The sequence below is a fragment of the Microcoleus sp. B4-D4 genome, from assembly GCF_036705185.1.
In the GTDB taxonomy this organism is placed as follows: Bacteria; Cyanobacteriota; Cyanobacteriia; order Cyanobacteriales; family Microcoleaceae; genus Microcoleus.
On record NZ_JAUBTX010000053.1, the window covers coordinates 1 to 43,660 of the forward strand.

Here is a 43,660-nt window from a genome sequence, read left to right on the forward strand (position 1 = left end):
GTTATTGGTTATTGGTTATTGGTTATTGGTTATTGGTTATTGGTTATTGGTTATTGGTTATTGGTTATTGGTTATTGATACCAAATCCGGGTTTTGGATATCCTTTATGAACCAGTCGGCGCAGGCCGACTTTGTTTGACAAGGCGCGGTTTCAACCGCCGAATCATAAACGGGGTATGTTACTAACAACTAACAACTAACAACTAACAACTAACAACTAACAACTAACAACTAACTAAGACACCTATCCCAATAAATTTGAGCCACCTTATCCCCCGGATTTTGTCGCCAACAATCCGCAAAAAGTTCCCCAGCTTCCCTAAAATTATTCATATTGTATAAAAACAAAGCCTCAGCAAACAACAGCAAATTAGCCAACTTTCCCGCCTTAACTTCCGGCAAATCCGCCTCAAAAACTTCATAAACAGTCACCCATTCAGACTTCCCCTTAACCTGAACCTTATCAATTACCCGAATTGCATAATCAGCAGGATTTGTCAAGCGATCGAAAGTCTGTTGAGTAATTAACAGCGACACCCCATAATTCTTCGTCAAGCTTTCAATTCTAGAAGCCAAATTAACCGCATCACCAATAACAGTACCGTCCATCCGGCTGTTTCCGCCAACAGTACCCAACATCAAAGAACCAGTATTAATTCCCACCCCAATCTTAATCGCCACATCGTCCGCAGCAACGCGCTGTCGATTGTATTCAGCAAGACTGTGTAGCATCGCAATTCCCGCTTTCACAGCATCATCCGCACCCTCGCTAAACAAAGCCATAATTGCATCGCCAATATATTTATCAATAAACCCCTGATTTTCTAGAATCAGCGGTTCCATATAACTCAAATATGAATTTATAAATTTGAAATTTTCTTCTGGTGTCATCTGTTCCGAAAGAGTCGTGAAATCGCGAATGTCAGAAAATAGCACCGACATTTCCAACTCCACCGCATCTCCCAATTTAACATCAACAATACTGTCACATCCCAAAAAAGATAACAACTGATTGGGTACAAAACGACTTGTCGCCTCAACGATATCTAATTCTGCCTCCAGTGAAAGTTGCAAACTGCTATTGACCTCAAAAAGCTCCTCCATGAACTTTTTGCGCTCAGCCTCAGCTTCTTTGCGTTCTGTGATATCTAGAAGAGTGTTGATAGCATATACAATTTTGTTCTGCTGATCGTAAATCGGGGAAGCATGAATTTCTAGGGGAATAATCTTATTTCCGTGCCGGACTTCTAAATCGTCAGCCACCGAAGTTTCGCCCCTCAATGCCCGAATGACGGGCAAGTTTTCCACAGGGCAAGGTTCAAGACTTCCTGCTGGATAAACTTGATAAACCTCTGACAGTTTTTCGGTTGGGAGTTCAGACACGACTCCTTTGTTAAATATCTCTTTTGCTTTTTTATTGATATAGTAAACTTGGCCATCAGCATTCAGCACTCCCACGCCGATAGGTATTGCTTCCAAAAACTGCATCAAACGATTTTCGTTCTCGTGGAGTGTCGCAATCAGTAGCGATTGCTCGCGGTTTAAATCAGCCAATTCCTGATTCATTTGCTGAAGCTGCGCGTTTTGTGATGCCAGAAGTTGATTTTGCCGATAACTATTTACTGCTTCTTTTACCGTCAAACTCAAGTCTTCTTGTTGCCAGGGTTTGGCTAGATAACGATATAAATTTGCATTTTTGATGGCATTGCCCACCGCCTCAATATCTGCTTGCCCTGTCAGCATAATTTTGATAGTTTGGGGCGAAAGTAGGTGGACTTGTCTTAATAGTTCATCTCCCTTCATCTCAGGCATGATGTGATCGGAAATAATTAACGGTACTTCATACCCATCTAACAATAATTCTTCAAGCAACTCTAATGCTTCCTCCCCACCCTCGGCAATTTCGACCAGATAAGCATTGCCGACAGCTTCTTGGAGTTCTACTTTGAGGCTCTTGAGTACAGTGTTGTCATCATCTACACAGATTATTACCTGTTGTTTCATAACTTCAACAAACCAGATTTTATAGTTTCCAGTAAATCGGCTTCCGACCAAGGTTTAGATAAGCAGCGATGGAGATTAGCCTGCTTTTTTGCTCTGTCAACTGCTACTTCGTCAGCTTGACCAGTCAGCATAATTGTAATAATATGGGGGTATTGTTTGTGAATGCGTATCAGTAACTCATCTCCTTTGATACCAGGCATCAACCAATCAGAAATAATCACAATAACGCTAGTTTCTTCGTCATATAGTTCGCCGATAACCTCTAACGCCTCTTCAGCATCTTCGGCTCCTTCATAGGTGTAGGTATCCCCAAATTCTGCTGCTAGCTGCGTCCTGAGACTATCTAACACCATTCTCTCATCGTCAACGCATAAAATAACTGGTTTAGACATTTATTTTTTCTACTTCGTAAGTTTTTATTAGTAGGAAAAGTAGTAAAGTGTATTAGTATGCCCGATCGCATTTTAAGATGCTAGCTCGCGATCGCGCTGGCGACCGTTACCTTGGTTTTTTACCAAAATACTTGCTGACAATCCTCTTGGCAGAGTTCAAAAACCCCGTTTCTTGGTTTAAGTGCGATCCCCAATTAAATGCCACGAAACAACCAATTTCCAAGTCCTCTCCCCCTCCCCAGTCGCCGAAACCAAGAAATCTAAATGCGTAGCAGCTTAGCCGAGCATAACGCACCGTACAGCGATTTTACCTCGATTCCCGGTAGAATCCGAGTTATTGATCTCAAAACGCTTTAACTTTTGCCATCCTCCCAATGGGGTAGATTGCAGATGGGATGGAACTAAATAAAACCCCAGCTACTTAGTGCGTTATATCATTTGCCAGATACTTCACCTCCTTATATAGCGGTTCTCAAGCCTCGTGAGGCCTGCCCGGTTTGGCCTATGCCCTATGCCCGATTTGCCCTATGCCCTATGCCCTACGCCCAGCGGCACCTCATCTTTCGCTTGAAAGGCTATACACCAGTTATTGGCAGAAAAACATTAAATGTAGTTTGACCGGGAATCGATTCCACTTCAATCTTTCCCTGATGTTTTTCAACAATCTTCTTGACAATATCCAGTCCCAAACCGCTGCCTTCTCCCGGAGGCTTAGTAGTAAAAAATGGGTCAAATATTTTCTCTTTTATCTCCTCTGGTATGCCCTTACCGCTGTCACTAACACTAATCTTAGCCTGCTCGTCTTGTGTTGTCACATCAATAGTTAGCGTCCCCCGATAATCCATTGCTTGCAAAGCATTGTGAATTAGATTTGTCCACACTTGATTCAGTTCGTCGGGATAGCACATTATGGGCGGAATTTCGGCATAGTTTCTAACCACCTCAATACCTTGTTTTAATTGATTTTGATAGAGAGTTAAGATAGTTTCTATCCCTTCTGCAATGCTGGCGCTTGTCTTGGTACCAGACTGTTCGTAGCGGGCATAGGTTTTCAAAGCAAAAACAACTTTTGATGCTCTATCTGTGGCTGTGTTGATAATAGCAATACCTCTTTTTAATCCTGATAGTTTGTATGCAGCTTCTACAAGATGCAAGCTGTCAGGCCTTTGTAGCAGCGGTAGAAAAGTTTCGACTCGATCGTAGACCCCCATCATGACTAATCTATTAGCCACAGTATCGGCACTCTCAATCTCTAATGTTTCGAGTTGGCTTCTTAAAGCTTTTTTTAATTTGCGTTCTTCTTTGGTTGATAAGTTTGTAGATTGTTGGAGAGAATACTGAAGTAATTCTAAGAATTTCTGTCCGGCTTCTGGGGAGAGAGATTGAAAAAGTGCGGGCAATTGTTCGAGAGTTCGATCCAAGAACTTAGAAACATTGCCCGCACTGGAGCGAATTGCACCTAGGGGTGTATTAACTTCGTGGGCAACTCCGGCTACAAGTTGTCCTAAAGCTGCCATTTTTTCTGATTGAATCAATCCTTCTTGGGTGGCTTTGAGTTGTTGGAGAGTATCGCTGAGTTCCTGATTTTTTTGGTGCAGAGCTAATTCTGCCTGTTTGCGATCGCCAATTTCTCGCCACACTGTATGCAGAATTTCCTTACCATCTAAAGGAATTACAGTCAGCAATACTTCTACCCAAAAATCCTCCCCATCTGCACGCCTGTGTATCCATTCAAACCGATAGCTACCTCGCTCAAATGCTATGGCAATCATGTTGTTAGCTTTCTCAAATGACAAACATCCATCTGGCTGCATTTCGGGAGAAAGCAGGGAGGGATGTAGAGAAAGAAACTGTTTTTTATCAGTGCAGCGCATCATTTTGACTGTGGCGGGGTTGCAGTCGGTAAATATGCCTTCATCTAACAGCAGAATAGCATCGGCAGATTGCTCGTAAAGTTGTCGAAAGCGAGCTTCTGACTGCTGGAGTTCTTGGGTGCGTTCTGCTACTTTTGCTTCTAAGTTGGCATAGAGTTGGGCATTTTCTATGGAAATTGCCGCTTGCGAGGACAAGATTTTTAAGAGGGCTAATCTGTCGGGAGTAAAGGCACCCGTTGTCAGGTTGTTTTCTAGGTACAGAATTGCGATCGGCTTTCCTTGATGTTGAATGGGCAGACACAAAACCGACTTTGGTTGATGCTGGATGATATAAGAGTCAGCAGCAAAGGTAGCCTCAGTAGTCGCATCGTTTATTACGCAGGTTTCTTGGGTGCGCCAGACATAGTTAATAATTGCGATCGGAATTTCGTTAGAGTCAAGAACGTGAGTTGATTTTAGGTTGCAATATTTACCACTAACACATTGAGCAGCGACGAAAAATGAATCTCCTTCTATCAAAATCATAGAGCCCTTTTCGGCACCCGCATTCTCCATCATCACTTGCATCAAAGTGGAGAGCAACTTATCGAGGTTGATTTCTCCTGACAGTGATTGAGATGCTTTGATGACTGTTGCCAAATCCAGAATTTCGGAAACACCTGAACTGCTATTTGTAACAACAGTTCCAGTCATCATTGGGGAAATTGTATCACTTGTGTTGAAGCTGATTTTTTGACTGAGAATCTTAGCAAGTAATTGGGGATAGCGTTTTTCTAAATCGTCAATTTTTGCCTTGGCTCCCCACCGCGCGTAAGCGTAATAGGCTTCTGTTAGGTATAGTTGGGCGATTTTCTCTTTTCCCCAGCCGAGATAGAATTTGGCAGCGAGTTCGTGGGCTAGGGCTTCTTCGTTGAGATAACCGTTTTCTTTGGCGATGGAAATGGCGCGATCGTACATTTCGATCGCCTCTAATTTTTCCCCTAAAACTCGATGTCGTTCGGCCTCTACTAGATAGAACTTATGTAGATAATTCATTGGGGCATGATGTGCCCATATTTTCATTTTTTCCTGATTGGCCATTACAGTTTTGAGGATTTGTTGTTGTTCAAAAATCTCTACATCGGGATACACAGCCAACTTAGAAAGAGAATTGTACGTATAAAAAATAGGTACTAATATCGAAGCTACTCCTGCATCTAAATACTCTTCTGCTCCAGCAGAATACTCAATTGCTTGTTGGTAGTCATCAAAAAGATAACAAAGGATTAACTTATTTAAATAGAAGTAGTAACACGCTATTCTGTAATTATTTGCAATGTAAACCGGTAACATTTGAGATTCATCACAAGCTGAACCGATTAAAAGGCAAGGATTTTTTGTCTTCCCCAGCAAGTTTAATACAGCTTGATGGTGAATTTGATGTAATTGAAGAATGCTATCCTGATTTATCTTTGCCAAGGCATCACTGTAGGTTTCAATCTCTAGTTCCACGCTTGATAGCTCGGCAGAACCGCTAAAGTACAAAAGGTAACAGTACCTTTGTGCGGAATAGCCAGCGTGTTCTAAATCCCCGGTTTCTAAACCACTAAAGTAAGCAGATAACAGAGGCTTTAATGTTGTTTTGATATGATGTTTCCAATGCTTTGTAAAGTAATTTACTACAAAGAGCGTCATAGCTCTAAAAGGCTTAGTATCGAGTTTTTCGAGCAAATTTAGTGCCAGTTCTCCAAATTGATAGCCCGTTTCTAACTCTCCCATAACTCCGCACAGAATGAGCGCATAATTTGCATAGGCATGAGTATGAGTTGGTGCATTACCATATTCAATGGCTAACTGAATCTGTTTAAAAGTAATCAGCGGCAACAAAACTGGAGTCACCATGTAGGCAGCAGGACAGAGTTGTAACAGCATCTGAGTTGCTGCCAGTTTTTGGGGGTCACTCATGTCGGGTAAATCAATTAAGTCCTGAATAGATTTTCCTTGTAAAGCCAATTGCGTCTCTGCAAAAGCCCGGGGAATTTCTGTCGGTTCCGGATCTTTAGGTAGATATATCCCCAAGAGTTCGAGAATGTCTAACCCAAAATTTAAAGATTGTTTGATTTGGTTCTGCGCTTTCAAAGCTTGAATTTGAATTTGATAAATTTTAATTTTATCTAAGAGCGTCTTTGAATTTTGGATAACTATTTCTGCTAATTGCTCCATTTGCTCAAAATCACCGTTCAAATACATCGCCTCGGCGGCTTGTTCATATAGTTGCAAAGTCAGCTTGTAATGGTTCTGCCAACACTTAATATCTAGCAGTTCTATACCAATATTTAAATACTTTTTAGCAGCCTCGTAAGCCGTGGAAGTTTTAGCTTTATGTCCGGCTCTTAAATTTAACTGAGCGAGTTCGTCCCGTTCTGTTTGATGGGTAATTAACTCCATCCCAATATTCAACTGGTTGACAATATCAAAAATCTTCTCTTCTTTTTCTGCTTCTGTAGGGGCGGTGCCGCCGTGCCCGCCCTTACTCAACAGCAGTTGTCCAATTTCGAGGTGGGTGGACTGTTTTTGGGATTCGGGAATCAGAAGATATGCTGCTTGCTGCACTCGGTCATGTAAAAACTTGTAGGGAACCGATAACTCCGACGCTGGTGCAACTTTAACAGATTCCGAGTCCTGAAAAAACTTGTAAACTTCAGTAATCGGTATAACTAACCCTTCTTGCAAAGCTTTCCACAAATCAGCCGCTGTCTCACTCTGAGATTTTTCGTGAACAATTGCTAGAGTTGCTAAGTCAAACTCGTTGCCAATACAAGCTGCAAGTTTCAGAACATTCTGGGTATTTATCGGCAACTTTTGCAACTGAATAGCCATAAACTCGACCACATCATTGGTAAAAGCTAGCGTCTTAACTTGAGCAATATTGCATTGCCACCCCCCCATTCCCCCCCCTTGGTAAGGGGGGGGTGGAGGGGTAAAATTAAAGGATATTAACCCATCTGCGTACAGAGATTTGAGAAATTGAGTAGCAAAGAAAGGATTGCCTTTAGTTTTGGTGAAAACCAGTTCTGTCAGAGGAATTGCCCTTTCTAGTGGACAAATCAGGGTATCAGCAATCAGGCGATTCAGGGAAGGTTGGTCTAAGGGTGCTAACGTAATTTGGTTGAGTGTTGCCGAGTCTTTGCGAATCTCATCCAATGTCAGCATCAGTGGATGGGCGGGAAACACTTCGTTATCGCGATACGCTCCCATTAACAACAGATAGCGGGTATCTATTTCACTCATCAACAATTGCATTAGCTTCAATGAAGCGGAGTCAGCCCACTGCAAATCATCCACGAAAATCACTAAAGGATGTTCTTTTGTTGTAAACAGTCGGATGAATTTTTGAAATAATAGATTGAAGCGATTTTGAGCGGCAGTTCCTTCTAGTTCTGGCACTTTTGGCTGCTTGCCAATTAGTCGTTCTAATTCTGGGATAACATCAATAATGACTTGACTATTTTCGCCCAAAGCCTCTAAAATTTTGACTTGCCATTTATGCACCTCAGTAGCACTTTCGGTGAGTAATTGCTGCATCAGATTCTGGAATGCCTGCACCCACGACGAGAAGGGAATATCACGCTTAAATTGGTCAAATTTTCCTTTGATGAAGTAACCCCGTTGGCGGACAATGGGTTTGTGAACTTCGTTAACCACGGCGGTTTTGCCAATCCCGGAAAAGCCCGCCACCAGCATGATTTCGGAAGTACCTTCGCTGATGCGATCGAATGCCTCTAATAGCGTCTTAACTTCGTTTTCTCTACCGTAAAGTTTTTCGGGAATGGTGAAGCGATCGCAAATATCCCTATTTCCCAAATCAAATTCGCTAATTTTCCCGTTGTCTTGCCATTGCCGCCAACATTTTTCCAAGTCGTAGCGCAGTCCACCAGCACTTTGATAGCGTGACTCTGGAGTTTTTGCCATCAATTTCATGATGATTTTATTAGTCATTACTCCAATAGCTGGAACTAGCTCGATTGGAGGATTTGGCATCTTGGCAATATGACAGTGAACTACCTCCATTGGGTCAGTTGAGTAAAAGGGTAATTGCCCTGTTAGTAGCTCGTAAAATGTAACTCCCAGCGAGTAAAAATCAGTGCGGTAGTCGATACATCGATTCATTCGTCCCGTCTGTTCGGGAGACATATAAGCTAGGGTTCCTTCTAAGACGTTTGGATTTTAGATTTGCTGGTTTTCTCTGGGTAAAAGAGAGGAAATACTGAAGTCAATTATTTTTACTTCTTTTGTTTCCGGGTTAATTATAATATTCTGGGGCTTGATATCTTTGTGAATAATTCGGTTGTGATATAATCCTTCTATGGTTTGGACAATCTGAATCGCGATCGGCAGAAATTCATCTAGCGGTAGGGGCGAAGTATCGGGGGAGGAAACCTCAGAATTACTTGATAGGATATTATCTAATTGCTCTGGATTAACAGTATACTCAGCAAGGGAAACACCGCCAACATCCTGCATTACCAGAGCAAAAGCATTGCGGTAGTTTAAGAGTGCAATGGGTTTGACAATTCCCGGAAGGTCAAGATTTTTGGTAATGGTGTACTGATTCCGAAACTGCACGAGTTCGCTAAAAGTGGGATACTCGCTCAATAGCAGTTTGATAATTACTTTTTGGTTTGACTCAGAAAGTCCTCGATAAACCTGTGTTCTGGAGCCCTTATAGATTTGCTCAATCAGGCGATAGCCGGGAACTGTTAACGTTAACATACGATCTATCCTGTTGAAGAATGTTAAATTAAGATTTTATAGATGCTACCGGAGGCTGAAGTGATAAGGTGCCCATCGCGCACCCTCTAGAATAGAGTTTATGCGCCCAGGACTATTAATTGGAAATTATTGATTTTTCAAATTTTATATAATCGCGCTGGAGTTAGAGAGGTTTTTCGTTGTTATTGTTAAATTTTTGACAAGGGCTAAATGATAATCGGTGAAAGACAGATGCACCGCTGCGTTCCAAAGCCAATTTATGTTTGGCTGTTCCATATCCTTTGTTATTTGTCAAGTCATATTCGGGATACTTAACAGCCAAGCGCACGATTAATTCATCGCGCCAAACTTTAGCGACAATACTAGCAGCGGCTATCTGAATCGATCGCGCATCACCTTTAATCATCGTCTCTTGTGCGATCGCCAAATTGGGGATTCTTTGATTCCCGTCAACCAAACACAAATCTGGAGTAACATTCAACTTCAAAATCGCCCGCTTCATCGCCAACAAAGAAGCTTGCAAAATATTGAGGCGATCGATTTCCCGCACCGAAGCCACACCAATTTGACAGTCAACAGCCACAGCCCGGATTTTTAGTGCTAACCGACTCCGGGCTGTGGCACTCAACTGCTTGCTGTCGCGCACCCCGCAACTTGCTAATTCATCGATAACTTCGTCGGGCAGAATGCAGGCGGCCGCCACCACTGGCCCGAACAAAGCTCCCCTTCCTACTTCGTCCACACCAGCTATTATCTGAGTCCGAGAGGGGGATTGGCCTTCGGCTTCGCTCAGGCTAGAGAGGGGGAGATTGGGGGAGGGGGAAAGATGGAAAGATGGGAAGAGAGTAAAAATTTCTACTTTTTTGTTCTTTGTTCTTCCTTCTTCCTTCTTTCCTCCTCCCTCTGACTGGAGATCAGTCATCTACAACAGCAGACGAGCGACGGCGGCGGCGGCGGTTGATCGCTGGCTCTTCGGGTTCGCTTGATTCGCTTGATTCGCTTGATTCGCTTGATTCGCTTGATTCGCTTGATTCAATCGACTCATTCGACTCATTCAACTCGTTTGAGTCATTGGATGTCAAAGGCTGATTCAACTCGCTTGACTCATGGAATTCGATCGACTCCTCGAATTCGATCGGCGGCTCCAATGCTCCCCATTCATTCGATTCGTCCATCCCATCGCTGGTTTCCTCCTCGTCGCCAGCAAAATCATCCATGAGGTCGATCGAACTTGCACCGTAAATTTCAACCTCATCATCAAGATCGAGATCGTCCTCATCATCCTCATCACCCAGAGAAAATACAGGCTCAACTGCCGATATTTCTGCATAATAATCGGCTTCCTCAGCCTTCTGTGCTGGCGCGGGCGGTTCAAATTCAAATTCGAGCTGCTCGAAAGACGACTTGTTCGGGGGTTCTCCGGGGAGTGTCACCGAAACGATCGCATTCTTAGGATTTTTTACACCCCGATCCGTCATCACCAAAGGAGAAACTCCCATCAGAGCATAAACATCCTGCTCCTCGGCTGTCATTTCCACCGAAATCATTTCAGGAGGCTCCACCATCGGCTTCATCAACTCAGACTTAGTTGGACGCACGCGATCGAAATCCTCGCGCCTGCCAACAGCAGCCATATTCACCAACCCGAAGCCCTCGGAAGCGGCGCGGATGCCGGGGGGTGCGAGATACTCAGAGCGCGTCTCCACGACGGGCGCGCTGTTGGTATTCGGCAGTCGCAACTTGTTGCGTACTGGTTCCTCCTCGGCTACAGCAAAAGGCTCTTCGCCAATTCGGCGACGGCGGCGGCGTCTGGTTCCGTTCCCCAAATCCTGATAGCTGGGATGGTTGAGCAAGTCCAAAGACGAGGCGTTGCTGCCGGTTTCAAAATCCAAACTTTCGCTAGACGGTTCCCAAGCAGCCCGAGCTGGTTCGACGGAACGTTCTTCTCGTACTGGTGCAGGAGTTGCAGCCGCCGTAGGTGTCAGGCTGCGGCGTTCCAATCCTTCTGGCAAATTCAACAAAAGGCGGTTGGAGGAACCCACAGTGCGATCGGGCGATTCCCGCACGGCACCGGCGATATCGTCTTCGCCGGGGAGGTGTACCAAATGCCCTAACCCGCTGCAAGTCGGGCAACTGTGGCCGAATAACTCGTAAATATTTTGACCTTGGCGCTTGCGAGTGAGTTCTACCAGTCCCAATTCCGACAGTTGAGCGATTTGCGGCCTAGATTTGTCTGCTTTGAGAGCTTTATTGAAATGTTCCAGCACTTGCAATTGATCGCGGCGGGATTCCATGTCGATAAAGTCAACAATAATTACCCCGGCAATATTCCGCAGCCGCAGTTGTCTGGCAATTTCGGTTGCTGCTTCGCAATTTGTCCAGAGTACAGTTTCGCGAGCTGTGGCCGATCGAGTAAACGAGCCTGAGTTGACATCAATCACCGTCAGGGCTTCAGTCGGCTCGATGATCGCGTAACCGCCCGAAGGCAAATCTACCCTCGGTCTGAGGGCTTCTCGAATCGCAGCGTTGACGCGGAAAAATTCTAAAATCGAGGCGCGCTCTCGGTGGTGGTCGATCAAAACTCCTGCAGGAAGTTTACCGCCGTTCCAGCTCATCAACTGCTGTTTGACACGCTTAATGCCATTTTGCGAGTCCACCACAATCCGATTCACGTCACCGCTGAACATATCCCGGAGTACCCGCTGGATAAAATCGTCGTCGCGGTTTAGCAGTGCTGGCGCTCGGGAAGTACCGCCTTCGAGTTGAACGGATTCCCACTGTTTTTGCAGCACTTCCAAATCTTCCATGATGGCTTCTTCGGTCATGCCTTCGGCTTCCGTGCGTACCAGCAGCCCCATCCCGGCCGGTTTCACCAAAATAGCTAGGGCTCTGAGGCGGTTGCGCTCGGCTTCCGACTTGATCCGGCGGGACAGATTGACTCCCCGGCCGTAGGGCATCAGTACCAAATAGCGGCCGGGCAGGGTGATATTGCCTGTCAGCCGGGGGCCTTTGCTGCCCGTCGGTTCTTTCATCACCTGTACCAGCACTTTTTGCTGGGGGGTGAGGAGTTCTGTAATTGCTCCTGCCGATCGTTTGAGCCGCAGCGGGCCGAGGTCTGTGACGTGCATGAACCCGTTGCGTTCTGGGTCGCCAATATTGACAAAGGCCGCATCTATCCCAGGGAGTACATTTTCGACAATTCCCAAGTAAATATCGCTGACTTGGTGGCTGCCTGTGGCTACCACGAGTTCTTGAATTTGATCTTCGGAAAAAACGGCAGCAATGCGATGCTGCTCTGCTATAACTATCTGCTTTGTCATTCAATTTCCTCAAAAAAATGGCAGCAAATTAGAGACACTTACGCACGCTCATAGTGCCTCTTACTTTGACTGTAATTATTAGTAGTAGCAGGAAGAGTTATTAGCTGTGAGTTGGTTCAGGGTGGAATGACTGTTAACTGTTGACTGTTGACTGTTAACTGTTAAGTTAAGAGGGCGGGCACGGGGGCACCGCCCCTACTGACTGTTAACTGTTACAGATACAGTGTTTGAATCCACCCGATCGCGAGTTATGAGTTATGCTTCGCAGACTGAGCTGGAAGATAGAAATAAGGACGTTTTTACCGAGTTATAAATATTGAATTTTGATTTGTGAATTGCAAACTCTCTCACTCAATCTTCAACACTTCCAACTCTTCCTTTGAACGAGCGTGAATAAATTCAGTGACTCCGTACCAATTTCTTAACACACAACTTAACACTACGAACTGATAACTCCGCTTGCGTGGTTGAGGGCTGGTTTTGAGCAAAAGTTAAGTAGGATTGAAAGCGCGTAGACTTTTGTTGAATTCTTGCGGGATAGCGGTCAACTTACCCCAGCTTGACATTCTTCGACTGCGACTTTTGCCTGTGCCAACCCTAAAACCTCTTGATTCGATTTTAGATACTTCGACTTCGCTGTAGAAGTTTGAGATACTTCGACTTCGCCGTACAAGTTTTAGATTTACTCCACAGATGAATCAGGGAGCAGGAGCTAGAATCTAAAATCTCAAATTTTTGCTTCTTTACGAAGATTGTCGAGAGCTTGTCTCTGTTTTCCGATCGAGGTCAAAAATATCTATTGTTGAATACCAGCAGAGCGGCTTGAACCGTGAGATTTGTGAGTAAGCCGACGATCGACAATGAGTCGATCGATCGAAATTAATCGCTAAATTTGGTTCAGGCCCGGCTCCTGCGGGTTTGGCACTAGATTTAGCCGGTCAACGTACAAAAAGGCTTAAAGTCTTGAACAGAAGCAGTTTCACCCAGCCCGCGTTGCTGGTTGACTCTTAGCGACGAGCGACTAAAGCGCTCGAGCCGCTGCGGCTTCCATAACAAACAATTATAGCTTAAGCGACACATCCCGATCGATAGCCCTAGTGAAATATTTCACCAGGGCTTCCCTATCTTAACAATAACCTAGGATTAGCTGACTGCGCTGAACTTGCAGAAGCTGAATTTCCTGCCCGCTGACTTGTTCGAGCATGAACACAAGATGTTCGGGCTTGAGCAAGTTGCCATCGCTGCGACAACTGCCGGTATAGCGCAAGACTGCTCTACCTTCGGATGTACCGCCACAGCCAGAGGCGCTGGTAGCTGGTAGCTGCTCTACAAGTTCTAGTTTGTGCAGCCGATCGCGCAAATTGACATCCTTAGTCTTTCCCGACTTAGTAGTGTGCACCCGCCAAAAAGCCTCTGTTTGGGCGATCGCCCCTACCCAAGCTTCCCAGTTAGCGCTAACAGCGACAGAGACAGCAGCAGAATTTTCACCTTCAAAATCGCCATTTTCTGCCAGCGGGCCTGTTGCTGCCACAGTAACGATATACTCAGCGGCTTCTAACAACTGGTTGGCAGAAGGAGCCTTGAGATCGATCTGTTCCACCTTGTAAATCGGGATATTTTCTGGCAGAGTCGCCACCAATTTTTCCCGAAACACCTCAATATCGATCGGCCGAGTAAGCTCAAAATCAGCAATTTCCCCTGTGCTAGTGACACCCAGAGGCAGAGCGTTTGCCACCGAAATCCGAGGATTCGGGTGAAAGCCGCCGGTGAACGAAATCGGCAAATTGGCCCTGCGGACAACTCGATCGAACAATCGCAGCAAATCCAGATGACCAACCAAAGCCATATCGCCCACCTTCCCGAACCAAACCCGAACCCGCTGTTGCCGCTGCGTGTTCGGCACAAACTCACCCGCAAACTCAGGAATTGGCAGCGCATCCACCACCACGTTGTGTCCGAAATCCGTCCCGCAAACCCCGCAGCGCGAACACCCTTCAAAGGAACAGTCAGGAACCGTCGCCGCTTCCAAAGCCTTTTGCAAGTCAATTTTCAGCCAGTTTTTGTCGATCCCCGTGTCTAAGTGATCCCAAGGCAGTGGTTGATCGAGGGAGAGTGGGAGAGTGGGGGATTGGGAGAGGGGGGGATTGGGAGAGGGGGGGATTGGGAGAGTGGGGGAGTGGGGGAGTGGGAGAGTGGGGGAGTGGGAGAGTGGGAGAGTGGGGGAGGGGGAGAGGGGGAGAGGGGGAGAATTGGGAAAATCTTCCTTGATTTCTCTTCCTTCTTCCTTCTTCCTTCTTCTTTCTTCCGACGGACTTACATCCGTTACATCCGTTACATCCGTTACATCCCGTACATTGCTCGTTGCCGAACTTCCTTCTTCCTTCTGAAAAAGATTCCATTCGCCGCTTTCAACTTGGCGGTATTTCCAAGTAAGGTCAGATTCATCTATCGCCTGAGTCCAAGCTTGGTAAGCTTGATCCAAACTTTCCCACCAAGCATCCATACCCGCGCCAAGTTCCCAAGCGCGGCGGACTACAGGGCCCAAACGCCGATCGCCCCGTCCGACAAAATCCTCCATTGCCGAAATCCGCACATCTGTATAATTCACCTTAAGATTTCTCATCGCTTTAAATTCTCCCTTCAGGAGTTTTTGCTTGCGAGAAAACTCAGCAGTGGAAACCGAGTGCCACTGAAAAGGAGTGTGAGGCTTAGGCGTAAAATTAGAAATTGTCAAATTAAAATTCAGTGGTCGCCGGCCATTCAGCCTGCATTCCCTTTGCAGCCAGCGGACTGTTTCGGCGATTCCCAGCACATCAAAATCTGTTTCTCCGGGCAAACCGATCATAAAATACAGCTTGATTTTATCCCAACCGCGATCGACCGCAGTTTTCACGCCCCGGAGCAATTCTTCGTTGGTCAAGCCTTTGTTAATGATATCCCGCATCCGCTGAGTGCCAGCTTCCGGGGCAAAAGTCAAACCGCTTTGCCGCGTGCCGCCGAGAATGTCGGCAATGTTATCGTCAAATCTGTCAACCCGCTGGCTGGGTAGAGACAGAGAAATATTTTGATCTTTGAGGCGGTTTTTGATTTCCATCCCGACTGCTGGGAGTGCCAGATAGTCGGAACAACTGAGGGAAAGCAGGGAAAATTCGCTGTGCCCGGTGGCTTTCATCCCTTGTTCGATCGCCTCTACGACTTGCTGCGGTTCCACATCGCGCGCGGGGCGAGTCAGCATTCCCGGCTGACAGAAGCGACAGCCGCGGGTGCATCCCCGGCGGATTTCTACTGTCAGTCTGTCGTGTACTGTCTGCACGTAGGGAACTAGCCCGATCGAATAAGCTGGTATCGGAGTCGCGACTCGGCGCAGAATTCGAGCGGGAACTTGCGGGCGGTTGGGATGAACCGAACCGTCTGCCGCCATATCGTAGAATTGCGGGACATAAACGCCGGGAATTTGCGCTAAATCCAGCAACAGAGCTTCTCGACTCAAATTTTTAGCTTTACCTTCTGCCAAAACCAAGCTGATTTCTGGGAGCAATTCTTCTCCATCTCCCAAGGCGATGAAGTCAAAAAAGTCAGCGTAGGGTTCGGGATTGGATGTTGCGGTTTGTCCGCCAGCAAAAATCAGCGGCCAATCGCCACCATTTTGAGGATTTGTCGCTCTTTCTTTCCAAGTTAGGGGAATGCCGGCAAGTTCCAGCATTTCCAGAATGTTTGTGGCTCCGAGTTCGTAGCTGAGGCTGAAGCCTAGAATATCAAATTCTGTGAGCGAGATCCTTGATTCTACTGCAAACAGGGGAGTTTTGGTGGATCGCAGTTTTGCTGCCAAGTCTGGTGCGGGCAAATAAGCTCGATCGCACAACTGCCTCGGCAAAGCGTTCAAAATATTATAAAGGATGATGTGTCCCAGATTGGAAGCACCAACTTCATACACTTCTGGATAAGTTAGCACCCAACGCACGCGAGCTGCATCCCAAGGCTGGCGCGCCGCCCCCAACTCGTTACCCAGATAACGAGCAGGCTGATTGATTTCTGCTGTAAGTAATTCTTCGATTTTTACTGGCACGGCTCGACTCGCTCTGATATTTGCGACTCCTAAGCAGCCTACCTTAAAATCGCTCAACACGCCAGCGACAGTTTGCTATATTTTCGGGCATTTCACTCAATTTGTTGTGTTTTGTTGCTGCTTTTGACCTCTAGCCGGATTCTACCAGTGCTTGGGGGCGCGGGAGTTGGCCGCTTCAAAACTTTCGACGCTTTCAAATATCTCAAAAACTCGATCGAGTTGACTGAGTTCCAGAACCATCCTAATCTGGGTGCAAACTGAGCAAATACTAAACCTGCGCCCCATTTTTTTTGCCTGCTTTAAGCCGGAAACCAATGCTATCAAACCAGCACTATCAATAAATGTTACTGCGCCCAAATCTACGAGTACCGCCACAATTCCCTCAGTCTCAATTGCTGTTGTTAGTTGCTGTCCGAATTCTACGGAGGTAGCTGCATTCAGGTGGTATAAGGGTTGAATCACTGTAATTGGTTTCGGAGCAAGAAGTGTTTGCATATTTTCAACCTATGGTTTCTGTGTATTGTCTACTATGGTGTTATCTGGTTGTCAGTCTAAATCTATTTTATACCTTGAGCCTAACTTGCTCTGAGGGAAACCGACAAGCTGTTTTCACTAATTTTACTTAATTTTTATTTATTTACTCTTATTTATGCAAAATTACCCAGGATTGGGAGAGGAAACGTAAGCTGCTATACTGTTTTTTATTGATGCTAGCAATCGCAAGTCTTGGCAACTCTAAAAATGGCGATCGACTTTGTACTAGCTGTTAAGTTAAACCAATAAATGTAATTTAAATCACTTATTAGTGGTGATTTGGATCGCGCGCGCGATCGACTGTTAATAGTAAGATTATAGTGTATGGAGTTCTCAGAGCTAATATGCAAGCAACTTATGCTATTCGTCATCTGGTAGAAAAAGCCCTCTACATTAAGCAGTTGACGCCTGACATTGAAAACGAAATCAACTACGAGCTCACCCGTTTGGGGTACATCTCGGATATTGATTATGAGGCTTTAGAGTTATTAATGGATGAAATGGATGCCGGCCGGGTGCAATTGGTATCTAGTCGATAGTGGGAACCGGGCGACACGGAAAAATCAAACAGCGAAACAAAATCCTGGCGTGGCGCACAATATAAGAGTGCCAAAATCCTTGACTGCAGCACGGTGTTTTTCCGAGCTATCGATGGTTGGGGGGATGATTGCGGCGATCGTTCTCGAAGACTTAAATAGCACATCATAAGTCCGTCTAACCCGTCTTTTATGTGCGGAAATACTTCGGATTTCTCTACTTTCACAAAGCCCATCTTTGATTTGAGCTTTTTTGGTTATACTTGAAAAAAAGCTTTATAAGTATAAATTTATACTATTACTTATGATAATCCGTCGCTACCAGACCAAGCTCAGCTTATCAATCTTTAAATTGTCTCCTCCCTCCTCGTTAGCAGGAAGAGCCTGGTAATGCAGATTCGGAGGCTCTACCTCCCTTACCTCGCTGCTTTTGAATGGCCAAGGGCGGGCGAAACAATCCGCCCACCAGATCGAAATTAGCTTAGCGCTACAGGTTCCTTAGCAAGAAACTTCTCCAACTCAGTCAAAGCTGAGTTTTTACAGCCGGCTTAATGGCCATGAAAAAAGTCCGTTTTATTGACTTATTCTCAGGAATAGGCGGCATGAGATTAGCGTTTGAATCCGCCGCTCGTTCCTTGAATCTGGAAACGGAATGCCTCTTAAGCAGCGAAATCAATCCCGACGTTCAGTTAGTTTACCAGTACAGGTAGGCGACTAATTGACTATTGCGGTGGCAATTAGATTCATTATTGGGAACTGGGTTTGCGAGGCGAGTGCAGTTTAGACAGAATTGAGTTGATGAAGAGTTTTATATGGAAAAGGCGAAATAAAAAATTTGGTCATGACCCAGATGGCAAGCTATTAACTAAAGAGCAAATAGTTACTTTTTTTGCTCATCCCAATCTCGCTAAAATTCTGGATTCCTTGGTAACAAAAAAGTACCTGCAACGGAACATCGCAATTCTCATTTTCGGAAACTCCTTTTAATATAACCTTAAGTAAGGCGGGCCTTGCCCACCATACTAACTACACATTATACCAATGGTGAGTAATATTTTGTTAATACTCGGTTGATTGCAGGAACAATATTTGAGGGTGCATGGTGTAGTGCTTGTTGCAGTCTAGCTCCGGCAAGGTCACGAAATCCCAAAGTGCTAATTATAGCGCCATCGCGGAGGCAAGCTTGCCAATCACTGGTTTCTTCTGAATAAGCTATTTCTTTTCGGACATAGTAAGCCTCTCCCCAAAAAAGTTGCCCTCCCTGTGCTGAAATGGGAACGATGCGCCCGTCGAAAATTTGTACGTCTTTATGTTTGAATGCTGAGGCTTCTGGTAAACTGCTATAGTGACAAAGATTTGTTAGTCGCCACAGAACGAAGCCTCGCTTACGCAGAAAAGAGTCGATATCACTGAAAAGAGGCTGACCCAAATAAATAGGGTTAAATTCTACTTCAATTTGTAAAGCGCGTATGGACTGTAAGCAATTTTCAGCCCCCTCTAAAACTCCCAATTCCGATCCTTGAGTATCAAGTTTAAGGAAGTCCACTTCATTGACACCAGTAGACGAAGCCCAGGTATCCAATGTCGTTAAATCAACCTCTGTTTCGCCAACCAATTTTGCACAAGCTAGATGAGGCATAGAGCTTGTAAGTGATGAGTCAGGTTTGTATAAAGAACTACAAGCTGGTTCAGCGGTGAGAAAAAGTGGCAGTTTCCCCTCGGATTCTCCCAATGCCTTAGCAACAAAATTCACATCAGAAGAGCCTTGATAGGTACTCTTCAATCGCTCACATTCGGCAGGATCTGGATCAAATCCTATTAAGGTGACATGAGAACCAAAAAGAGACCAAACATCAGCAAATCCCCATCTACAGCCAACATCTATAACAACTAAATTTCGCTCAAAATATTCGGCTAACGAAGCAATAATCGGAAAATTACCAGCAATTTTTGGTTGGTTTTCATTAAACATAACTGACGATGAACCTAAAAGTAATAAGTTAGCAAAAATATAAATTTGCAACAGCTTTACGATTAAGTAAGGTGGGCATTGCCCACCCTACGAATTAATCCAATTAGCTTAGCGCTACAGGTTCCTTAGCAAGAAACTTCTCCAACTCAGTCAAAGCATCGGCATCAACTTTCGTCTGCATCGGACAGAATTTAGGCCCGCACATCGAACAGAACTCTGCAGTTTTGTAGATATCTGCCGGCAAAGTTTCGTCGTGATATTCCTTTGCTCGTTCTGGATCTAATGACAGCTCAAATTGACGGTTCCAATCGAAATTGTAACGCGCTTTCGAGAGTTCATCGTCGCGATCGCGCGCACCCGGACGGCCCCGTGCAATATCTGCAGCGTGAGCCGCAATTTTGTAAGCAATCAGCCCGTTTCTGACATCCTCAGCATTCGGCAATCCCAAATGTTCCTTCGGTGTCACGTAGCACAGCATAGCAGTACCGTACCAACCAGCCATCGCCGCCCCAATTGCCGAAGTAATGTGGTCGTAACCTGGTGCAATATCAGTCACCAACGGCCCCAAAACATAGAAAGGTGCTTCCGAGCATTCCTCCATTTGTTTCTTGACATTAAACTCAATTTGATCCATAGGAACGTGGCCGGGGCCTTCCACCATTACCTGCACGTCATGTTCCCAAGCTTTGCGAGTTAATTGTCCCAAAGTTTTGAGTTCGGCTAATTGAGCTTCATCCGACGCATCGTGAGTGCAACCGGGGCGCAAAGAATCTCCCAAACTAAACGAAACATCGTATTTTTTGAAGATTTCGATGATATCGTTAAAGTGAGTGTAGAGAGGATTTTGTTTGTGGTGGTGCAGCATCCACCGGGCCAAAATACCGCCGCCGCGAGACACAATTCCAGTCAATCGATTTTTCACCAACGGCAAATGTTCGATCAGAATTCCGGCGTGAATAGTTTGGTAATCAACACCTTGTTGAGCGTGTTTGTCAATGATATGCAGAAAGTCATTCGGTGTCAGACTTTCCATATTACCGTGAACGCTTTCTAAAGCTTGATAAATCGGTACTGTGCCGATCGGCACCGGTGAAGCTTTGATGATTGTAGTGCGAATTTCATCCAAATTCCCGCCGCCGGTGGACAAGTCCATCACGGTATCAGCACCGTATTTCACTGCTAGTTTAAGCTTGTCAACTTCTTCTTCCATGTTGGAAGAGTTGGGAGATGCGCCGATATTAGCATTGACTTTGCACTTAGAGGCAATGCCGATCGCCATTGGCTCCAAATTCGTGTGATTGATATTAGCCGGAATAATCATCCGTCCCCGCGCTACTTCGGCGCGGATCAGTTCTGCTGGGAGATTTTCTCGCTTAGCAACATAATCCATTTCCTCAGTGATCACACCTTGACGGGCGTAGTGCATTTGAGATACATTGCTGTGTCCCTGACGCTTCGCGATCCATTCGGTACGCATATTCTTATTTCCTTGATAAACAGCTTCCCTCCGCTGGTATTACCCAGACTCAGGTTCTAAGGGTGTTTTCTCAGCCCGGACTTTCGGGCACCCCTAGCTAAGCTGTTGATTGTATCACCGATTTCTGTGCGCGACGGCAGCAACTAAGGAAATCTTAATATTGAGAGATAGATGAGGTTCGCGATCGCCCTTTTGGGGCTTCTGATATTTCTGCTGTTTAAAAAGTGCGATTGTACCTCATTTAACAATCTAAAAACTATCACACCTCATCAGGATTAATCCCCATTTCGCGCAATTTGGCTGCTAGGCGATCGGTGCGTTGTTTTTCTTTTGAAGCTTTTTCAAGACGATAAAGTTAAAGATATGTCAGGAGATGAAGAACCTGTTGTGAATTTATCGGAGATTTTGGGTGAAGTTGATCGGGAGGCAGCTTTAGATTTGGCGATCGCTTATTCAGTGCAGCCTGTTCCGCCGTTGAGCGAGAGTGATTTTCAGTGGGTGCGATCGTTGCGCGTCTAAGTTGCAAGTTAACGTTTGGTTTAGTTCTTATGGGACAGACAAGATGTATAACCGGATTATGCCAAATAAATGGGTAGTAGCTGATGCACTTTTCGCTTACACTGCATCCTTTGTCTTTTGCCACTCTGCGTCCATCTCCATCCCTAACTCCTCTCCTATCTCCTTTTCTAAAAATCCCTCAACCCGCTCAATCCACATACCCATGTTTACCACGCCTCTTAACGTTCTTTCTTCAACCCGCCACTCCCAATAGATCATTCTAATCCTCGTTTCTCCTCGTACTCGACTTCTTACGATATTTAAAAAATTCCAATACACAAACCAATAATTATATTCTATATATTTTCGGTATTTCAACATACAATATTCAACCCATATAGAGAGACTAATCGGAATACAAATAAATAGAGTATTTTGAATTAAAAAGTAAAAGTGGCTTGGCATTAAGTTAATTAGCTTTCTCAACTCAGTATTTGCGAAGGAAAACAATCCTGTAATTACTCCAAAAACAATAGTAGCAGACATTGTTGAAAACATAACTGCCTGGAATTGTTGGTGGGACAGTTTTGTTCTCTTTTCCTTCTCTATTTTTATTATACTATCATACCAATATTCCTGTCTTAGGCGGGGATAGGATACGTATTGATAGAGTAATATAATTTGTAGGCTAGGCTCTATCTTCAAGAAAAGGAAATCCCATATTGTTTCTGTTTCATCAAGAAGCTTGCGCATTTCGTTGTCATATCTTTCTATAGAAATTTTTCTGGACTCCTTTTCTTTTGCTATGTCTATACCCTTCTTAATTGAAACAAGTAAATGCTTCCACTTGATTGGCACTAAGTTAGTTTTCTGATCGTACAGCTCTATTGAACAGATGGGTATAATTAGTCGAGGATCTAACGAAAGCACTCGCACAGAGTTAGCTATCTCAAGCGGAACTCGACTGATAAGATAAGCCACCCGACCAGCAATAATGCTCAAATTAGAGTTAGTGGATGTTTCAAAAGGCTTCCAAATCCAGTCCAATCGCTCTTTTACTCTCTTCTGGTCTTCTGTAAGTTTGTAACTCTCAATTACTTTTTCTTGCTCGGAGTGTCGCAGCAAATGTGCTAAGAGCAATGCAGCACTACTTGCTAAGCTCTGATTGCTATGCCAAATCCAAGAAACTAGCATTTGTGTAGCTGTCGGAGTTCCTATATCAACTAGAATGTCCATCAACTCGACAGAGCTAGATTCCACCAGAGATGATTCGATCACTCCAGCTTCCACCCAATATGAGATTTTTGACACAGCTAAATCTCCCATTCGTACCAAAGCAGAATGTAGTACAGGACGCAGTTCAGCTCTATCTGCATACTGACGAGCCAGCACATCAGCAGCTTCAGCTAAGTTAGTCATTGACAGAGCATTCGCTGCTGCCTCGCGGCGGGCATCTATTTCTCCAATATTTTCAAGCGTATCTTTCAAGAAGTTGAATACCTCAGTGCGTCTCCGGTCGTCTGCAGCTACAGAGGCAAAGGCACGATTTACCACCTCGTCGTTACTACCTTTTCCTAGTTGATCTTTGAACCTATTGATAATTTCGTCTGCCAACGCTAAATCTACCCTCTGAGCATCAGCTAAACACTCAAAAGCAGTAATCTCCGAAATCGTGCGTACTTCCCGGATCAAATCGGTACTATCCCCAGCAAGTCCACACCAGAGTTTTACTGTCTCACGCCAAGCGTCATTATCAGCTTTGAAACGAGTGAGTAGACCATCCTTATCATCTATTAACTTAGAGGCAGCGAAAAACTCTTGCAAAGTAAGATGAGCAAACTGATATTTCTCACCTCCATCTATTTTGATGAGTAAGCTGCTACGTTCTACAATTTCATTTAGTAGAGGCAAAGCGTCTTGGTCAGGCTGGAGATTAAGCTCAGGAAGTAACAGCTTTATCTGCTGCAAAACCGTCTTGAATTTGATGCTACCGCTATCTTGCTGTTGCTGCTTAGTAATATCTTGGTTGTAAATAGCTAAATCCTGGAGTACAAACCGCTTCTCCCGTGCCTGAAACTGATTGTGTTCATGATGCCATTGATCTAGCAAAATATCTGTAGATTTCCGATAGAACTCAGCGCGTGAGCGAGGCAGTACCAATGAGGTATCAGCATAGAGGTAGGCAATGATAGTTAACATGAGCGGATTGCGTGCTAACGCCATGATTCGAGGTCGGTCGTGCAACGTCTGCATGAGTTGCTCAATCGACTTTCCTGGTGGCATATATTGTTTCCACGCCTTCAAAAAGTCTCGAATCTGTTGCTCGATGAATTCAACAACTTCCAGAGTCTCAAGATGGTTCAGCTCGTCAAATTCACCTTTGTAGACTGCTGTACGGCAAGTAATAACGACACGACAATTTGGGTGCTTGTCCAATAAGTCCTTAATTTGTGCCACGACTTCCCAGCGATTATCGCTGTTGACTTCATCAAGACCATCTAGCAGCAACATTAGTGTACCTTGAGCTAAACTATGCTCTATAAAGAGCTGAGAATGAGGAAAATCATCCCGATCTAATGCCTCTACAAAGTGCTGTTCTAATGACTTGTCTGATTGGCTTAGCCGATGCAGTTCTAATAAAACTGGTACAGGTTGATCGGGTAGATTCAACCTACCTTCCGCGTAGCTAAGAGCAAGATACTTGAGCAGCATTGATTTACCAGAACCAGGTGCGCCTTTAACCATAAGTCGGCGATACTTGCTCACAGCACCGTAGGCATCGAGCTGTTCATTATCCTTAGTACCTGTAACTTTGAGAGGAACGTATATCTCGCGAATCTTCAGGGGTCGATTTGGTCGAAATGGGATTTTCAACTCCTGACACTTTTCAATTAGTCCCTTCCGATAATGTCGTAGAGCAATTCCACGTAAAAGTCTGGTTCCAGCACACCTATTATAGATCCAAGTACCTACTGCAGAGAAAAAGCTGCTAACTAGCTTTTGTAAGCTTTCCTTACACATATATAATATAAAAATAACAAAAGCTGCGAACCAACCCAGACCACCGAGAAAATCATCGTTGATTTTCTCCCATAAATCGGAATCCTTAGCCTTCTTAAGCCGGGTATATTCGTTTTTATAAAAACTTTCTATCTCTTCTATCTCTTGAGAAGTCAGCTTCTTTTTGTACGGCTCAACCTTTTTATCGACTTCTTTTAGATCGGGAGAAAGCTTGTTCTCAATCCGAAACGCTAAATCTTCATTAAGTTTTTCCTTAATTTTGGCAATCAGTTCCTTCTTGGAAGTCGGAGTTGATTGCTGAGTGGAATGAGGTGTTGGAGTCAGAGAAAGACTGGGTAATGTTCCAGCCCAGCCAAGCAGCAATGTCAGAATCAGTGTAAAAATTCCTGCAAGCAGTTGATTTGTGATGGGGAAAAATCTTTGCCACTTTTTACGCTGAACTCGTTTTAGCATCTTAACTTCCTTCTTTATATATAAGCATATTGTATTTTATTTCAAAAGCAAAAGCTGTAACAACTCAAGCCGCAGGGCGTTCCTACCCACAATTTAGTCTCGCCAGAGTCACCCGTACTAATCGCGATCGCGCTCACGCAATTTTCCCCTAAGCCACTATACCGATTCTCAAATAAGTGAAGTACGCCCCGATCGCATTCCAATTCCCAGGCGTACCTGATTTTACTGGAAAGTGCTATCTAATAATCAGTCCTTACATCGAATCTGCTGACTTAGGTTCCTCGACCTTGCTATCAGAGGCATTTGTAATATCAGATTCCCCCGAGTCAATTTTGTCTGTATCCTGCTTTAATTCTGATACAACTGCGCCTCCATCGCGCCAAGCTTCCGCATTTTCAGGCTTAATGGCGATCGCTCGATCGTAAGCTGCCATTTCTTATTCATACTAACCCAATATAAAATCAACGCTCACTTCTAAATCGGGAAAAGCCAGCGGCGCAACTTGTTGACCGCGCCAAAACTTGAGCATTAAACTATAACCATTCGGGCCGGGCTGACGGTAGACTTCCAAACAATTTTCAACTAAATCTACCAGCCAAACTTCCTGAATGAGCGATCGAGCGTAGATAGGGACTTTAATATTGCGATCGTTATCAACTGTGCTGTCGGCTACTTCAACTAACAGCAAAACTTCTGACGGTACTGGATGCGCCGTGGCGTAGTCAGCGCGAAGTTGCAGCCATAAAATATCTGGTTGAGGTTCAGTGCGATCGGTTAACCGAATTGGGTTTTGAACATCCAAAATAGCAATTTCTTCTGGAATAACACTAAACTGATCGATCAGGCGCTTTACACAACTTGCGTGACGAGTACCAATTGCAGCCATTTGGATAATCTCTCCTTCGATCAATTCCAATCGTTCATCTTCACGCAAAATACCAGCTTCACTCATCAGGTGATATTGTTGGACTGTAAATAGCCACCTTTGAATCTGAACAGACATAACTATTCTCCTTTTTCAACAGTTTATCTAAGCTTACCACAAAAAAAACCGCCCCAAACGGAGCGGCAAAAAGAGGAAAATTTTAGAGAACAAATCTTAAACAAGCCTTTAACTGCCGACAAGAAACATATTAGTAGAGCAAGAATTACTCGCCCTACTAACAGCTTTAGATGAGGGTGATGCTTGTTGCTGCTGTGGAACCAAAACTGTAGCCAGCAGTGGGGTTCGCAAGACCTAAACGCACAGTTCCATTATTAGTAGAAAATGCGTTGTCTTGAACCATAAAGGTTTGACTGAGTTGGCCATCGGTGAAAGACAGGGTGCCACCAGTTGGGCTGCCTGGAGTAAGCGCATAGTCCGTACCAAATACAGGTGCAGGCCCACTGCCGGGAGTACCCGCAAGAAGAATATAGTCAACTGATGCTGCACCTAAGCCACTTGAACGGGTAACTGTAACGGTTGTACCACCGCCCTGAGTGGCGATAGTGCCGTAATCAGACGCACTATACTGGAAGACATTGCCAGACGCACCTGCACTACCGTCAAGAATATCTAGCCTTGCTGTTGAGGGAGTACCGACTGGGCCGTTGTTGAGAAATAGGTTAACAGTCTCAGTCATTTCAGGCACACTATCAGGATTAACAAAGACGTTGAACGTCTTGGAAGTTTCCCCAGGGCCAAAGTTTAGTACACCAGAAGCAGAGGAGTAATCAACTGCACTCCCAGTAGATAATGCGGTGCCGTCAAGAGTACCGTAGCTAATGCTTGCCGGAGCCGTACTAGGGCCGACACGATTCACCGTCACCGTAGCAAAGCCAGATGATTCCTTGGTGCTGAAAGTAGCCGCACTAAAAACAAACTCGGTTGCTGTTGCGGTTCCCGGAGTCGGGGTTGGAAAAGGAGTCGGGGTTGGAAAAGGAGTCGGAGTCGGTGTCGGAGTCGGGACAGGGGGCACATCCAGAATCGTCAAGATTGATGGATTGCTGCCCACATTACCGCCGCTGAGTACCAAATTCACCGTTTCCGGCGATTCCAGAATCATGTCGCTCAGAGCCGAAATCGTGAAACTAGCGCTATTTTGCCCCGGAGCAAAATTCAGCGAACCAGCGGCCACACTGTAATCAGGTGCAGTCCCGCTAGAAATTGCCGAACCGTCAACAGTGGCGTAGTTAATTGTTGCTGCACCAGTGCCATCGGTACGAGTAACTGTAATCGTAGCCTGGCCGCCTTCGTTGACGCTGTAACTCTGCTGGCTGAACTGGAAAATACTCGCAGGCGTTGGAGTCGGTGCAGGAGTCGGAGTCGGAGTCGGAGTCGGCGATACCGACGTTGAAGCATCAAAAATCGTCACTGTGGCTGGATTGACAGTACCCACATTACCGCTGTTCAGAAATACATTCACCGTCTCTGGCCCTTCGGTAATAGCATCGTTCAGAGTCGGGACAGTGAAAGTCGCGCTAGTTTGATCTGCCGAAAAGTTCAGAGTTCCTGTAGTAGCAGTGTAGTCAGCAGCCGAGCCAGTAGAAAGTGCTGAACCGTCAACAGTACCAAAACTAATGCTTCCAGGAGCGGAAGTATTGCCTGTGCGAATCACTGTGACTGTAGCGGGACTGCCTTCGGGAGTAGAGTAATTATTTGCGCTAAAGCTGAAGACGCTTGCAGGAGTCGTTCCCGGTGTCGGTGTCGGTGCAGGCGTCGGTGTCGGCGTCGGGGTTGGTGTCGGGAATCCAGCCGATTGGAACCAAGCTGGGTTCGCGCTCAGTTGGGCTGCTGTCAAACCTTGGATGTTGACTAAATACTCGCCGCTGCCGGTATCGCGAACGAGGGTGTTGCCGATGCTGATGCCGTTGGAACCGGTGCCGTCGATGAATTGCAAATCGCTAAATTGCAGGCCGCCGAACAGTTGGATGACATCGTTGCCGGCGACTCGGAAGTCGGTAATCACGTCGGCATCGGCGACTCCGGGGCCGCCGGTGGTGGCTGTGGGCCTGCCGTCGCCGACTCGCCCGATCGCAAAAATGTCATTTCCACCACCGCCGCTCATCGTATCAGAACCGAGGTCGCCGTAAAGTACATCGTCGCCGAGGTCGCCTAGGATCAAGTCGTTGCCTTTCCCGCCGAACATCGTGTCATTGTCTTTACCACCGAACATACTGTCGTTTCCGTCGTTGCCAAAAACGCTGTCATTGCCGATGTCGCCTCTAACTAAGTCGTTGCCTTTACCACCGTAAACTTGGTCGTCGTCTTTGCCGCCAAAAACGCTGTCGTTACCTTCATTGCCGTTAACAAAATCGTTGCCGGGGCCGCCGAAAAGTAGATCGTTTCCGTCTAGTGCATTGATTGCATCATTGCCGTCAAGGCCGCTGATGGTATCGTCGCTCAGTAAGTTTCCCAGGCTAATTACGCGACCGTCTGGTAAAAGACCCGGTATCACATCGGGGCCGAGAGTTCCTGTTATATTTGCCATTTTTTTTAACTCCACAGGTTAATTTTTTTTGCTTTTGGTAGAAGCACCTGTAGAGATTCTTCAGGGTCAGATTGCGGTTGTTAAATTAACTGATTTGCAGAAAAAAACCGGACATTTATGTCAAAATTTAGTCTGCTGTTTGTCCCTATACGGTAATCTCTCCGTACATTTTAGGCTGTTGCGATTTCTTGCAACTGTATTCCGCTTCGATGTCCTGTTAATAATCAAGAAGGAGAATGTTCGATGAATGTTCCCGAATTTTGCAAAAGATTTGCATCAAAACTAATACTTGTTTGCTGCACAAATTCTGGCGTTTGTGGATTGCTATGAGTGCCAATAGCTAACCTATATATTTCTATTGATTCAACCGATTTCAGGACGATTTTTTAAGATTTATAGCAATCCTAAATCACTTAAAATAACTGGTTCATTTGGAAGAGCCGGGGAAATCATGTAAGATCAAGTGCGATCGATTAGCATAACAAAAATGTTTCGTAGTGTGGACTTTAGTCCGCGACAATAGATCGTATACTACCACCGTTTATATAGAGATTATTCGGTATAATCCCCTCTTACAAAATAATTGCTACATAGAACCCACCCCTTATTAAGGGGGCTAGAACTCGATCGGCAAGTATTTATTCAATTGGTAGAATTTAGGTGTATAGCGGTTCTCACAAAAGTGAGTATAGCCCGATGCCCGATGCCCGATGCCCGATGCCCGATGCCCGATGCCCGATGCCTTATACGAGAGCTTGAAAGGCTATATCAATACTTTTAAATATTGATATAAATATCCGAAAAGTTAATCGAATTGTAGCTAGTTTTGATTGTTTTTTTGCCCGTAACAAATCCTTCTCAATCCTGCTTGAATTATGAGGCAATTGCACCTCGATCGCGCCAAGCTTCAGCATTTTCTGGCTTGATGGCGATCGCACGATCGTAAGCTGCCATTGCTTCCTCGTAACGATTTAATTCTGATAAAGCTGTACCCATTTGGTGCCAAGCATCGTAGGATTCAGGCTTAATCGCGATCGCCTTTTGGTAAGCTGCAACTGCTTCTTCTGGGCGCTGCAATTTTGCTAAGGCTTCAGCTTTACCAAACCAAGCTTCGTAACACTCGGAATTAAGCTTAATTGCTTCGGAGTAAGATGCAATTGCTGCTTCGTATTGCGAGAGTTTCTCGAAAACTGTACCTCGGTTGTGCCACGCTTCAAAATCCTGGGGTTTAATGGCAATTGCTTTGTCGTAGGATGCGATCGCCTCTTGATAGCGCTGCATTTTTCCGAGCACTGCGCCTTTATTGTACCAAACTTCGTATTTGTCGGCTCGGATGTCCAAAGCCCGATCGTAAGAATCAACAGCATCAATGTAGCGGAGCAATCTCCACAGCACATTGCCTCGATTGTACCAAGTTTCGTATCTGTTGGGATTGAGGGCAAGAGCGCGATCGTAAGAATCAACTGCTGCGGCGTTTTGCTGTATTTTGCCCAGCATCGCGCCTCGATTGTGCCAGATTTCGCTGTCGGTTGTTTTGATGGCGAGGGCGCGATCGTAACTGGCGATCGCTTCTTCGTAGTGCCGCAGTTTACCCAACAAAGCTGCTATGCTGTGCCAACAGGCGTATGTGTAGGACTCGCTGGCACTTGCTTGCTCGTAACAGGCGATCGCCTCTTCGTACTTCTGCAATTTTGCCAGCAAATTCGCTTTATTATACCACGCTTCCCAACAATCCGGTTTCATCGATATTGCTTGGTCGTAACAGGCGAGGGCTTCTTCATAGCGCTGCAATTTTATTAACACATTTCCGCGCCAATACCAAGCCTCATCGACATTCTTATTCATTAAAATAGCTTTTTCAAAGCAGACTACTGCCTCATCATAATTGCCTTGAAAATAAAGCCCTTCACCTTGCTTGATGTAATCATCAGCAATCATATTTGCTTCGCTAGCAGGTGCTGTTTCCGAATTTTGCGAATTGTTTAACTGCGGTTGAGGTGCGAGTTTGACAGCTTCTTTGGCAACAACTGCGGGAAGTTGGGATATTTCTTGAACAATTTCAGATTTTTTCTCGTAAACTTCTGTTAACAAAACTTGGAGGTGCATGAGAAATTGAGATTTGAGAGTCTCAATTTGCTCGACGGAAGATTTGGAAAGTTCAGTTTCTCTACTTAAAAAATCAATGGATTGTTTGGCTGCACTCAGTTGCGATTCTAATTCATCTCTCAACTTTTGAGTCAGTTGACTAGAATTGATTAGCTCTGATTCTAATATACCAATGCCCTGCAATCTTTGATTGGCATCAGCAACTAACTGTCTGACTACCAGTCGCCGGAACGTCCAAAAAAAGGCAAGTGTCGCCGGTGGAAAGATAGTACCAAGAATTAGCAAAATATTCAGCAGAGCTATGGTGTTATTAAAACCATATCCAGATTCAGCATTACTATCAGTACGCAGGGCAAGAAAATCGAAAGCGTCGCGAACTTGCGGATTGCTTTCAACTCCGGTTTCAATTAATTTAGCCAGCCAGGTTTCTTGTAAAGATTGTGTTAATTCATCGCCGGATTGAGCAGCCGTATTCGCCTTGGTTTTTACTGCTGGAGATAACTCCGGCCCGGCGGCGGCTACTAGCAAACCTGCAGGGGATTTTACCGCAATTCGCGGGGAAAATTGTTCGTGGGCGATCGTCTCGGGCGCGCTCATTGACTCCGCCGGACGGGAGGCGATATTATTTATGGCATCAACAAATTTGCTGGCCTGCGGTATCCCTCCAGAGGCGGGAGGTGCAGCAGGAGCGGCGCTAGTATTAGCTGTTACATTCTGGGATGCGAGGGCGGCCAGAGTCAAGAGAGCTACATTTGAGACTCGCATAAACGTCAACTCACCTAGGAGAAATTAGTGCTTGTTTGTCAGCGATCGACCTCATACTCTCAGCAGTTACAATAACTGAGATGAGGAATGCTGGCGATGATGCTACTATCTCCAAAATACGGGCTGTGTCTGACTTGTCAGGAAAAGTGCCAATAATTGTAGCTGTATAACTTCGGTGAAAGAATTTATTCTGGTACCCGCTCCGGCTGAAATCGCCCTCGGAATCATCAACAGCCTTTTATGCGCCCCTTCTCAAAATCTTAACTTCCTAACCAAAATATCTATAAACTTGTCCCGCCCCAACCAACTTCGATCGCCCGAATTGTCGGTAAATTGCCAAAAATGCGATCGTCCAATTTAATCGTTGGGGCGGCTTCACCAATCTGCACAATTAGCCGCAAATCCGGGTGAAACCGCCCCAAAAAAACCGATTTTCAACTCTAAACCCCAGCTAAAACGGCTGACGGTTGCTGGCGCGCGACATCCGCTGCATCTAAATCTGCACCGAAGATTTCGCAGCTATTATTCGGACTTTCAATCAGCTTAATCTTGTGCAACTCTGCGCCCAATTCCCTCACGGGCGATCGCAACAATTGCCCGATCCGAACAGCAATATTCTCTGCAGTCGGCACAACCTTCTCAAAATAAGAAATATCCTTATTTAAAAAAGTGTGATCGAAGGGTTCAACAACATAATCGTCAACGGCTTTTTGCAAAGCTCCCAAATCAGCAATCATGCCAGTGCGCGGATCAATTTCCCCTTTCACAGTCACTTCTAAATGATAGTTGTGACCGTGACCGTTAGGACGAGCACATTTGCCATAAATTTCCGAGTTTTCTTCAAAGCTCAAATCGGGACGAGCCAACCGATGGGCGGCGCTAAAATGAGTTGACAGAGTTAGATAAGCTTCCATGCCGTTTCCTAAATATTCAGCCCAAAGTTCCGGGTGTTCAAACAATTGAATTTTGCTCACAGGCAAATGAGGGGCTAGCCGCAGCCAAATTTGCCGTGCTATGTTTTCGGTAGTTGGCAAAGTCTGCTCAAATTCCGGCCACGCTTCGTTAAGGTAGGAAAAATCGAGATCCTTGGTAACTTCCCGCTTGATGACGTGTTTGACATCAGACAGGTTGAGCACCATGCCGTACTCGTCGAGTTTTCCTATCATGGAAACGTAAAGAACGTAATTGTGTCCGTGTCCCGGTGCGCGGGCTGTTGGGCCAAACCGCTTAAAGTTCTCGGCTTCGCTCAACTCCGGCAGCCAGTACCGGTGACTCGCCGAAAACTGTGCCCGACGATTGATGATGCACTGCATAAAAGTCAAGTAGGGTAAGCTTGTTAAGTTCTGTAAAGGACTTACTTCTTAAGGATAAACTAATTTTTGCTGGAATTTTTCGATTATTTGAGGGTGCTTGACATGAATTTCTACCAATTTTCGAGATATTGGCAACAAGTCGCCGCGAGAGTCGCAGGGCCTATTGTGCGCCACAACACAGATATCCGGCATAAAATACCGCTACAAATCAGTTTCTCCTTATCCGTTGCTAACGTATCGGTTATCCCATTTTCGATTGGGGCCGCGAGGGATAGCTGCGCGTACTTTTTGCAACACAGGGCAGTCCACAGTTCTAGTTTTTCGCCTAAACTCTGCAATAGTTAGCAGTTTCCGGTTCAGTTGCGAGCAAAACTAATCACGAATTACGAAATATTCATGAATTGGATTACTGTACGAGCCGATCGCTTTTTTGAACATTTGTCCGGTGCGATCGCCACCCCGCTATTTTATATCGGCGACACTCATCTGTCGATTAGTGCGATCGTCAAACTAATAATCTTAGCTATATTTGCCTTCATTGTAGCTCGGATAGTCAGCGAAGGAATCAAGCGCAGCCTCCTAGTTCGGATGGGATTGGATCGCGGCAGCCGAGAAGCAATTGCCACCATCATTAGTTATATTTTAGCAACTCTCGGCTGTATTTTCGTCCTGCAAGGTGCCGGCATCAACCTCACTTCTCTCACCGTCTTAGCTGGCGTAGTCGGCATTGGTTTCGGCTTCGGGTTGCAAAATCTTGCCAGCAACTTTATCAGCGGTCTCACCCTGTTATTCGAGCAGCAAATTAGAGTCGGAGACTTTATTGAAATCGACCATTTGTTAGGAACAGTTGAAAACATTTCCATCCGCTCCACAATTATCAAAACAATTGACGGACTTTTTGTAATTATACCAAATATTAAGTTTGTCGAAACTAACATTATCAACTGGAGTTACAGAGACCCCAGATGCCGCCTTCACATCCCCGTTGGCGTGGCTTACGGCTCCGATCCAGTATTAGTTACCGAAGCGCTATTAGTTGCGGCGCGGATGGCCTCGAATGTCTTGTCTCATCCTTCTCCTAAAGTATGGTTTAGCGGTTTTGGAGACAACGCTTTAAATTTTGAACTCTTAGTTTGGATTGACCAGCCACAGGAAAGCAATGCCATTAAAAGTGCAATCAATTTTTCGATAGATTACGAATTGCGCCACCGAAAGATCGAAATTCCCTTTCCCCAGCACGATTTATGGCTGCGAAACCCGCAAGAGTTAACTCAAGCTTTTAACCACAACAAAGACGATAATTCCAATGGAAAAGTTGTTCCGCAGAATACTAAAAATTCAGCCGAACTCAAATCTAATTCTACGATTTCTGAGCAGAGCACTCCTGGTAAAGCACCTAATAATTGGACTCTGCGAGACTTGTTGCGGCGAGTTACTTATTTTGAACAGTGTACGGATTTAGAACTGCGACAGTTAATTGAATATGGCTACCGACAAATGTTTCCAGCGGGACAGATTGTCTGTAAAGAAAATGCCCCTGGCGATTCTTTTTATATTATTCTTTCCGGGGCTGTAGAAGTTCTTTCTCAAAAAACAGATCAGTATATTGCGACGCTTCACGAGGGCGAGTTTTTTGGGGAAATTTCTTTGCTGTTGGGAACTCCGAGAACGGCGACTGTTAAAACTAGCGAAGATTCAATTTTGTTTGTGGTGGAACGCCACGACTTGCAAAAACTTTTAATTGAACAGCCAAATTTAGCAGATCAGATTGCTCAAAAATTGTCGGAACGCCAGCAAGCTTTGAGAGATTTGGGATTGTTATATGGTGATTCTCTAGAACAAGCTCCTTTTATTAAAATTAGGAAACGAATTCAAGTTCTTTTTGGAATTTAGTTGTCAGTTGTCAGTTGTCAGTTGTCATTGGGAATTGGGAATTGGTAATTGGTAATTGGTAATTGGTAATTGGTAATTGGTAATTGGTAATTAGTAATTGGTAATTGGGCAATCCTCTCCCATTCTCCCCCTCTCCCCCTCTCCCATTCTCCCCCTCTCCCATTCTCCCCCTCTCCCATTCTCCCCCTCTCCCCCTCTCCCCTCTCTCTCCCATTCTCCCCCTCTCCCCCTCTCCTTCAACTAACTAAGTTCTCATTTTTAATTCATCCTGTGCTTCCCGTCGTAGTTTAGAGGCAATTCTAAACAGTTCTTGACCTGTGTGTAAGTGGCGATCGTCATAATTGAGGGTAAATAAATGCAATTCTTCTATGCCATCGCCGACTTGATTGATACAATAGTAGAGATGGGCGGCTACTCCGGCTAGATTAGAAGGATTGGGCATCGATCTAAGACTGTTATGAGCTTTTTCAAGAAATTCGCGGCTGTTATCGATATAGGCTTGAAACTTTTCTATCAGTTCGTCATCGAACGGATCTGCTGACAATTCGTTTATTTCCTTTTTCAGCGGCTTCAAAATGTTGTTGAGCATTCTATTGACTGGTTTATATACTTTAATCAGCCACTGTTCCATTTGTTCGTCGGCATCCCGCGCTGTTTGTTGTCGCTGGCGGCTGAAGTTGGACGCGCTGGGCGATCGCAATTCTTCGCTTTCTGGGGAAATTTGGCGATCGTAAGATTGTCTTTGCTTGGCATCTCCTAATATTTCATAGGCTGCATTGAGACGGATAATTTCTTCGTGACCGGCTATTTTACTCTGGCTGTCTGGATGAAATAATTTGACTAAACGGCGGTATGCTTGTTTAATCTCGGCTTGTGTTGCTGTTGGGCTAATTTTTAGGGTTTTGTAGTGATTGCTAACGGAAGACACGCTCTTATTTCCTTGAAATCTAGATAATCTGCGAAAAAGTGCTTGACAAAAATATCATTTTTTGCTAAAGTATTAGTTATTTATTTGATATAAATGTCAAAAGTTGTCGGGAAAAAACTTTTGTTTTCAAATTATTATAAATCCATTTTATAAAAATATTGAGTCTTGAAAAAGTTCGCAGCATCCGACTTTGGTCTTCTCTTGACGGATTTGAGTTAAACAGGACTTGCATTCCTCTGACTGGCACAATTGCGATCGCCGACAATATTCTTTCTGCAAATTTGATATTAATCAGGACTTGCATTCCTCACTACAAACAACAGCAGGGCGTAAACTCTACGCCCTGCTAAAAGTTGCTGCGACTTGCGCCGGAAGCTGATTTAGTTGACAGCCACCGCTAGATTGAGTTCTGGATCTTGGAACAAGGGAGTGCTCAGATAGCGTTCGCCAAAGCTAGGCTGAATCATCACAATCAATTTCCCGGCATTTTCTGGACGCTTGCCGACTTTTAAGGCCGCACAGAGTGCCGCACCGCTGGAAATACCGGACAAAAGTCCTTCTTCTCTGGCTAAGCGACGCCCGTAGGCGATCGCCTCGTCATCGGTAACAATTATCACCTCGTCGATCGCCTCCACATTCAGCACCGGCGGCACAAAACCCGCACCGATACCTTGAATTTTGTGAGGCCCTGGCTTTCCGCCCGACAGTACCTGACTGTTGGCCGGCTCAACGGCGATCGCCTTAAACTCGGGTTTCCGCGACTTGAGTACCTCTGCAACACCCGTAATCGTACCGCCAGTGCCGACTCCAGAAATCAGGAAATCCACCTCGCCGTCGGTATCTGCCCAAATTTCCTCAGCCGTTGTCGAACGGTGAACCTCCGGGTTGGCTGGATTCCGAAACTGCTGCAACATATACGCATTCGGAGTTTTGTCCACAATTTCTTGAGCGCGGCGGATGCAGCCACTCATGCCCTCAATGCCGGGAGTCAGTTCTAGTTGGGCTCCGTAAGCTCGCAGCATCGATCGGCGTTCCGTGCTCATGGTATCGGGCATTGTCAAAATCAACTGGTAGCCCTTCGCCGCCGCCACCATTGCCAAAGCAATTCCGGTATTGCCAGAAGTCGGTTCTACTAAAACCGTTTTTCCTGGAGTAATCAGCCCTTCGGCCTCGGCTTGATTGACCATACTGACACCAATCCGGTCTTTTACCGATGCTGCCGGATTCATGCCTTCGAGTTTGACCACAATCCGAGCCAAGCAGCCTTCGGCTTGGGGAATGCGGTTGAGTTGCACCAGGGGTGTGTGTCCGACCAATTCTGTAATGTCGCCAGCAATACGCATAATCTTTGTCTGTTTGTTGAGAGTAAATTGTTAATTGCTCGTTGGCAATAGTAACTAGATGTAATACATAATATCGAGCTGCCGCCTGCCATTGCGCTTTTCGCACAGATCCTGTAGCGTATATTTTTGCAAAACCGAGTTGGCAGTCGATCGCGCTTCTTGCCAAACTTCCCAAATTACAGCACTTTCTACCGTTTGAGCCGGCGAGTCTTTTTGGGAGCGATCTAATTCTGAGCCTTCGAGACAGTTAATAATTTCCAGCAATGTAATTTTCCACGGTTCCCTGGCCAAGATATAACCGCCCTTAGCTCCTCGCTGGCTGCGAATCAGCCCGCAGCGTCTCATTGTAGCCAGTAACTGTTCTAAATATCGATCGGGAATATTTTGCTGAGCCGCTATCTGGCGAATTTGCAGGGGCTCGCCCTCATCGTAGCAATCGGCCAGTTCCAGCAAAGCTAAGATTGCGTATTCGCTTTTACAGGAGAGTTCTACCATATTGCTTCAAATACCTGAATTCTAGACTCCGAAGTCCGATCTTAAAATTTTCCTCAATGTTGAGTTCAAAATTTTAATTCCTCAATTGTTATTATACTCCGGTTTTCCACTGAACTTAATCGACTTTCATAAATTTCTACAATCTTCTCTCAACAAACCGGGTTTCATCTAATGTCTGGTCGATTACCATAACAAAAACCCTTCGTAGTGGGGACTTTAGTACGCTCCCTGATTGCGGACTCGCATTCCCCACGCGCGATCCAATTTGAGATATGTCAATCGACCGCACATGATATTAGAGTCTAGGAATGATCGGAGACTTGCATTGTTTTCATTCGCTCTCCGATCAGCAAATTATCTGCGTCCATCTGCGTTTATCTACCTTACATCTGCGGTTAAAGGATCGATCCCGTGATTTATGCAATTGCTCGTTTAATTTTCAATTGCTTGCGGGCCCCAAATTAGTCTCGCGCACAAAAAAGCCCTGCCGGAAGCAGGGCTAAATTTGGCTAGAATTAGCAGAGAGGGTATGACCCGCCCTGCCTTTCTTTCACCCGCTCTTAGAACGTAAAAGTAGTTCTCAGAGTACCAATAATGATGTCATCGTTGCGATCGTTTTGATTGGGGTTAGTAATCCAAATGACGCCCGGAGTCACAGCAATGTTATCCGAAACCTTGAGCTTGTAGAAGCCTTCAAAGTGCCACGAAGTATCGTTTCTGAAGTTATCCAAATTGCCGGGAGCTTCAAGTTTATCCAAGTAAGGCTCGCGACCTACCACAAAGCCCAGCAAGTTGCCTTCTTTTCCTAAATCAGGCAAAGCCAAGGTGACAGCGTAGTTCCAAATTCTCGCATCGCCGATTCCGAGAATGCGAGCATTCGTTAAACCGCCCCAGCCGCCAATTATAAATCTCGGGCTGAGACGGAAAGAAGCCTGAGCGCCGTAGGAGTTGCTGACCACTTTGCGAGCCCGGAAACCGGGGAAGCCGTCGCTCAAACCGTTGATGGAATTAGCCACACCGGTACCAGTGAAACCGCCGATATTATCGGGGCCGCTTCCCAAAGCATTGTCAAACCCGAAGTTACCTCGGCTAAAGTAACCGTGGTTGTAGTTGAAAGCAACTTGCAAGTTGCGTCCGGGGGTAAAAGTCAACTGGCCCATCGCCGCGTAGTCGCCGTTGAACAAGCCTGCACCCTTAGCAGGACTGGCTGCACTTGAAGCCAAATAGCCGAAGGACAGAGAAGTCGGGCCGAACACGCCGCCCAGCAAGCCTCTGCCACCGAAGGCATAGTCAAAGCCGATACCCGCACCGCCACCCAAGCGGTAAATCGGGTTGCGCTGTCCGAAGGCGCTCAGGGAGCCGTTGCCACCGTCATAGTCTTCAAAGTAAGGGTTGACAGTCGGCATAATGTCGTCCCAAACGCCAGCGTTAGCTGCCAAGGTAACGTTCAGGTTTTGACCTACAGGAAACTTGTATAGCAAGCTGTCTAGGGCAACAACGTTGTCGGTTCTGCCGACAACGTTCCAAGTTTGAGTGCCTTCGCTGGTAGCCCCAAGGTTAAATCTTTGACCGTTGCCGACTTGAAGCCTGGTAAGTAACAAGTCTCTGCCGGTAAAGCTGGTATTTAAGTTGAGACGCACCCGCTGTTGGAAGACGGTCTCATTGTTACCCTGGCCGACGATCCTGTCATTGCCTCTGCCAAACAAGCCATCGTTGCCACCAAAGTCGTCGCTGAGGGCAAAAATTGCTTCCCCAGTCAGTTTGGTAGTAGTTGAGAATTGGTTGGCTTCGAGTTCGGATGTCCGAGCTTCGAGAGCATCGACGCGGCCGCGCAGGGTTGCCAGTTCTGCTGCAAATTCTTCTTGGAGCCGTTGGAGGGCTGCCAAGTCATCTTTCGTAGCTAAGTTGCCGCTGCCTGCTCTGATCAGCTCGCTAACCTTGTCTAAGCAAGCGTTTAAACCGGCTGCGAATTCGTAGCGGGTCATTGCCCGGTTGCCACGGAATGTGCCGTCGGGATACCCGGCAATACAGCCGTAGCGCTCGACTAGGGATTGCAGTGCTTGGAATGCCCAGTCTGTAGGCCGCACGTCAGAAAGTTGAGATACTGAGGTGACTTGACCTTGAGTTTCGCCACCTGCTGCACCTTCGCTGCTGTACTGATTGAGCTGCTCTAATGTGGCGGCTGGGTTTTGAGCTTGTGGTGCGACAGTTTGGGCTACAGGTTCAGCCTGTGCTGTTTGGGCTACAGGTTCAGCCTGTGCTGTTTGTTCTGCTGGCGCTGCCGCTGTTGGTTCTGCCGGGGCTGCCGCTGCCGGGGCGGTAGTTTCTAATTGAACTGCACCGAGTATCTCTGGGATAGCCGTAGCTGTCGGGGCTGGAGTTTCTAGTTTCGCAGCCGCTGAATTTTCTACCGGTTGAGCGACTGTGGGCTCAACTGCTGCTAGAGATTCAGTTGCAGGTTTTGGTGCTGCCGCTTCGGGATTTTCCGCTGCGGGGGCTGTGTTGGCTGTGGCTATCGCGCTTTCTGTTGCAGCCGTGCCTGAAGCTGCAATCGCTGGCTCTGTTTCTATGCCAGCGGCTGGGGAATTTTCTGCGATTCGATCTGCTGCTGCGGTAGTTTCGTCAACCGCTGCTACAGCATTGACTTTCGCTTCCGAGGTTTCAGCAGTTTCAGCTTTGGCAGCTTGAGGCTTGAGCGCATCAGCACCGGGCTGAGCGTTTGCTGCCATCGCGCTCGAAGAAACTACTAGGGTAGCTCCTAAGACTGCTGGGCTGATTAATAGGTAACTCCACAAAAATTTCGACATATTCACTCTCATCCTCACACCGATTACAGAGAAACTTTTCTAGTCTTCTATGCCGTCAGTAGTTGCTCCACTAGCATACTGCAAAAAAAGACCTAAAATTCACTTTTTCTTTTGATTCTTTTGGTCTGACTGAGTGTATGGATGCGATCGGCTGCTGCTGAGGGCGTATTTTGTACCCTGCCATCGACTGCCTCAAAACCTGACAAGACTTAGGCTGTCGATTGATTTGACTGCTTGCATCCAAAAGCCCGATCGCCTCTGTACTTTTTTAGCACAGCACGCCCGAATAGTCTAGGCTGATTCGACTTTACCATCCAAGCTGTGTCCGAGGACGCTAAAGACTTGGCGGCAATCGAACAATTCTAACAAATCGGCGTTGATTTTGTTGTGAGCTGCTTCTTGCCGCAAAATTTTCATCGCTGCCTCTGTCTGCAGAGCTCGTTTGTAGGGACGATCGCCCGCTGTCAGGGCGTCGTAAATATCCGCGATCGTCATTAATTGCGCCTGAATCGGGATTTCAGAGTTTTTCAGTCCTCGCGGATAGCCGGTACCGTCGAGTTTTTCATGGTGTCCGTAGGCGATTTGGGGAACATTTTTTAAATCTTTTGTCCACGGAATTTGGCTGAGAAATTCGTAAGTGTGAGTTACGTGAGATTCTATTGCCGATCGTTCTTCCGCTGTCAGGTTGCCCCTCGACACCATCAATTGCACGATCTCGTCGGGAGTCAGCAGGGGTTTAACTGCCCCGTCGATATCTTTATAAGTTTGCCCAGCAATTTCTCGCAGTTGAGCTAAGGGTTCTTCTGCCAAAATGTGAGGTTCGTTGGCTTCGATCAGGATTTCCCAATATTGAGCCAATCTGGTTTTTGCTTCTGCTAGTTTAGTGTCTAGCTTTTCTATTTGCTGGCATTGAACGCACTCTGGCTCTTCGCTGGGATGTTTTCGGTAGGCTGAATGCTCTAGCAAATATTTATATTTAGACTGGACGCATTCCATCTCCATTGTCCGCTGAGCTAAGCCAAAGCGGTGGCGGATGATTTCTAGCTGTGCGGGGTAGAGCTTTTTCTGTTTGGTCAAAACTGCTTCTGGCACTCCGATTTTACCAAAATCGTGCAGCAAGGCTGCGTAGCGAATTTCTTGAATTTGGCGGTTGTTAAAGTAGACGGAGCGCAGCCATCCGTTGCTGACGGCGTTTACTTCTTCTGACAGGCGCACTGTCAGGGCTGCTACTCGTTCTGAATGGCCGTAGGTACAGGGGTCTCTGGCTTCTATGACTTGCACGCTGGCTTTGACGAAGCCCTCGAACAAATGTTCTATACTTTCTTGGAGATGATTGCGCTCGATCGAGATTGCTGCTTGAGATGCGAGCGATCGAATTATTCTTTCTTCCCACAAAGAATACTGCTGCGTCGATTCCCAGGCATTCTCGGCTGTCAGCACCGCATCTGGCTTTGTTTTGCGATTGATCAGTTGCAGTATGCCTGTTGTCTCGCCTTCTCTGTTTTGCATCGGCAACACCATTACCGAGCAAGTGCGGTAATTAATATCCCTGTCAAAACTGGTATCTAGCTGGTAAGGTACGGCTGGGGGTAAGTCGTAGGCATCCGACAGGTTCAAACTTTGACCTGTAATTGCTACGTAACCCGCCAAACTTTTGTCTGTCAGCGGCAGCGCAAACTCCTTAAACGACAGGCTCGGTTTAGAAGCGTTTTGGGCTACCTTGAACAGCAGCTTAGGTTTTTCGTCGTTGCGGTCTACTAAGTAAACGCTGCCCGCATCGCTGCTGGTAATTTCCCTACTTTTGGATAAAATTAAATTTAACAAACCGCCTAAATCTTGAGCGCTCGACAGAGCAGCGCCAATATCCAGAAGCTTTTCTATCAGATCGGTTCTTTCAGCAGACTCGTTCAATAACTCTGGCTTTTCAAATACGATCATGGTCGGAGGATGGCGAACAGCCTTTTATACATTGGACTTTTTGCATCTCGACTTTCTCACACCCGATTTTAACCCAGAGTCGATTTTTTTATTGGCGAGCTTGTGGCGATTGTGGACTGTCGCTAGATGCAGCGGCTCCTGTCGGACAAAGCGGAACTGTTTTAATGTAGCGTAGAAATTTCTTGGGCTAGCGCAAAGTCTTTTTCAGTTAACCCTCCGGCATCGTGAGTTGTCAAATTAACTGTTACTTTGTTGTAGGAGATTTTGATATCTGGGTGATGTCCTGCGGCTTCTGAGGGGGCAACCAATTTATTCACAAAGGCGATCGCTTCGATAAAATCTTTAAATAAACGGGTACATTGCAGTTGCTTGCCTTCAACTGTCCAGCCTGACAATTGACTAGCGCGCTCTTGAATTTCCGTATTGTTAAGTAGGTCAGCCATATTTTTTTTGGTATTTTGGGATGAGTGTGGCATATTCACAGCCCACCTGCAGAAAATCCTACAAAAAACTATCCGCTCTCAAAAATAGTGTTGAGGCTCAAGTTTTAATACTCAAGATGTAACACTATTTATGAGAGCGGTCTAGCGGGTCTTCAGATTAGAACCTGACTGCCGGGAGAATCCCTAGCTCAGCCTGGTTCCCCGTGGAATTCGTTTCCCGTTGGAAACGACGGCTGACTGCTAGTGAGCGGCCCCGGCGCACAGCCGGTAGTTTCCAATCTGATGACCCATGCGTTTACTACTTTCTATCATGGGCATCACCTCCAAGTTTTACTAAATGGTTTATATTTGAACGCACCTGACCCAAATACAAGATTTGGTGTCAGGATTTGTGCGCTAGCTATTGCCAGCGTTACTGAAAGAACCTGCGTTCTGAGTATCATTCCAGCAATCACAATTACTAGAATAACACAAGGAATCAGAAGTGGACGATGCTGGTTGAAAAATTTTCAAAATATCCGCAAATTACTGCCACTGCAATGTTTGCGATCGATCTCTAAAGCAAGGGTGCGATCGGATAACCAGAGCCAAGAATATGCCTGCACCGTTACGAATTAACCTAAATGAAGAGGAAGACCGTACCCGAGCGAGAACTAAGCTGGGCTGATGGAGTGCCAACGCGCTGTAAACTCATAGCGATCGCATTGAGACTCAATGCACATGGATCGAAAGTACAGCAGATAGCCAGTTATCTGAACTGGCACGAGCATACAGTCAAAAACACGCTCAGACGTTGGCCGCAAAAGGGATTAGGAAGATTATGGGAAACGCCAGGGCGAGGCCCGAAGCGACGTTGGAGTGAGGAGGATGGGCAAACTGTAGAGCAATGGGTAGAAGAACCCTGTCGATATAGCGTCCGTCAAATCAGCCAAAAACTTTTAGAAGATAGATTTTTAGAAATAGCTAGGGGGGTGACAAAGAGGCCTAGGAGATAGACCGAATCAGGGTTGCAGCCCGCATACCTTGTTGATAAAAGCGACGTTTATTTGGAGTTAACTTTATTAACTGTTCCACCACATCAGAATATTGTTCGAGATAATTAACCCACTTTTCTCCATCTTGCGCCTACACCAAATGTACTCCGTCTTCGATATTTTTTTTAGGTTCTTGACGCCGACATACATAGGGCTTGCTGAATAAGCCTAAAACCCTTACCTCAAAAGACTTTGACTCGCGTTCGGCGTAGACAACGTGTAAGAC

At 45.8% G+C, this 43,660-nt stretch carries 28 protein-coding genes, 1 pseudogene and 1 riboswitch; of the genes and pseudogenes, 5 read left to right on the forward strand and 24 right to left on the reverse strand.

The features are described from left to right. Nucleotides 1–231 precede the first annotated feature (231 nt). The 8 genes and pseudogenes from QUB13_RS25865 to QUB13_RS25900 form a co-directional block, all read right to left on the reverse strand. Nucleotides 232–2,004 carry an adenylate/guanylate cyclase domain-containing protein gene (locus QUB13_RS25865; protein WP_333386666.1) on the reverse strand — a complete coding sequence of 591 codons (1,773 nt, stop codon included), beginning with the start codon at nucleotides 2,002–2,004 and terminating at the stop codon, nucleotides 232–234. Continuing rightward, the gene (locus tag QUB13_RS25870; protein ID WP_333386671.1) at nucleotides 2,001–2,396 is read right to left on the reverse strand and encodes a response regulator; all 396 of its coding nucleotides are present in this window, start codon (nucleotides 2,394–2,396) and stop codon (nucleotides 2,001–2,003) included. The genes QUB13_RS25865 and QUB13_RS25870 overlap by 4 nt, the downstream gene beginning before the upstream one ends. A 575-nt stretch (nucleotides 2,397–2,971) precedes the next feature. Beyond that, complete coding sequence (locus tag QUB13_RS25875; RefSeq protein WP_333386729.1) at nucleotides 2,972–8,230, reverse strand: AAA family ATPase; 5,259 nt, start codon at nucleotides 8,228–8,230, stop codon at nucleotides 2,972–2,974. Then, nucleotides 8,204–9,022: pseudogene (locus tag QUB13_RS25880) on the reverse strand (serine/threonine protein kinase); the annotation flags it as partial. The gene QUB13_RS25875 and the pseudogene QUB13_RS25880, both read right to left, overlap by 27 nt. A 163-nt stretch (nucleotides 9,023–9,185) precedes the next feature. Then, nucleotides 9,186–9,944: a ribonuclease HII gene (locus QUB13_RS25885; RefSeq protein ID WP_333386673.1), complete on the reverse strand. Its 759-nt coding sequence runs from the start codon at nucleotides 9,942–9,944 to the stop codon at nucleotides 9,186–9,188. Further along, a complete protein-coding gene (locus tag QUB13_RS25890; protein ID WP_333386676.1) occupies nucleotides 9,937–12,342 on the reverse strand; it encodes an Rne/Rng family ribonuclease in 2,406 nt (801 codons plus the stop codon). Before QUB13_RS25890 ends, QUB13_RS25885 begins: the two co-directional genes overlap by 8 nt. A gap of 1,126 nt (nucleotides 12,343–13,468) precedes the next feature. Next, a complete protein-coding gene (locus QUB13_RS25895; protein WP_333386679.1) occupies nucleotides 13,469–16,408 on the reverse strand; it encodes a TIGR03960 family B12-binding radical SAM protein in 2,940 nt (979 codons plus the stop codon). A gap of 141 nt (nucleotides 16,409–16,549) precedes the next feature. Then, entirely contained in the window at nucleotides 16,550–16,903 is a 354-nt protein-coding gene (locus QUB13_RS25900) for an STAS domain-containing protein (RefSeq protein ID WP_333386682.1), read from the reverse strand. A gap of 383 nt (nucleotides 16,904–17,286) precedes the next feature. On the opposite strand from QUB13_RS25900, the gene QUB13_RS25905 reads away from it, so the two are divergent. Together QUB13_RS25905 and QUB13_RS25910 are read left to right on the forward strand one after the other, a co-directional pair. After that, entirely contained in the window at nucleotides 17,287–17,481 is a 195-nt protein-coding gene (locus QUB13_RS25905) for a hypothetical protein (protein WP_193975465.1), read from the forward strand. 554 nt (nucleotides 17,482–18,035) lie between these two features. Then, entirely contained in the window at nucleotides 18,036–18,188 is a 153-nt protein-coding gene (locus QUB13_RS25910; protein WP_194011966.1) for a DNA cytosine methyltransferase, read from the forward strand. Nucleotides 18,189–18,511: 323 nt separating this feature from the next. On the opposite strand, the gene QUB13_RS25915 is transcribed toward QUB13_RS25910, so the two are convergent. Further along, entirely contained in the window at nucleotides 18,512–19,501 is a 990-nt protein-coding gene (locus tag QUB13_RS25915) for an FkbM family methyltransferase (protein ID WP_333118578.1), read from the reverse strand. 52 nt (nucleotides 19,502–19,553) lie between these two features. Beyond that, entirely contained in the window at nucleotides 19,554–20,927 is a 1,374-nt protein-coding gene (gene thiC, locus QUB13_RS25920) for a phosphomethylpyrimidine synthase ThiC (RefSeq protein WP_333386686.1), read from the reverse strand. A gap of 8 nt (nucleotides 20,928–20,935) precedes the next feature. Then, a riboswitch (TPP riboswitch) is annotated at nucleotides 20,936–21,032 on the reverse strand. 225 nt (nucleotides 21,033–21,257) lie between these two features. On the opposite strand from thiC, the gene QUB13_RS25925 reads away from it, so the two are divergent. Beyond that, nucleotides 21,258–21,446, forward strand: coding sequence for a DUF4058 family protein (locus tag QUB13_RS25925; protein ID WP_333386688.1), 189 nt, complete (start codon nucleotides 21,258–21,260; stop codon nucleotides 21,444–21,446). A gap of 96 nt (nucleotides 21,447–21,542) precedes the next feature. Here the strand turns inward: QUB13_RS25925 and QUB13_RS25930 are convergent, their stop codons facing one another. The 7 genes from QUB13_RS25930 to QUB13_RS25960 all read right to left on the reverse strand — a co-directional run bounded on the left by QUB13_RS25930 (nucleotide 21,543) and on the right by QUB13_RS25960 (nucleotide 32,553). After that, complete coding sequence (locus QUB13_RS25930; protein WP_333386691.1) at nucleotides 21,543–24,899, reverse strand: NACHT domain-containing protein; 3,357 nt, start codon at nucleotides 24,897–24,899, stop codon at nucleotides 21,543–21,545. A 253-nt stretch (nucleotides 24,900–25,152) separates the two neighbouring features. Beyond that, on the reverse strand, nucleotides 25,153–25,332 hold the full coding sequence (locus tag QUB13_RS25935; RefSeq protein ID WP_333386694.1) for a hypothetical protein: 180 nt from the start codon (nucleotides 25,330–25,332) through the stop codon (nucleotides 25,153–25,155). Between the two features lie 12 nt (nucleotides 25,333–25,344). Further along, on the reverse strand, nucleotides 25,345–25,902 hold the full coding sequence (locus tag QUB13_RS25940; RefSeq protein ID WP_333386697.1) for a Uma2 family endonuclease: 558 nt from the start codon (nucleotides 25,900–25,902) through the stop codon (nucleotides 25,345–25,347). Between the two features lie 166 nt (nucleotides 25,903–26,068). Further along, entirely contained in the window at nucleotides 26,069–28,369 is a 2,301-nt protein-coding gene (locus tag QUB13_RS25945) for a Calx-beta domain-containing protein (RefSeq protein ID WP_333386699.1), read from the reverse strand. Between the two features lie 873 nt (nucleotides 28,370–29,242). Then, the gene (locus QUB13_RS25950) at nucleotides 29,243–31,240 is read right to left on the reverse strand and encodes a tetratricopeptide repeat protein (RefSeq protein WP_333386702.1); all 1,998 of its coding nucleotides are present in this window, start codon (nucleotides 31,238–31,240) and stop codon (nucleotides 29,243–29,245) included. 281 nt (nucleotides 31,241–31,521) lie between these two features. Further along, nucleotides 31,522–31,662: a hypothetical protein gene (locus QUB13_RS25955; protein WP_333386705.1), complete on the reverse strand. Its 141-nt coding sequence runs from the start codon at nucleotides 31,660–31,662 to the stop codon at nucleotides 31,522–31,524. 18 nt (nucleotides 31,663–31,680) lie between these two features. After that, on the reverse strand, nucleotides 31,681–32,553 hold the full coding sequence (locus QUB13_RS25960; protein WP_333386708.1) for a 6-carboxytetrahydropterin synthase: 873 nt from the start codon (nucleotides 32,551–32,553) through the stop codon (nucleotides 31,681–31,683). A 396-nt stretch (nucleotides 32,554–32,949) separates the two neighbouring features. Between QUB13_RS25960 and QUB13_RS25965 the strand changes: the two genes are divergently transcribed. Next, the gene (locus tag QUB13_RS25965) at nucleotides 32,950–34,446 is read left to right on the forward strand and encodes a cyclic nucleotide-binding domain-containing protein (protein ID WP_333386712.1); all 1,497 of its coding nucleotides are present in this window, start codon (nucleotides 32,950–32,952) and stop codon (nucleotides 34,444–34,446) included. A 17-nt stretch (nucleotides 34,447–34,463) separates the two neighbouring features. On the opposite strand, the gene QUB13_RS25970 is transcribed toward QUB13_RS25965, so the two are convergent. The 7 genes from QUB13_RS25970 to QUB13_RS26000 form a co-directional block, all read right to left on the reverse strand. Beyond that, nucleotides 34,464–34,625: a hypothetical protein gene (locus QUB13_RS25970; RefSeq protein WP_333386714.1), complete on the reverse strand. Its 162-nt coding sequence runs from the start codon at nucleotides 34,623–34,625 to the stop codon at nucleotides 34,464–34,466. 65 nt (nucleotides 34,626–34,690) lie between these two features. Next, complete coding sequence (locus QUB13_RS25975; RefSeq protein ID WP_333386716.1) at nucleotides 34,691–35,374, reverse strand: J domain-containing protein; 684 nt, start codon at nucleotides 35,372–35,374, stop codon at nucleotides 34,691–34,693. 380 nt (nucleotides 35,375–35,754) lie between these two features. Then, nucleotides 35,755–36,717 (reverse strand): cysteine synthase A, encoded by a 963-nt coding sequence (cysK, locus tag QUB13_RS25980; protein WP_333092962.1) that lies wholly within the window; start codon nucleotides 36,715–36,717, stop codon nucleotides 35,755–35,757. Nucleotides 36,718–36,771: 54 nt separating this feature from the next. Then, nucleotides 36,772–37,212 carry an RrF2 family transcriptional regulator gene (locus QUB13_RS25985; RefSeq protein WP_333092963.1) on the reverse strand — a complete coding sequence of 147 codons (441 nt, stop codon included), beginning with the start codon at nucleotides 37,210–37,212 and terminating at the stop codon, nucleotides 36,772–36,774. Between the two features lie 560 nt (nucleotides 37,213–37,772). Continuing rightward, complete coding sequence (locus QUB13_RS25990) at nucleotides 37,773–40,019, reverse strand: iron uptake porin (RefSeq protein ID WP_333386720.1); 2,247 nt, start codon at nucleotides 40,017–40,019, stop codon at nucleotides 37,773–37,775. Nucleotides 40,020–40,310: 291 nt separating this feature from the next. Next, a complete protein-coding gene (locus QUB13_RS25995; protein WP_333386723.1) occupies nucleotides 40,311–41,957 on the reverse strand; it encodes an HD domain-containing phosphohydrolase in 1,647 nt (548 codons plus the stop codon). A gap of 161 nt (nucleotides 41,958–42,118) precedes the next feature. After that, nucleotides 42,119–42,400 carry a 4a-hydroxytetrahydrobiopterin dehydratase gene (locus tag QUB13_RS26000; protein ID WP_194012709.1) on the reverse strand — a complete coding sequence of 94 codons (282 nt, stop codon included), beginning with the start codon at nucleotides 42,398–42,400 and terminating at the stop codon, nucleotides 42,119–42,121. Nucleotides 42,401–43,023: 623 nt separating this feature from the next. On the opposite strand from QUB13_RS26000, the gene QUB13_RS26005 reads away from it, so the two are divergent. Further along, nucleotides 43,024–43,395, forward strand: coding sequence for a helix-turn-helix domain-containing protein (locus QUB13_RS26005; protein ID WP_333386727.1), 372 nt, complete (start codon nucleotides 43,024–43,026; stop codon nucleotides 43,393–43,395). Nucleotides 43,396–43,660 lie beyond the last annotated feature (265 nt).

Bases quoted from the DNA above. Each gene is read 5' to 3' on its own strand.
- QUB13_RS25865 (WP_333386666.1), bottom strand. From the start codon at position 2,004: ATGAAACAACAGGTAATAATCTGTGTAGATGATGACAACACTGTACTC.
- QUB13_RS25870 (WP_333386671.1), bottom strand. From the start codon at position 2,396: ATGTCTAAACCAGTTATTTTATGCGTTGACGATGAGAGAATGGTGTTA.
- QUB13_RS25875 (WP_333386729.1), bottom strand. From the start codon at position 8,230: ATGAAATTGATGGCAAAAACTCCAGAGTCACGCTATCAAAGTGCTGGT.
- QUB13_RS25885 (WP_333386673.1), bottom strand. From the start codon at position 9,944: ATGACTGATCTCCAGTCAGAGGGAGGAGGAAAGAAGGAAGAAGGAAGA.
- QUB13_RS25890 (WP_333386676.1), bottom strand. From the start codon at position 12,342: ATGACAAAGCAGATAGTTATAGCAGAGCAGCATCGCATTGCTGCCGTT.
- QUB13_RS25900 (WP_333386682.1), bottom strand. From the start codon at position 16,903: ATGCAAACACTTCTTGCTCCGAAACCAATTACAGTGATTCAACCCTTA.
- QUB13_RS25905 (WP_193975465.1), top strand. From the start codon at position 17,287: ATGCAAGCAACTTATGCTATTCGTCATCTGGTAGAAAAAGCCCTCTAC.
- QUB13_RS25910 (WP_194011966.1), top strand. From the start codon at position 18,036: ATGAAAAAAGTCCGTTTTATTGACTTATTCTCAGGAATAGGCGGCATG.
- thiC (WP_333386686.1), bottom strand. From the start codon at position 20,927: ATGCGTACCGAATGGATCGCGAAGCGTCAGGGACACAGCAATGTATCT.
- QUB13_RS25930 (WP_333386691.1), bottom strand. From the start codon at position 24,899: ATGCTAAAACGAGTTCAGCGTAAAAAGTGGCAAAGATTTTTCCCCATC.
- QUB13_RS25935 (WP_333386694.1), bottom strand. From the start codon at position 25,332: ATGGCAGCTTACGATCGAGCGATCGCCATTAAGCCTGAAAATGCGGAA.
- QUB13_RS25940 (WP_333386697.1), bottom strand. From the start codon at position 25,902: ATGTCTGTTCAGATTCAAAGGTGGCTATTTACAGTCCAACAATATCAC.
- QUB13_RS25945 (WP_333386699.1), bottom strand. From the start codon at position 28,369: ATGGCAAATATAACAGGAACTCTCGGCCCCGATGTGATACCGGGTCTT.
- QUB13_RS25950 (WP_333386702.1), bottom strand. From the start codon at position 31,240: ATGCGAGTCTCAAATGTAGCTCTCTTGACTCTGGCCGCCCTCGCATCC.
- QUB13_RS25960 (WP_333386708.1), bottom strand. From the start codon at position 32,553: ATGCAGTGCATCATCAATCGTCGGGCACAGTTTTCGGCGAGTCACCGG.
- QUB13_RS25965 (WP_333386712.1), top strand. From the start codon at position 32,950: ATGAATTGGATTACTGTACGAGCCGATCGCTTTTTTGAACATTTGTCC.
- QUB13_RS25970 (WP_333386714.1), bottom strand. From the start codon at position 34,625: ATGGGAGAGGGGGAGAATGGGAGAGGGGGAGAATGGGAGAGGGGGAGA.
- cysK (WP_333092962.1), bottom strand. From the start codon at position 36,717: ATGCGTATTGCTGGCGACATTACAGAATTGGTCGGACACACACCCCTG.
- QUB13_RS25985 (WP_333092963.1), bottom strand. From the start codon at position 37,212: ATGGTAGAACTCTCCTGTAAAAGCGAATACGCAATCTTAGCTTTGCTG.
- QUB13_RS25990 (WP_333386720.1), bottom strand. From the start codon at position 40,019: ATGTCGAAATTTTTGTGGAGTTACCTATTAATCAGCCCAGCAGTCTTA.
- QUB13_RS25995 (WP_333386723.1), bottom strand. From the start codon at position 41,957: ATGATCGTATTTGAAAAGCCAGAGTTATTGAACGAGTCTGCTGAAAGA.
- QUB13_RS26000 (WP_194012709.1), bottom strand. From the start codon at position 42,400: ATGGCTGACCTACTTAACAATACGGAAATTCAAGAGCGCGCTAGTCAA.
- QUB13_RS26005 (WP_333386727.1), top strand. From the start codon at position 43,024: ATGAAGAGGAAGACCGTACCCGAGCGAGAACTAAGCTGGGCTGATGGA.